Raw genomic sequence first — 57,671 nt, forward strand, 5'->3', positions numbered from 1 at the left:
ATAGCCGATCCAGTTGGTCCACGCCCGTCCGGGGGTAGCGGAGGCCCGAGCAGACAACGCTCACGCCCGCCGTCCTCACGGCAGAGAACAGCCTGGCGGAGCGGTAAGCGAGCCGAAATATACAAACCCTCACGGTCTCCGGGTTCGCCCGGCCGCTCCGTCGCCTCCCCACCAAACTTCAGCGGCGAGCCGCGTGAGGCGGCGAAGCCGTGACCCCGAGAGCGTGCGACGCGATGAACCCTCTCCGCTCGCCAATCAGCCTAGATCGCCGATCGCCTCGCCAGCTCGGTCCGTCGCGCGGCCACCTCGTTGCGAGCCCGTTCCAGGGCGTCGATCTCGGTGGCGGTCAGCAGGTTGTCGATGACCCGGCCCAGATGTTCGCGCATGGCGTTGCGGGCGTTGGTGGGATCGCGTTCGCGGAGGGCCATCAGCACTTCCTGGTGATCGTCGATCAGCGGGCGGACCCCGACCTGGCGGGCCCGTTCCAGCATGGCCCGGCACAGGGGCGACTTGTAGCGCAAGTCCCAGAGGTTCTCGACGACCGTGACCAGGGCGCTGTTGCGGCTGGCGCGGGCGATGGTGACGTGGAAGCGGCGGTCGGCCCGCTCGCCCTTCACGTTGTTGTCGTTCTCGGTGACCATGTCGTCCATGATCGCGGCCAGTTCGGCCAGTTCCTCGTCGGTGATGGTGGCGGCCGCCAGGGCGGCGACCTCGCCCTCGATCAGGCGGCGGGCCTCGGTCAGCTCGAAGGCGCCGATGTCCAGGTCGGGAGCCGGAGCCTCCGGGCGCGGCGCTTCGGTGACGTAGACGCCGGAGCCGTGACGCGCCTCGACCAGGCCGCGGATTTCCAGAGCGATCATCGCTTCGCGCACGGTGGGGCGGCTGACCTTGTAGTCCTCGGCGAGGTCGCGCTCGGAGGGCAGTCTTTGGCCGGGCTTATGCACGCCGTCGCGAATCGCATCGGCGATCGAGTTGGCAACCTGCTGGTAGAGCTTGCGGGTTTCCGTCGTGGAAGTGGTCATCTGCTTACTATCCATCCGACCGCGCCGGCCTTGTCGCAGCCTATTGTATGGGCCCGGGTGACGCTACACCGCACGCTTTCACGCAAAGTGGCAAGACCACTAGCTTCTTGCCAGATATGTCTATAAAAGTGGTCAGGCCACTTTCCGCTCAGGTAGTTCATTAGGTCCATGCTGAAGATCATCGACGCCAAGGTCATCGTCACCTGCCCCGGCCGCAATTTCGTGACCCTCAAGATCACGACCGAGGACGGGGTCACCGGCGTCGGCGACGCCACGCTGAACGGCCGCGAACTGGCGGTGGTCAGTTATCTGAAAGATCATATGATTCCCTGCCTGATCGGGCGCGACGCGCACCAGATCGAGGACACCTGGCAGTTCTTCTATCGCGGCTCGTACTGGCGCGGCGGTCCCGTCGGCATGAGCGCCCTGGCCGCCGTCGACATGGCGCTGTGGGACATCAAGGCCAAGGTCGCCGGCCTGCCGCTGTACCAGCTGCTGGGCGGCGCCAGCCGGGTCGGGGTCACGGTCTATGGTCACGCCAACGGCGAGACGATCGAGGACACCATCGCCGAGGCCGTGAAGTACAAGGCGCTGGGCTACAAGGCCATCCGCCTGCAGACCGGCGTGCCGGGCCTGGCCAGCACCTACGGCGTCTCGGGCGACAAGATGTTCTACGAGCCGGCCGACGGCAATCTGCCGACCGAGAACGTCTGGTCCACCTCCGCCTATCTGAACCACGCGCCCAAGCTGTTCGCCAAGGCGCGCGAGGTGCTCGGCTGGGACGTGCACCTGCTGCACGACGTCCACCATCGCCTGACGCCGATCGAGGCGGCGCGCCTGGGCAAGGACCTGGAGCCCTATCGCCTGTTCTGGATGGAGGACTCGGTCCCGGCCGAGAACCAGGCCGGCTTCCGCCTGATCCGCCAGCACACCACCACCCCGCTGGCCGTCGGCGAGATCTTCTCCAACATCTGGGACTGCAAGACCCTGATCGAGGAGCAGCTGATCGACTATCTGCGCGCCACCGTGCTGCACGCGGGCGGGATCACCAACCTGAAGAAGATCGCCGCCTTCGCCGACCTGCACCACGTCAAGACCGGCTGCCACGGCGCCACCGACCTGTCGCCGGTGACCATGGCCGCGGCCCTGCACCTGGGCATGGCGATCCCGAACTTCGGCCTGCAGGAATATATGCGCCACACGCCGGAAACCGACGCGGTGTTCCCGCACGCCTACACGTTCGCCGACGGCATGCTGCACCCCGGCGACCAGCCGGGCCTGGGCGTCGACATCGATGAAACTCTGGCCGAAAAATACACCTATAAACGCGCCTACCTACCAGTGAATCGTCTGCAAGACGGCACCATGTTCAATTGGTAAAGCCAAATTGGCTTGACATCTGACGGGCGGCGGCAAGATTGGTCATGCCAACTTGCCGCCGATCTTCGTCGCGCGGCTTCTCCGTTGCGAGTAAGCGATGCGCCTCCAGACCTCTCTCCTCCTCACGACGGCGGCCCTGATGGTCGCGGCCACGCCCGCCCTGGCGGCCTCGACGTCCCGGGTTTCCGGCGCCGACCAGGGGCCGCGCGGCCCCATCTACGCCGGCGCCGTGGCGCCGATGAACCGCACGATCGAGACCCGCCTGCTGCCGCAGATGGCGGTGCTGCTGGACAAGCTGCTGGCCGAGAAGCGCGACATGACCCTGGACGGGGTCAAGGTGTTCGAGGCCGACGACAAGTTCCTGCCGGGCAAGATCGCCATCGGCCTGGCCTACCTCGTGGTCGACACGCCGCGCACCGATCCGAAGTTCGCCAAGTACCTGGCCGCCTACCGCCAGATCGCCGACCTGACCGTCGACGACCCCAACGACACCTGGGGCATCTACTACTACTGCCAGGCCCTGTGGATGCTGAAGGAGGCCGGGCTGCTGGACCAGGCGGTCTCGCCGGAGACCCAGGCCAAGCTGAAGGCCAAGCTGGACTGGCGCCGTTTCGTGCGCACCGACGACCTGACCCTGATCAACCTGCCCAACAACTATTATGGCGTCGCCTTCAGCGTGGCGCGTCTGCGCTATCGGCTAGGCTGGGAGGACGCCTCGGCCAGCGAGGCGCTGCTGGGCCGCACCCTGGAGCACTATCGCAAGTATTCGGGCGAGTACGGCTTCGCCGACGAGACCGACGGGGAGGGGCGCTTCGACCGCTACAGCGTGCTGCTGATCGGCGAGATCAGCCATCGCCTGATCGAGGCCGGCATGCCCGCCACGCCGGAGGTCCGCGCCTGGCTGCGCCGCTCGGTCGACCTGATGCTGCCGCGCCTGAACCTGCGCGGAGAAGGCTTCGAGTATGGCCGCAGCATCGGGACCTATGGCGAGACGGCCTTCCTGGAGGTGCTGACCGCCGCGGCCAAGCTGGACGTGCTGACGCCCAAGGAAAAGACCATGGCCTACGCGTTCAGCTCGCGGGTCGCGGCCCGCTACATGGATTTCTGGTTCGATCCCAAGATGGGCTCGGTGAACATGTGGGAGCACGGCCGCCGCACCGACAACTATCGCGGCAAGCATCGGATCCTGGGCGAGAACCTCAGCCTGGGCCGGCAGTACATCTACACCAGCGCCATCTGGGACGAGCTGGGCTTCAAGGACAAGGCGCCCGATCCCGGCTACGCGGCCTGGCTGAACACCCTGCCCAAACGCTCGGTGACCTGGTTCGCGCGCGGCAAGAACGATCGGCTGGTGATCACGTTGCGCGACTCCACCGGCGGGAAGGGCGGCCGCGTCATCGGCCTGCCGATCATCAACGGCGGCGAAACCCAGCACATGCACACGCCCTACTATCCGATCCCGTTCTCGCCGGGGATGCTGCAGGGCGTGGCCGACGCGGAGTTCCCGCAGCTGCTGCCGCGCATCACCCTGGCCGACGGCGCCCAGCTGGCGCCGCTGGCCTATGCGGCCCACGTGAAGATCGACGAGCGGGGCGCGCGCACGATCGTGACCTACGACCAGGACCAGCTGGACCGCCTGGGTCAGCGGGCGCCGGTCGCCGACGACCGCTTCAGCGTCAAGACGACCTATGTGCTGGAGCCCGGCCGGATCCACCGCACCGACGTCTTCACGCCCAAGGGCGCGGTTCCGGTGAAGGCCGTCGACCTGGCCTTCGCCAGCTTCTCGGGCAAGGCCGTGACCAAGGGCGGCGCGACGACCTTCGGGACGGGCGACGTGACCGGCTTCACGGTCGAGGGGCTGAGCTGCTCGACCCGGCCGCTGGCCGACGACAAGGCCTACCGCGCGCCGACCGGGGCGATGACCGCCCTGACCAGCTGTACGGGCGGGGCCGTCGAGGGCCGGCCGATCACCGTGAGCTGGACGATCGCCTACAAATAGGCCCGCCACCGGCCTTAGCCGGCGTGCGACCGCATGGCCTTGCCGCGGCGGCCCGATTCCATGGCGCTTTCGCCCTCTCGCCAAAGCCGGCGGTCTGGCGTCGCGGGCCTATGGCTCGCGCGGGGCTTCCAGCGTTTCAGTGTCGGAAGAAAGCGTCATTTCAGCCAGAAAGTGTCATATGCTTTTAATACCGGTACCATTCCAAATGGAGTCGTCATGATAACCATGTATTTAAGGGAGTTGAATTAGCACTGTTGGGTGCAATGTCGGATTTACGACGAACAATTCTTTCGATTTACCGCTTTGGCGCTCGTAATCCCCGAAATGGGGTGATAGCATTTAGCCATCATCGGCACGGTCTTTCTCGAGCGCCGATGACTGAGAGACGAAGCCTCGGCTTTGCTCCCGCTCGAAAGGCTGGAGCTCGTATATGCCTACCTATCTTTTCTATCCGAGACGCGCGGACGGCGTGTCCCTGACCTTCATCGCGGAAGCCGCTCAGGACGACCGCGACGCGTTGGAATTGGCCGGTGAGATCGCAACGGCGCACGACTGTGTCGGCGTCTTCGTCTGGGAGCCCTCGGCGACCGAAGGCAAGGATCGTTTCGTCGGCGAGGTCGAGCGTCCGAACGCTAGGTCAGCGCACGAAAGCCAGGCTCAACAGGGAGCCGTAGCGACGTTTTAAGCGTTACCGGGCCTCCTGAAGGAGATCGCCCGTGGACAAGCTGTTCGCCAAGTTCGCCAACGTCACCGCCAGAGCCACGGGCAGCCCGCCGGCCTTTCTGATCTGCGTCGCGATGGTGCTGCTGTGGGCCGCCTCGGGACCGATCTTCAAGTTCTCCGAGACCTGGCAGTTGGTGATCAATACCGGCACCACGATCATCACCTTCCTGATGGTCTTCCTGATCCAGAACACCCAGAACCGTGACGGCGTCGCGCTGCAGACCAAGCTGGATGAACTGATCCGCGCCACCACCGACGCCGAGAACGAGTTCATCGGCATCGAAAAGCTGACCGACAAAGAGCTCGAAGCGATGCACGCCCACTGCAAGGAGCGCGCGGATCGCCACATGCGCAACTACCAGCGGCTGGCGGCCGAGAAGGACGCCCGGGCCGCCAAGCGCAAACCCGCCAAGTCGGGCGCCAAGAAAGAGCCGTCGGCCAGAGCCAAGGCGGCCAGCCGCGCCAAGGCGCTGAAGGCCGGTTCCTAGACCAAGCAGGCCGATGACATCAGACCTTGGTAGGATGGACGTCAGATATCATCGAGGATAGCGGTAACACCGAGTCGATCCAGCGCGTCATGACGAGCGCGCGGCGCGACGGGGAGAACCGCCTTGCCCAAACTGCGCGCCCTGCGCTGGTGGATCATCGGCCTGGTCATGCTGGGCGCGATCGTCAACTACCTGACCCGCTCGACCATGGGCATCGCCGCCCCGACGATCCTGAAGGATCTCGGCATCACGGTGCGGGAGTATTCCTGGATCACCAGCGCCTTCCAGATCGGCATCATGCTGCAGCCGGTCTGCGGCTATGTGCTGGACACCCTGGGCCTGCGCACCGGCTTCGCGGTGTTCGCGGCCGCGTGGTCGGTGATCGCCATGGCCCACGGCCTGGCCAGCAACTGGCAGGGCTTCGCCGTTCTGCGGGGCTTCCTGGGCCTGGCCGAGGGCTCGGCCCAGCCGGCCGGCATGAAGGCCGTGGCCACCTGGTTCCCGGCCAAGGAGCGCGGCTTCGCCGGCGGGATCTTCAACATCGGGGCCTCGTTCGGCTCGGTCCTGGCGCCGCCGCTGGTGGTGTGGGCCGCGCTGACCTGGAATTGGCGGGCGGCCTTCGTGCTGACCGGGATCCTCGGCCTGGCTTGGGTGGCGCTGTGGCTGGCCCTCTACCGCTCGCCGGACCAGCATCCGGCGATGACCGACGACGAGCGCGCGCGCATCGCCGCGGGCCAGGAGGCGCACCTGACCGACGCCGGAGCCCGGCCGTCGATCGTTTCGATCCTCAAGCAAGGCCAGTTCTGGGGCATCGCGCTGCCGCGCTTCCTGGCGGATCCGACCTGGGGGACGCTGTCGTTCTGGGTGCCGCTGTACCTGTCGCAGACCCGTGGCTTCGACCTGAAGCACATCGCCATGTTCGCCTGGCTGCCGTTCGTGGCCGCGGACCTGGGCTGCCTGTTCGGGCCGAGCGTCGCGCACTTCCTGCAGGCGCGCGGCGTGTCGTTGATCAACGCCCGGCGCTGGGCCTTCACCTTGGGCGCGGCGATGATGACGGGCATGATCTTCGTGGGCCGGGTCGAGAGCCCCTACGCCGCCATCGCCTTGCTGTGCCTGGGCGGCTTCGCCCACCAGACCCTGTCGGTCACCGTCATCACCATGGCCTCGGACCTGTTCCGCCGCGACGAGGTCGCCACCGTGGCGGGCTTGGCGGGCATGATGGGCAATCTGGGCGTGCTGATCTTCTCGCTGCTGATCGGCGGCCTGGTGACGACGATCGGCTATGATCCGTTCTTCGTCGCCCTGGGCGTGCTCGACATCGCCGGCGCCATTCTTCTCTGGACCCTGGTCAAGGACCGGGTCGTAACCCGGGCCGAGCCGGTCAGCCAGATCCCCAATCCGTGAGCGTTCCCTTGATCCGCAATCCGATCCTGCGTGGCTTCAATCCCGATCCGTCGATCGTGCGGGTGGGGCAGGACTATTACATCGCCGTCTCGACCTTCGAGTGGTTTCCGGGCGTCCAGATCCACCACTCGCGCGACCTGAAGAACTGGCGCCTGCTGAGCCGGCCGCTGCGCCGCGCCAGCCAGCTGAACATGCTGGGCGATCCCGACGGCTGCGGGGTGTGGGCCCCATGCCTGACCCACGCCGACGGCAAGTTCTGGCTGATCTTCACCGACGTGAAGCGCTATGGCCGCACCACGGTCGGCGGCGCGTCGGGGGCCTCCCTGCGCGACTTCCACAACTATCTGGTCACGGCCGAGACGATCGACGGCGAGTGGTCGGACCCCGTCCATCTGAACAGCTCCGGCTTCGACCCGTCGCTGTTCCACGACGACGACGGCAGGAAGTGGCTGGTCAACCAGCTGTGGGACCACCGGCCGGGCAAGAACCGCTTCGCCGGCATCGTGCTGCAGGAATATTCGGTGGCCGAGGCGCGGCTGGTCGGCGAGCGCAAGGTGATCTTCGAAGGCACGCCGATCGGCCTGACCGAGGCGCCGCACCTCTACAAGCGCGACGGCTGGTACTATCTGATCACCGCCGAGGGCGGCACCGGCTGGGGTCATACGGCGACCATGGCCCGCTCGCGGACGATCGACGGTCCCTATGAGCTGCACCCCGACACCTATCTGCTGACCTCTCGCGACCGGCCCGACGCGCCGCTGCAGCGGGCCGGTCACGCCGATCTGGTCGAGACCGCCGACGGCGAGACCTATGCGGTCTATCTGGTCGGCCGACCCATTCCCAATCGCGGCCGCTGCACCCTGGGGCGCGAGACGGCGATCCAGAAGCTGGCCTGGGGTGACGACGGCTGGCCGCGCACCCTGGACGGTTCCGGCGACCCGACCCTGGAGACGCCCGCGCCCGACCTGCCCGAGCAGCCTTGGCCCGACAGCCCGGTGCGCGCGGACTTCGACGATCCCGAGCTGCCGATCGACTTCCAATGGCTGCGGACGCCGTTCCCGGAGCAGATCTTCAGCCTGACCGCCAAGCCAGGATCGCTACGCCTCTATGGCCGCGAGAGCCTGGGCAGCGTGTTCAACCAGGCCCTGGTCGCCCGCCGCCAGCAAGCCCACTGCTATTCGGCCGCCACGGTGCTGGATTTCGAGCCGGCCCACTTCCAGCAAGCAGCAGGGCTGATCTGCTACTACAACGGCTCCAAGCTGCACTATCTGCACGTCACCCACGACGAAGAGGTCGGCAAGCACCTGCGGGTCATGACCTGCACGCCGGACAGCCCGCAGGCCGACAGCTTCACCGCCCCGGTCCCGCTCGCCGCCGGCCCGGTCGAGCTGCGGGTCGAGGTCGACTTCGAGCGCTTGCGCTTCGGCTTCCGGCAAGGGCAGGGGGCCTGGGCCTGGCTGCCGGAGGTGTTCGACGCCAGCATCCTGTCCGACGAGGCCACCGCACCGGGCGCGCCCAACTTCACCGGCGCCTTCGTCGGCATGGCCTGCCAGGACGCCTCGGGACACGGCGCCCCGGCCGACTTCGACTGGTTCGAGTACGAGGAGCGGGAATACCGGCGTCAGAAATTGTGAATTGAGTGAACGGCGTTCACCCTTAGTGTTCCCTCCAGGCGCCGCCTCAGACGGCCCAGGGAGAACGCCATGAACGCCCCTGTCACCATTTCCCAAGACCAGGCCGTCGACTATGCCGGCCTGACCGTCACGCCCGCCGGCACGGTGCTGGGGGCCGAGATCTCGGGGCTCGACCTGCGGGAAGAGCTCAAGCCCGAGATCGTCGCGGCGATCCGCGCGGCCTTGTTGCGCCACAAGGTGGTGTTCTTCCGCGACCAGGACATCAGCCACGAGGACCACGTCCGCTTCGGCCGCTATTTCGGCGACTTGGAGGGGCACCCCGTGACCGCCCACGTGCCGGGCTTTCCCGAGATCTTGCACATCGAGGCGGCCGACGGCATGAAGCTGCGCGAGGAGATCGTGCCGCTCGTCCGCGCCGCCAACAAGTGGCACACCGACGTCACCTTCCGCGAGGCGCCGTCGATGGGCGGGGTGCTGCGGGCTCGCCATCTGCCGCCGATGGGCGGCGACACCCTGTTCGCCGACACCGCCGCCATCTATCGCGACCTGCCGCAAGCGCTGAAGGACCGGATCGCCAATCTGACGGCCGAGCACGACATCATCCAGAGCTATGGCTACCGGGTCGACGAGGCCAAGCGCCAGGAGCTGCGGGCGGCCTATCCGGTCATGGTCCATCCGGTGGTGCGGATCCATCCGGAGACCGGCGAGAAGCACCTGTTCGTCAACAAGGTCTTCACCACCCGGATCCTGGGCTTGCCCGAGGACGAGGCCAAGACGCTGCTGCATGACCTGTTGGACCGGGTGAAGACGCCCGAATACCAGGTCCGCTTCCGCTGGACGCCGAACGCCATCGTCTTCTGGGACAATCGCGCGACCCAGCACTACGCCACCCTGGACTATTGGCCCCAGGAGCGGATCGTCGAGCGCGTGACGATCAAGGGCGAAAAGCCGTTCTGAAGCGTCGGATGGCGCAATAAAAAAGCCGGCTGGCCCCGCCCCCCGAAAGGACCGCACCAACCGGCTGTACAAAAAAAGGCGTCGGCGCGGTGGGGTGCGCCGAGTTCCCTATAATTCCAATAAGTCGGGGCCAATGACAACGATTCATATCCCCGACCTGTGCGACAAACACGCGCACAAGTCGTATGGCTAAGCTTTAGGCACCTTGCTCGGCCATGGGGGGATCATCCCGTCCGGGTTGGTTTCAGCACGCCGAACGCGACGAAGACCAGGCCTCCCGTGAGGGTCAGGCAGGCGGCCAGGAACAGCATCGGCGCCAGGTTGCTGCCGGTGGCGTCGCGGATCATCGGCACGACGTTCTGGGCGATGAAACCACCCAGATTGCCGACGGCGTTGATCGCCGCGATGCCGGCCGCGGCGCGGGCTCCCGAGAGGAAGGTCGGCGGCAGGCTCCAGAAGCCCGGCTGGCCGGCGAAGATGGCGGGGGCGGCGACGCACAGCAGGGCGAACTTGGCCCAGGTCCCGGGCACGACGACGCTGAGGACCAGGGCCACGGCCGCGATCAGCGGCGGACCCGCCACGTGCCAGACGGTGAAGCCGCGACGAGCCGCGTGCCGCGGCACGAACCACAAGGCGGCGCCGACCAGCACCCAGGGAATGATGTTGATCAGGCCGTTCAGGGTGTTCGACACGCCGAACGCCTTGACGATGGTCGGCAGCCAGTAGCTCAGGCCATACGCGCCCAGGGGCATGCCGATATAGAGGCCCGCCAGCATCAGCACGCGCGGGTCCAGGATCGCCTTCCAGGCGCCGGCGTGGTTGATCTCCGCGCCGCCGTGCTCGGCGGCCAGGGTTTCGGCGAGCCAAGCCTTCTGGTCGGGCTCCAGCCATGGCGCCTTGTCGGGCCCGTTCGGCAGTTTCCACAGGACGTAGGGCGTCATCAGCACGGCCGGCAGGCCTGTGGCCAGGAACACCCATTGCCAGCCCGCCAGGCCTCCAACGCCGTGCAAGTCCAGCAGGGCTCCGCCGACCATCGCGCCGACGGCGTTGGCCAGGGCCGAGGCGACCATGAACAGGCCGACCATCCGCGCCCGATGACCTTGCGGGAACCACAGGGTCAGGACGTACAGCACGCCGGGAAAGAACCCCGCCTCGGTCACGCCCAGCAGGAAGCGCAGGACGTAGAACATCGTGGCGTTCTGGGTGAAGCCCAGCGCCAGGGTGACCAGACCCCAGGTGAACATGATCCGCGCGAACCAGACCCGCGCCCCGACCTTGGCCAGGATCAGGTTCGACGGGGCTTCGAACAGGAAGTAGCCGATGAAGAACAGGCTGGCGCCCAGGCCGTAGGCGGCCTCGCTGAGGCCCAGGGCCTGGACCATGTCCAGCTTGGCGTACGAGACGTTCTGCCGGTCGATATAGGCGATCAGATACATCAGGCAGAACAGCGGCATCAGCCGCGTCGTCACCCGGCGGACGGTGGAGGCTTCGAGGCTCATGCGACGGTCACCGGGGTCAGGAGGGCGGCGGCGGGCGTGTCGCTCCAGCCGTCGACGGAAATGGCGAAGGCGGCGCGGGCGCGGATGTCATCCGACGAGGCGCCGACCATCAGCTCGATCTTGCCCTTCTGGATCCGCCAGCGCCCGGCTTCCCAGAAAGCGCACTGGCGGGCGGCGAGCTTGAAGGTCACGCGGCGGGTCTCGCCGGGCTTCAGCGCCAGGCGCCGGAAGCCGCGCAGCTCCTTCACGGGACGGGCCACGGCGGCGAGCGGGTCGCGCATGTAGAGCTGCACCACCTCGTCGGCGGCGACCTTGCCGGTGTTGGTGACGGCGACGGTGACCGACACGGTGTCATTCGGGCCGATCGTGGCCTTGTCCAGGGTCAGGTCCGAATAGGCGAAGCTGGCGTAGGAGAGGCCGTGGCCGAACGGATAGACCGGCCCGATGTCCAGGTCGTGGTAGCGGGCGGTGTCCTGGGCCAGGTCCGGGTTGGCCGGGCGGCCGGTCGGGTAATGGGCATAGGTTTCGGGCAGGCCGCCGGCGTCGCGCGGCAGGCCCATCGGCAGGCGGCCGGCGGGCGAGGCCTCGCCCAGCAGGATGTCGGCTAGTGCAGGGCCGCTCTCGACGCCCAGCAGCCAGGTCATCAGCGAGGCGGGGGCCTTGGCCAGCAGGTCGGGAATGGCCAGCGGCCGGCCGCCCATCACCACCAGCACCACGGGCTTGCCGGTGGCCAGCACGGCGTCGGCCAAGGCCTTCTGGCCGCCGGGCAGGGAAAGGTCCGCGCGGCTGCGGGACTCGGCGCTGTGGTCGAAGTCCTCGCCGACCACCAGCAGGGTCACGTCGGCCGCCTTGGCCGCTTCGACGGCGGCGGCGACGCCGGAGAGGTCATCGCTGCGCGGCGCCGCGCCGGGAACGTAGGTCACGCCGGACAGGCGGGTCTTCAGCGCCGCCAGCAGGGTGACCGCGTCGGTCTCCTCGCCGCGCGCCTTCCACGAGCCGATGGCGCTGCGGGCATCGTCGGCCAGAGCCCCGACCACGGCGACCTTGGCGGTCTTGGCCAGCGGCAGCAGAGCGCCATCGTTCTTCAGCAGCACGACCGCCTTGCGGGCGGCGTCGCGGGCGATGGCGCGATGCGGGGCGCTGACCATCACGGTCTTCTCGCGCGCCACGTCGCCGAAGCGGTAGGGATCGTCGAACAGGCCCAGGCGCGCCTTGGTCAGCAGGATGTGGCCGACGGCCTGGTCGATCAGCGGCAGCAGTGATGGATCCTCGGCCACGGCGCTCTTCAGGTGGGCGGCATAGACGCCGCCGGCCATGTCCATGTCGACGCCGGCCTTCAAGGCCAGGGCGGCGGCTTGGGCCGGCGTCTCGGCGACGCCGTGGGCGATCAGTTCGGCGATGGCGTTCCAGTCGCTGACCACGATGCCGTCGAAGCCCCACTTGTCGCGAAGCTGGCCGCGCACCAGGGCGGCGTTGGCGGTGGTCGGCACGCCGCCGATGTCGTTGAAGGCGGTCATGAACGAGCCCGCACCCGCCGTCTTGCCGGCGTGGAAGGCGGGCATGACCACCTCGTTCAGGGTCCGCTCGGAGAGGTCGGCGCTGTCGTAGTCGCGCCCGCCGGCCACCGCGCCGTAGGCGCCGAAGTGCTTGACGCAGGCCAGCACCGTGTCCCGCCCCGCGAGGTCTTTCGTCTGGAAGCCCTCGGTCTGGGCCACGGCCATGGCCGAGCCCAGATAGGGATCCTCGCCCGCGCCCTCGACCACCCGGCCCCAGCGCGGATCGCGGGCGACGTCGACCATCGGGGCGAAGGTCCAGTGCAAGCCGCTGACGCTGGTCTCGACCGCCGCCATGCGGGCGCAGGCGCGATAGGCCTCGGGATCGAAGGTCGCGGCCATGGCCAGCGGCACGGGATAGAGGGTGCGGAAGCCATGGATCACGTCGATGGCGAACAGCAGCGGGATCTTCAGCCGCGACTCCTCGACGGCGACCTTTTGAAGGTCGCGCAGGAACTGGGCCCCGGCCACGTGCAGGTACGAGCCGACGCCGCCTTGGCGGACCAGGTCGAGGGCGGCGGCGTCGATTTTGGAGTTCAGCGCCTTCTGCCGGCCGCCGGCCGGCTGGTGCATCTGGCCGATCTTCTCGTCCAGGGTCATGCGGGCCAGCAGGGTCTTGATCCGCTGAGCGTGGGCCGCCGTCGGCGGCGCGGCCCGTCCGGGGCGCGGCGTCAGCAGGGTGGTCGCCAGGGCGAAGCCGCCCGCCATCACGTTCCGCCGCGTCGTCATGCCATCCCCGTCGTGTGATCTCTTGGGCGAGCGCCAAGCGTTGGGATAACGCCCCCCCGATGGGAGCGCTATCCGAAAGCCGCGCCGGCTCCCCACGACTTTGGTCGTAGAAAGAGGCGAGAGAACGAGCGCCCTACTTCCCCGCTTCCTTCTCCTTGTAGAAGCCCTGCAGCACCCAGAACGCCGGCTTGCGGCGGCCGGTCGGCGAGACCAGGCCCTTGCGGTTCCAGCCCTGCTGATAGATCGGGTGCTGGCGGCGAGGACTGCGGAAGTCCTTGAGGATCCAGGGCGACATGCCGCGCAAGGTCGGGATCTTGCGGGCCATGGCCAGGGTCTTCTCGTAGTACGTCTTCTGAAAATCCTCGGAGAACTTGCGCATCAGCACAGGATCGCTGAAGCCGGCCAGGGCGTCGGCCCCGAACTCGGAGAGCACCATCGGCTTGTCGGTAACCTTCCAGGCGATGTCGGGCAGGGCGTCGAGGGCGTCGTCGCTGTACCAGCCGTTGTAGGTGTTGGCCGACAGCACATCCAGCTTGTCGGCCAGCGGATCGTTCAGGCCCATCAAGGGGCGGCCGTCCACCGTCTTGCGGTCGGTCAGCAGGGCGGCGGTGACCAGGCGGCTGTCGTCCAGCGCCCGGACGTCGTCGACCAGCTGATAGAGGAAGGTGTTGCGGGCGTCGGTGATCGGCGTCTCGTTGGCCACGCTCCACATGATGATCGAGGCGCGGTTGCGGTCGCGGCGGATGTTGTCGGCCAGCATGTCGCGCGCCAGCTTCATCGTGCGCGGATTGGCGAAGTCGACCAGCCAGTAGACCGGGATCTCGCTCCAGACCAGCAGGCCCATCTCGTCGGCGACGCGGGTGGTGACCTCGCTGTGCGGATAGTGGGCCAGGCGCACGAAGTTGCCGTGCAGGCCTTCCTTGACCTCGCTGAGCAGGGCGCGAGCCCCGGCCTCGGTGATGGTGCGGGCGGGGTTCTCGCCGAACTCCTCCTCGTGGATCGAGATGCCGCGCAGGAAGATCGGCTTGCCGTTCAGCAGGATCTCGCTGCCCTTGGTCTCGATGGTGCGGAAGCCGACGCGGTCGGTCAGGCGGTCCTCGCCGGCCTGGACGGCGATGTCATAGAGCTTCGGCTTTTCCGGCGACCAGCGGACCAGCCCCTTGGGCGCGGCGGCCGAGGCGTTCAGCACGCCTTGCGCATCGGTCTTGCCGGTGACGTCGAGTCCCAGCTCGCCGACACGGACGTGGACCTCCTGGTTGGCGGCTTGCGCGCCGTCCAGCTTCACGGTCGCGGCGATCTTGCCGTCCTTGCCGAGGCGCACCCAGGCCTCGTCGATGAAGGTGCCCGGGGTGATGACCAGGCGCATCGGCCGGGTGATCCCGCCATAGTTCTCCCAGTCGGTGACCGGCGGCGGCACGCCGTCGGTCTGGGGCGTGGAGTCGACGCCGAACGTGATCTGGTTGTTGCTGGCCCGAAGGACGTCGGTGACCTCCATCGAGAACGGCGTGAAGCCGCCCTCGTGCTCACCCACGGCCTTGCCGTTCAGATAGACCTTGGCGGTGTAGTTGACCGCCTCGAAGCGCAGGAAGGCGCGCTGGCCGGGCTTCAGGGCGGGGGCGTCGAAGCGGCGCTCGTACCACATCAGCCCGTTGTAGTAGCGCAGGCTCGGGTCATGGCCGATCCAGCCGCCGGGCAAGGTGGCCGTGGGGCTGCGGTCCATGTCGTATTCGTAGAGGGCGGTCGGCTTGGCCTTCGTCAGGGCGTCGACGTCGACGTCGTCATAGCGCCGATGGCCCGCGCCCGGCGCGCCGCGGTGGAAGCCGGCCAGGCCGTCGCGATAGGGATCGACGGAATAATGCCACGCGCCCGAAAGGTCCTGACCGTCGCGGGTGTCGGCCCGGGTCAGGGTTGGCGAGGAGGCCTGCGCCGCCGGCGCCAGCAGGGCCAAGGCGCCGATCGCGCCCAACAGCGCCTTCAATCCCGTTCCCATCGCGTCCTCCACCAGCTCTTCGGCCTTGTGCGCAGAGGTTGAAGCACGAGGACCAGCCAGGGCGCAACCAAATTGGTCATACCACTTGGCTGCGAGGCGCAAAGAAAAAGCGGCCCGATCGGTGTGACCGGGCCGCCCTAGGTGGGTTCTTGTCTAGAGCCTTAGAAGCTCTTGCGGACCGTCACGCCGTAGGTGCGCGGCGCGTTCGGATAGCCGCTGTAGCTGCCGTCCTGAGCCACGGTCGGGAAGGCCGAGATCAGGCTGTCGTCCTTGGTCAGGTTGCGGGCCCACAGCATCACCTCGATCTGGTGGGGCCGGTTGGTGACGCCGAGGCTGGCGTTGACCACGTTCTGATCGTAGCTCGACAGGTTCGGCGCCACGGTCTCGGTCAGCTGGGTCTTGCTGACATAGTCGTATTCCACCCGGGCGAAGCCCTGGTAGTCGCCGCCGAAGTCGTGGTTGATCGTCGCCGAGGTCGAGAACGACCACTTCGGGATCCCCGCCGGGGTGTCGCCGGTCAGGTCGCGGAAGTTCGGACGCAGGCCGGTGGCCGGGTTCACCGGGCAACGGGTGGTGTCGTAGTTCACGCAGGCCGCGCCGGTGAAGCTGTCGTACTTCGGATCCAGATAGGTCACCGCGGCGGCCAGGTTCAGCCAGCCGACCGGACGCCAGGCGCTGTCGACCTCGAAGCCCTTCACCGACTCCTCGCCGGCGTTGACCAGGCTGTAGCCGATGCCGGTGAAGGCGTTCGACTGGAAGCCCTTGATCGACTGCTTGAACACCGCGACGTTGGCGTAGCCGCCCGGGAAGCTGGCCTTCAGGCCCGCTTCATAGACGTTGACGTCTTCCGGATTGGCGGTGCGGCCAACCCCCGCCGCGTTCGGCGGACGGCTGTCGGACGACAGGTTGAACGCCCCGGCCTTCCAGCCCGTGGAGTAGCTGACATAGGCGTTGATCGCGCCAAAGTCGTAGGCGGCGCGCACGGCGTAGGTGACCTTGTTGGCCTTCAACTGGCCGGACTCGGTGGCGTTGGGGAAGTTGACCGGGCCGTGGGTCGGGGCGTTGCCGTAGAAGAACTGCAGGCCGCCCAGCGCCTGATAGAGGTTGCCGGGCAGACCCAGGGCCGGGAACTGCGGCACCGCCGCCAGGTTCAGCGACGAGAACGGGTCGGTCAGGACGACGTTCGAGCGGGCCTTCTTGTCGTCGTTCAGATAGGCCAAGCCGCCGCTCAGGGTCAGCTTGTCGGTGACCTTGTAGTCGGCTTGGCCGAACAGCGAGTACGACGTCTGCTTCATGCTGTAATAGTCGTCGATGCCCTGGCCGGCCTGGAAGTAGGTCGAGCCGGGCTTGACCAGCGTCGGCGTGGCCAGGCTCTGGAGGAACTCCAGGGCGTACACGTTCGACTTGCCGGTCAGGGCCGGGCGCAACGCCGCGGGCAAGGCCCCCAGCAGCGCGGCCGGCACCGGGCCCGACAGGGTCTCGGCGAAGGCGCGGATGTCCGTGCCGTACTTGATGGTCCGGCCGGTATCGAGCTTTTCATGCTGGTAGAAGCCGCCGATCAGCCAGTTCAGCGGGCCATCGCCGCTGGACGCCAGGCGCAGTTCCTGGGTGAAGGTCTTGATGTTGTTGGCGGTCGAGTTGTTGGCGATGTCGGCGCCGGTGAAGTCCACGTCCTGGAACGAGGCGTTCTTCTGGTTCCGGTAGGCGGTGATCGAGGTCAGCTTGGCGAAGCCCAGGTCGTGGTCGACCTGGCCCGAGACGCCCTTGCCTGACAGGTCGTTGGACGGGTCGGTGTTGAAGATCACGTTGCGTTCGAAGATCTTGGTCGGGTCGCCGATCGGCTTCTTCAGCACCCCGCCGATCGCCAGGGTGGCCGGGCCGTTGAAGATCGAGGCGACCGCGCAGCAGGTCTCGGAGATCTTGTTGTAGTCGGCGATGATCCGCACCGAGGTCTTGTCGGTCGGCTCCCACAGCACGTCGCCGCGCACCGACCAGCGGTCGCGATCGTTGACGTCGTTGCCGGTGGTCAGGTTGGTGAAGAAGCCGTCGCGCTTGTTCAGGCTGCCCGAGAGGCGGACGGCCAGGGTGTCGCTGAGCGGGCCGGTGAAGGTGCCCTTGATCTGGCGCGTATTGTAGTTGCCGACGGTAGCTTCGATCTTGCCGCCAGCCTCGAACTGGGGCCGCTTGGTGACGATGCTGATCGCGCCGGCCGACACGTTCTTGCCGAACAGGGTCGATTGCGGGCCGCGCAGCACTTCGATGCGCTCGACTTCGGGAAGGTCGTCCAGGGCCGCGGCCGAGCGGCTGCGATAGACGCCGTCGATGAACACGCCGACGGAGCTTTCGATGCCGTCGTTGCCGTTGCCGTTGCCGAAGCCGCGGATCACGAAGTTGGTCTGGCCGGTGGCGTTGAACTGCGAAACCTTCAGCGACGGCACGACCGACTGCAGGTCGATCAGGTCGCGGACCTGAGCGCGCTCGATCGTCTGCTGGCCGGTGACGGCCACCGAGATCGGCACGTCCTGCAGGGTCTGTTCCCGCTTGGTGGCGGTGACGACGATCTCTTCGATAGCGGTGTTGTCAGCCGGCGCGGGGTTTACCTGGGCGAGGGCGGGCGAGGCGAGGGCGAGCGCCAGCGCGGACACCCCCAGAAGATGGACGTTTCTCATAAATATCTCCCTGTTTTCTTTTATTATCGGCCGCGTTTCTTCCCATCCCGCCTCGAGCAATCGCGGGTTTCTTTTGGGGAAGAGCGGTCGTGTTGACGTAGGGTAAGGGCGATCCTGACCGGCCGGCCGGGCCGCGCGAGGCGGTCGGAAGGGCCGAGCCGTGGATGAGGACGCTTTGCGTCATGTTTTCGCCCCAGCGCGTCCGGTCTTGCATCCCGAACGCGGCTAGGGTGATTTTAATATGACCTTGATATTCTAGCGCAAGTTAGAATTTTCCAGATTGAACCAGACGGCGTTCGGGACCAGCCTGGAATATCGGTGTTTGCTCGACGGCAGAATCGAGCGCGCCGACGGAGGAGAGAGCGGTTGTCGAAGGGGGATTCCCTGATCCTGGTCGAAGAGACCAGGCCCATGGCGCAGAGCCAGAAGTCGGTGAAGAAGCGCGAGGCGATCCTGCGCGCGGCCATCGAGATCATCAACGCCAAGGGTTTCGCGGCCGCGACCATGACCGACATCGCCGCGGCTATCCATCTGCGCGACGCGGCGCTCTACTACTATTTCCCCAACAAGCAGGCCTTGGCTTTCGCGGGCCATCAGCGCTCGCTGGAGCGGTTCGAGGCCATCCTGGCGGTGGTCGAGGCGGGCGGAGGCCAGGGCCTCTGCAAGCTCCGGCGGTTCCTGAGCGCCCTGCTGGACGACGCGGTGACCAACGGACCGCAGCTCTATTTCGGCGACAGCTCCTATCTCGACGAGACCCAGCGCCAGGCGATCGAGGAATGGACCGCGCGCCTCAGCAAGCGCCTCGAGCGGTTCCTGGAGGAGGGCATGGCCGACGGCACGATCACGGCCTGCGAGCCGTCCCTGGTGGTGCAGCTGCTGGTCGGCATGCTGATCTGGCTGACCAAATGGACCCCGACCACGCCCGGCCTGACCAATGAACGGCTGCTGGAAGCGATCGAGACCACGGCCCTGCAGGGGCTGGCGAAGGCATAGCGATCTGTCATCCCGGCCGCGGCGAAGCGGAGGGGCGCGACCGCGACAGGCTCAGCGCTTCCGGCGGTCCCGGTTCGGCGCGCTACGCGCCTGGCCGGATGACAGGTTTTTAAAGCCCCAACTCCGCCCGGACCTTCCTGGTCAGCTTGGCGGCGATCAGGCCGTGGGCGCTCTTCAGCCAGTCGGCGACCTCGGCGTCGTCCTGACCGGAGAGGTCGTCGAAGCGCACCCACTTGGCGCGGGCCAGATAGGGCGCGGGAATGGCCCGGCCGCTCTCGGTCAGGACCTCAAACGCGACGTCCGAGGCCTTGAACGAGACCCCGCCCTTGGGAACGGCGTTCCCCCGGACGGCGAACATCTTGCCCCCGACCTTGAACACGTGGTCGTCGCCCCACTGGATGGAGAGGGTCGCGCCGGGCAGGGCCAGGCACGCCTTGTCGAAGGCCTCGGGCGTCATCAGGCTTCGATACCCCCCTCGACACCTAGGCCGATCGGGCAGACGACGCCGGTGCCGCCAATGCCGCAATAGCCGTTCGGGTTCTTGGCCAGGTACTGCTGGTGATAGTCCTCGGCGAAGTAGAACGGGCCGGCGGCGGCGATCTCGGTGGTGATCTCGCCCAGGCCCTTGGCCGAAAGAGCCTGCTGATAGGCCTCCTTCGACTCCACGGCCGCGGCGGCCTGGGCGTCGTTGGTGACATAGATCCCCGAGCGGTACTGGGTGCCGATGTCGCCGCCCTGGCGCATGCCCTGGGTCGGGTCGTGGTTCTCCCAGAAGGTCTTCAGCAGGGCCTCGTAGGTGACGACCTTCGGGTCGAACACCACCAGCACCACTTCGGTGTGGCCGGTGCGGCCGCTGCAGACCTCCTCGTAGGTCGGGTTTGGCGTGATCCCGGCCGCGTAGCCGGCGGCGGTCACATAGACGCCCGGGACCTGCCAGAAAATCCGCTCGACGCCCCAGAAACAGCCCATGGCGAACACCGCCGTCTCCAGGCCGTCCGGATAAGGGCCCTTCAGCGGGTGGCCATTGATGAAATGGGTGGTGGCGGTCGGGATCGCCTGCGTTCGGCCGGGCAGGGCCGTGTCGGCGGTGGGCATCTCGATGGACTTCTTGAACGACAGCATGGCGGGCCTTTCGGACGCGGGAAACCTTCGGCCACGGATATAAGCGCTCGCGCCGGGAGTTTCATCCGGGAACGCGCTTGCTACCGGCCGGTCCCTGAGTATATTGCGCGCCTTCCCGCGCCGGGGGTCTCAACCACCCCCGACTCGACTGCGCTGGTGAGGTGGCCGAGTGGTTGAAGGCGCACGCCTGGAACGCGTGTATAGGGGAAACTCTATCGAGGGTTCGAATCCCTCTCTCACCGCCACTACCCCAATCCAGACCTGTCCATAGACGTTCATCGGCAGCGACAGGCTGCTGATTTATCACGGAAAAATCGCATTTCTGTACCTCGACGCGTCCAGCCGCGTTCGGTAACGATTATGAACATGTGCGGGGGTCAAAGCGGGGGGATGCTCCGCGTGGGTCAAAGTGTGGGTTAGCCATGGCTCGTGTCTATGAGCGACTTACGGCGATGACGGTCCGGCAACTGCGAGGCGCGGGCCGATATCCGGACGGCGGCGGCCTGTACCTCCACATCATCCCGAGCGGTGGGAGGCCCTGGATTTTCCGCTATCGCGTGGCGGGCCGTGAACGCCAGATGGGTCTTGGCCCGCTGGAATTTGTCTCGCTGGCGCAGGCCCGCGAGAAGGCCCGGGCTGCGCGCCTGCAGCGATACAATGGCGAGGATCCGCTCGGCGGCCGCATCGGGCGGCGGCCAACGCCTGTCTCCCCTGCGCCGGTAGGCGTCACCTTCAAGGAGGCGATGGAGGCTTACATCGATACGAACAAGGCGGCCTGGCGCAATGAGAAGCATATTGCGCAGTGGTCGAGCACGCTGGAGACCTACGCCGTCCCTCATTTTGGCGCAAAAGCGCTCGCCGATATCGAGACGGCCGATGTGCTCAACGCCCTAAAGCCCATTTGGCTGACGAAGTCAGAGACCGCCAGTCGTCTGCGCGGGCGGATCGAAGCCGTCCTGAACTGGGGCGCCGTCCACGGCTACCGCCAGGGCGAGAACCCCGCGCGGTGGAAGGGGCATATCGAGATGATCTTGCCCGCCAAGTCGCCGGGTGGCGAAGGTCAAGCATCACGCCGCACTGGACTATAAGGAGCTCCCACAGTTCATGGCGACCCTGCGTTCGCAGGGCGGGGTGGGGGTGCAGGCGCTTCGCTTCACGATCCTGACCGCGGCGCGCACCGGCGAAGTGATCGGCGCCGATTGGGGTGAGATCGACTTCGAAAACAAGACTTGGACCATACCTGCATCCCGGATGAAGGCCGGCCGAGAACACCGCGTGCCGCTCAGCCGGCCAGCCATGGAAATCCTCGAGCGGCAACGAGACGCCTGGTTCGAGATCGAGGCGCGGCGGCACAGGAAGACGTTAAAGGCTGGCGAGGTCGGACCCTTGGGCCCGGTGTTCTGGGGGCAACTGGCGGGAAAGGGGCTGAGCAACATGGCCCTGCTCGCCGTTCTGCGCCGCATGGGCCGTGGCGATCTGACCAGCCATGGTTTTCGTAGTTCCTTCCGCGACTGGGCCGCGGAGGAAACGGACTTCCCGAGCGAGGTTGTGGAGATGGCGCTGGCGCACGCCATCGCAAACAAGGTGGAAGCGGCCTATCGGCGAGGCGATCTTTTCGAAAAGCGCCGAGCGCTGATGGATTGTTGGGCTACGGCGAGCGAGCAGGAAGGCCTCGGGCGCTCGGACGGCTAAATATCGGATGGATTTCCGATCAACGACAGTCTGGACGCGTCGCGCGAGAGCCATGGTCAGCGGCACATTGATCTCGATGAGGTCATTCAGGGCCGGCAACTGGGGCGTGTGCCTTTCGTCTCAATGGTCAAGTTGAAGTCAAACAATCGCGCCGGCGCGCTAGAAAAGCGGCGGTCTCGCCGACAAACTGCGCAAGACATCGGGCTCCAGGCAGAAAGTACGGTTAACGTCCTGGTTGCCCAGTTGTGCGCGCGGCACGTTTTCGGTAAAGCCTTCGTAAATTTCGGGCGTAAGACTCGAAGGCATAGACTGGTGGGGACCCTGTGCTGGTCATTTCTAATCCGTCGGCGGATCAGCCGGGCGGTGCGCTGAGCGTGCTGCCGGTCGCGCAAGATCCACTGAAGCGAGCTTTGGATATCGTGGTCGCTGGGGGCGCGTTGCTCTTCTTCGCGCCGCTGCTGGCGCTCGTCGCCATCCTGATCAAGCTGGAATCGCGTGGCCCGGTGCTGTTCCGCCAGGCCCGCGGCGGCCTGAACGGCCAAGCCTTCACGATCTTCAAGTTCCGTTCGATGCGCGTTCAGGAGAACGGCGACAAGGTCGTTCAGGCCAAGCGCGACGACGATCGCATCACCACCCTTGGCCGGATCCTGCGCAAGACCAGCATCGACGAGCTGCCGCAGCTGCTGAATGTGCTGAAGGGCGACATGTCGATCGTCGGCCCGCGGCCGCATGCGCTGGCGCATGACGATCAGTACGGCCCCCTGATCGCCAACTATCACCTTCGCTTCCGGGCCCGTCCGGGTTTAACCGGTCTGGCGCAGATCAAGGGTCTGCGCGGCGGCACGAGCGCTGTGGAAGCAATGGCGGCTCGGGTGGATGCCGACAATGACTATATCGACGATTGGTCGATCTGGAGCGATGTTCGGATCCTAGCGCTAACGTTGCCGCACCTGTTGCTGGCGGAAAACGCGTACTGAAGACGGCCCCCGCGAGAGGCTGTCGGAAGCGATAAGCACTCAAAAATGGTTTGGCGCACCTGCACCCGCCGATCCAACAATCACCTCGCTCTCTGCGGGCGATACGTTGGTAAGAATCTCGTGCTAAGGCGGGGGCTTACAGGATTGGGGGAGCAAATGGCGGAAAAGCGCCGAAGGTCTTCGAGGCGACGTACATCCACTGGGCAGAAGCTGCGCCAAGAGGCAAAAATCCGAAAGATTATTTGGATTTCGGCGGGAGTGGCGATTGCACTTGCCATCATCGTCATCTTTTTGCGCTACCAGATACTTTCAATTACGTAGCGATGCGGCGAAGCGTCTTTAATTTCGGGATCGGGGGCTGGTAGTGGCTGCTGTTATTTTTGGTGCGAGCGGATTTATTGGCACGCGCCTAACTCAGCGCCTGGCCGCGCAAGGAGTTGATGTGGTCGCGGTGGATATCTTGCCGCCGCGCGTAAATCTCCCAGGCGTAAAGTATGTGTCGCATGATGTACGGCATGCCATCCCCGCCAATTTGGCTCCGAACGGCGCGACAATCTTCAATCTTGCCGCGGTTCATCGTACGCCCGGCCATCCACCACACGAATACTATGACACGAACGTTTTCGGAGCGCTGAACGTAGCGACATTCGCCGAAAATATTGGCGCCGACCTTGTTGTGTTCACTAGCTCCATATCGGTTTATGGGCCACGAGAAGATGTCGTGGACGAGGCTACGCCACCGGCGCCGACTTCTGACTACGGCCGCTCCAAGCTGATGGCCGAGGCAGTACATCGTCGCTGGGCAAGCGCGGCTAAGGGGCGTCGACTCGTGGTTGTCCGTCCTGGCGTCGTGTTCGGTCCTGGCGAAAAGGGCAACTACAGCAATCTGGCTGGAGCCCTGAAGCGGGGGCTTTTCGCCTATCCCGGACGCAAGACCACGATCAAGAGTGGAGGGTTCGTCGACGAACTGCTCGCTGCGATCGAGTTCGCCATCGAGAAGCAGGAAGCTGAAATCACCTTCAACTTTGCCTACCCGACTGAGAGCACAACCGAAGATATCGTCAAGACTTTTGGTCGGGTTTCCAGTGTTGGCGTGAAGTACCCGATCCTGCCCATCGCCCCGCTGCTGGCGATTGCCTGGGGGTTCGAGGTCTTGTCGAAGCTTGGATTCAAAAATCCGATACACCGGGAACGGATTTGGAAACTAGTGCGATCGACCCGGGTGAAGCCGGGCTGGTTGCTTTCCAATGGCTATGTTTTTGAAACCGATATCGAGGCTGCATTGAAGACCTGGTCGCAGGAGACCCAGGGCACCTTCGCATGAGTGACCGAAACGCGGCATCGCTTGTGGCGACTGAAACTATGGGTGTTTCCCGATCTCTGCTGGTCCTCAGCAATTACTATCATCCGGAACCAACCGGAAGCGCTCCGCCGATTACAGACTTGTCTCTTTGGCTTGCCGAGAACGGCTACGCACCCGAGGTTTTGACGGCCCGTCCAAGCTATCCGAAAAACGCCGTGTACGACGGCTATGAAGCCGGTCAGCTGGACGAAGAGGATTTTCGGGGCGTCCAAGTGCGTCGCGTCAAATCGTTCATCGCGAAATCGCGCGGTATCGTCGGGCGACTTCTTTCGGAAACAAGTTTCGCCCTTGCCGCGCTGCGAGTTCGTCGCCGTCATCAGGGGGTGATTTGCGTTTGTCCCTCCGTCTTCGTCGTCCTGATCGCCCCCATGTTCGTCTCGAAAGACGGTCGAGTGGCGGCGATCGTCCATGACATTCAGTCGGGATTGGCCGCGAACTTGAAGTTCGGGGTAGGGGGGCTGCTGACGGGCGCTCTTCGTCTTCTGGAGGCGTGGTCGCTTAACCGGTGTGACACGGTGATCGCCTTGACGCCCGCGATGGCCGATGAGTTGCGGGGCATCGGCGTTCGGGCTCCCATCGAAGTCATTCCGCCGCAAGTGAATGTTCGCGAAATTCGCCCGATCGAAACTGTTCGCGGAGCGCGCGCGCTCGCCGTCTACTCGGGCAACCTTGGCCGTAAGCAGGGCCTTGACCAAGTGCTGGCGCTGGCGACGGAATTGATGCGCCGCGGCGCGGCTATCGATATCCTTATTCGAGGCGAAGGTTCTGAGCGAGCCGGCCTCGAAGAGCAAGCCCAACGCGAACAGCTGACGAATTTGCGGTTTTCGGACCTAGCCCCGCGGGAAGCGCTGAGCGAGGCAATGGGCGCGGCTGTCCTGCATTTGGTGCCTCAGGCGCCGGGCGGGGCGAATTTCGCGCTGCCAAGCAAGATCTTCTCGATCATGGCCGCCGAACGCCCCTACGTAGCGACCGCCAGCCCAGGCACGCCGTTGGCCTTGGTCACGAACGAGGCCGAGGCGGGACTCTGTGTCGAACCCAATGATCCCGTGGCGTTCGCTGACGCAGTGGAGCATTTGGTGGCCGATTCAGCGGTCGCCGCGAGGTTGGGGCAAGCCGGGCGCCGCTATGTTGAAGCGACCGTCGATCGTGAAGTGGTCTGTCGCAAGATTCTGGCGACGGTCGGATAGGGTTCTACTGCGCTACCGCTCTAGCCGCGTAAGGAGTTCACTTAGAGCTGAGAGGCTTTCGTTCCGCTGTGCGTTGAACGCCGCTAGCGCATGATCGGTGAAACGGTGTTGCCAGGAAGGATGTTTCGCCTGCTCCGAGAGCCAGGTGAAGGCCTCCTCGTCAAAGACTTCCTGTTCGAAGATTCGTCCCGGCGCCTGCGCATGATCACACCCAATGCAGCCAATGTTGGTCGCTAGGATGGCGGCTCCATGCGCCAGGGCCTCCAGCAGTACAAGCGGCTGGGCTTCATTGGGATAGGCGGTCGGAAAAACGAACACGTGGACTCTGCGGTAGAAGCTTTCCTTCTCAGCGCCGTAGAGCGGTCCGGCCCATTGAAACGATGTGGGGTAAGCGGCGATCATCGACTGGATAGCCGTGTGCACTTCCTCGTCATGGCACGGCCCGGCCATTTCGGCGGAGACATCGACGCCGGCCTCTCTGAGGCGGCGGAATAGTTCGATGAATCGGAGCGCGCCCTTCGCAACAGTGAGGTTCGAGAGGTGGCCAATGGTTAGGTTGATAGGCTTCTCGACCGAAGTCGCCGCTGACGACATGAAGGCATTGGGGAGCACAAAGCCTTCGGCCCGCGCGGCTCGCCAATTCTTCTCGTATTGCGCCGCAAAGCGCTCGTGCATGCCCGAGCAGAGCATCACGTGAACCGTTCTCTCCGGTGCGGCGGCGATCAGCCGATCCATCAGAGGAAAGTAGCGGTCGATGTACGAGAAATTATGGTGGTGAAAGACCACCTGATAACCCAACCATCGCGCAATTGAAGCAATGACGATATTGAGAGCCAGACCCTTCTGGCTGTCTGTTGGCATATAAAGGGTTTTCGCGCCGAGCCGTTTCAGCCGTACGAGCGCGGCCGCCGCTGTGGCCGTACGCAGGGCCCGAACGGGCAGCTTCGCCCAGGAGGGGCCTCCCGCCGGCGGCCCGACGTTGGTGACGCAGAGGAGAAGGTTTCGCTCGGAGAAGAGGTCGACCATCCTCTGGCTGACGGCGGACAGCCCGGTGACGGGAGGCGGAAGTTGGGCGACGGCGACAACCGACGGCGAGCGGACAGTCATGCGTCGGCGAAGTGCTTCAGCCCCGCCTTGGCGAGGGCGCGCTTGATGTGGTGATTGCGTAGAGCGTGCGTGTTCTTGAGCGCGCGGCGGAACGCCTGTTCTTCCTCTGCCCTCAAGATGACTTCAGTGGGGAGCTGTGGCGGTTCGGCATTGTGCCATTGCAGTGGCTGAGGCGCTGCGACGAAGCGCTTAAGCGGGCCGAGCGTGCTGTGCGTACCGCTCCCGTCCAAACCCGTGTTGCGGACCAGCGAACGCGGCGGCATCAGCGTTAAGCCTTGGTTCCTGAACACGCTCCAGGACCAACGGATGCCCCAGCTGTCGATCCTACCTGACATCTGCTTCTGCAGCATGTCGGCGAATGGGTAGACCCCGCCCGCGTCGAAAGCCGTGCGAATTTCCGGATTGTCGATCAAATCCCGCCATCCGTTGGCCTCGGCATCGAACTTTTTCCAGGCTCGCTCCCAGGTGCCCCATCCCCAGGTGGTGGCGAAGCGCTGGAATGTCCCGTTCTGGCGCTGGGCGAATTCCGGCACACGATATTGATATGCGCTGATCTGCATGACGCGTTCGTCGTCGACATAGGCGTTGAGGCCGGCGTTCAGCCAGGCGAGGGCCGAGGGTTGCAGAACGAGATCGTCTTCGACGACGATGACCTTGCCCGCCCGTCGCGTGATCTCGGTGACCGCGCCGATGATGGAGTTCGCGAGGCCCATGTTGATGGGACGTTCGACGAGCGTCATGTTTGGCGTCTTGCGGCTGCGGAGGAGTTGCCGAACCTCGTTCACCCCCGCCTCGTCCGACGCTCGGCGAGGGCCATCTGAATAGGCGATCACCTCCGAGGCCGCGAATTCGGGGCACTGTTGAAGGGCGTCAAGCGTGGCTGCCAGGTGGTGCGGGCGGCGAAACGAGAAGATGGCGATCGGGGCTAGCTCGCCCATAAAAACTTGCTCCTCTCTCGAACATCGAGACACGCCGCAGTTAAGCGATCTGGTAGGATAGAAGGTGTAGCGTGTAAATGCCTGACTATCGGTTCGGGGATAGAAAATGAAGCCAAGTGATCGTGCATCGACAGTAACGTTGCGTGATCGACTTCATTGTCGAATTTCCTTTCGGAAAGAGTGATTTTCGCCGGCGCCAGAGACCTGATCGGCTGCGATTGGTTAATGGCGTTTCGATCGGTTCGCCTATGAATTCCCGCACACGTATATCGCGAGAGACCAAAGCTCAATTCTACCAAAACCATGACATTCATTTGAGTGTCTGATGACGCTCGTTCGAGCAAACGCGAAGAGTTTGGCGGCAATTTTATCTAGGCGCTTGTCCTGTGCGGCCTCGCGCGTTAGCAGGAGGCTGAACAGCCGCGATGGCGCGCGCTGCACATAATCTCGTGTGGGGGCATGGCGCGGCTTTTGATCGCCGTCGACGGTGACGATGGACACCGTCGCGAATATATCGCTCTGTTTCAAGAGATGGCCGCGACCGGCGGGGTTACGTACGAGACTCGAGCGCTCCGTTTCTCGGATGTGTTCGCGTCCGGGGCGCTCTTTTCGCCGATGCTCGAAGAACATACCGCCAAGTTCCTGATCGTCGCCATCTTCAGGGCGCTCCTGGGGCGACGCAGTTGCGCTCTGATGTTCCGTCCCGGAGAAGCGGTGCGCTCGTCCGCCCCGCGACACCTGGTCAAGAAGATGCTGCTGAAGGTCGCCAAGGCCCTGCCGACCGTGACCGTGGCGACCATCATGCCGTTCGAGCTGGATCCCGCGTTCGCCGGGATCGCGGACGGCTGGATCTACGATCCCCAGCTTTGGGACTTGGCTCCCGATGAGGACGCCCACGGTTCCGATCTAGCGCGAACTGTCCGCGAGCAGGCCGCCGGACGGGCCGTGGCCGTCGCCTTGGGCGGACAGAGTCGCGACAAGGGGTTCGACTTCCTGGCCGACGTGTGGGCCGCTCGGCCGGGCGTCCGTGACCGCTGGCTGTTCGTCGCCGCGGGCAAGGTCGCGTCAGGGTCTCGCGAGAAGGCCGATCGTTTCGCCGACCAACAGGGTTTGCTCGTCGATCGCTTCGTCACCGATGCGGAACTGCGCGATCTCTATCGTGAAGCCACGGTCGTCTGGGGCTGCTATTCGCCAGACTACGATCAAGCCTCGGGCATCTTTGGCCGCGCGGTGCAGACCGGGCGGCCGATCGTCGTGCGCGAGGGCGCCTACGTCGAGCGCCTCGCGGAAATCCTGGAGCATCCGATGTTGGCCATCCCGTGGAACGATACCGAGGCGGCCGCCGCGGCGCTCGCGTCTCCGCCCGCGGCGGTCGATAAGCCCGCGACAAAGGTCGCGACGATGCGCGAGCGCAGCATCGCGACCCTGTCCCACGCCTTAGGTCTGCCGCTGGCGGGGAGCGCGTCGTGAGCTTGGGAGGTCTCAAGCGCAACGCGACCTGGAACCTGCTCGAAGTGCTCGTCTCGAGCGTCGTGCTTTTCGTGCTGTATCGCCTGATCCTGAAGCACTTGGGCGTGGCCTCGCTGGGGATCTGGTCTCTGGTGCTGGCGACCACCTCGCTGGCTCGCGTGGCCGATCTCGGCGCCGCCGGCGGGTTGGGCCGCTATGTGGCGGTTTCCCAGGCGCGTGGCGGCCGTTCGGACGACGCGCTGATCTATGTCGAAACCGCCCTGCTGACCAATGTCGGCTTCTATCTGGTCCTGGGCCTTCTCCTCTACTGGCCGGCCTGGTGGGGGCTGGGCTTGAGCATTCATGGGCCGGCCATCGAGCAGGCGAGGGCGCTTCTGCCCTTCGCCATCGGCTCCTTCGTCCTGCAGAACATCTCGAACGTGGTGACCGCCGCTCTGATCGGCTTCCACCGGTCGTACCAGAAGAGTATGCTGACCCTGTTGACCCTGATGGTGCAGGCCGGCGTGGCGCTCGCCACGGTCCAGACCCTGGGGCTGCGGGGCGTCGCCCTGGCCCAGATCGTCCAATACGTGTTGCTGGCCTGCGGAGGATGGTTTCTGGTCGTGCGCGCCGCGGGCGTAACGGGGTTCGCCGTGCCCTGGCGAATTCGCATGGCGCCCCTGCGGGAATTGATGGGGTTCGGCCTCCGGCTGCAGGTGCTGAACATCGCCAGCTTCCTGTTCGATCCCTTCACCAAGTTCGCCTTCTCGTCGCTGGGCGGGTTGAGCGCCTTGGGCATGTACGAACTGGCTTCGCGCGGGATCCTTCAGGTTCGTCAGCTCGTCGTGGCGCCCGGCCAGAACCTGACGCCGCTTTTCGCGGCGGCCCACGAGCGTGATCCCGGCGAGATGCGGCGGATCTACGACAGCGCCCTGACCGTGATCGGCGTCGCGTCCAGCGTGGCGATGTTGGGCATGGCGGTAGGGTCTCCAATCCTCAGCCTGATCTGGATGCACCGGATCGACCCGCTGTTCGTGCTCTTTTCCTTCATTCTGGCTGGCGGGTGGTTCTTCAACACCCTCTCGACGCCGGGCTTCTTCCTGGGCATGGGCACGGGACGACTGCGGTGGAACATCGTCGGCAGCCTGATCAGCACCCTAGGCAGCCCTTCTCTCGCCTGGCTTCTGGCGAAGCCGCTCGGCGGGGTAGGGGTGGCCGCGGGCGCCATGATCGCCATCGGCAGCGGCGGCGTCGTCACGTGGGTTCTGAATTGCCGGTCGCTGAACGTTCCAATATGGCCGTCGCGGGAAGCCTGGGCCTGCCTGCTCGCGCGCGTGCCGGGCGCGGGCGGCGCTCTGGCGAAACTTGGGGGACGAGCATGAGACTGATGCACCTTGTTCATACGCCGCGCCATTCGGGCGCCGAGGTGCTGGTCAGGGATCTGTGCTTGCGGCACGCGGCGGACGGCCACGCCTGCGCGGTGGCCGCCTTCGCCCCGTCGGCCGAAGCGTTCAAGCCCGAGCTGGACAAGCTGACCGCCGCCGGCGTGACGCTGGACATTCCGGACGCCGTCCTGGGCGGCGCCGACAGGGCGTGGCGCTACGCCGCCGCCATCCGCGCGTTCAAGCCCGACGTCATCTTCGGCCATTCGGCCCTGCCGGCGATCTATGGCCGCCTGGCCGTCCTGCTGGCGGGCTCCAAGGCCAAGTTCATCTCGATCCTGCACAGTGGCACCGACGACTATGCCGATCGCAAGCTCCGCTGGGGCGAGCGGCTTCTACAGGCCCGCACAGACCAGATCATCGCCGTCTCCCAATCGGCCGCCGACAGCTACCTGCGCCGGCTGAAGGTGTCGCCGCCGATGCGCATCGTCCTGAACGGCGTCGATCTCGATCGCTTCTACGCGGCGCGTGAGCGGCGCGGCGAGATCCGCCAGGCGCTTGACCTTTCGGATATGGACCGGCTGTTGCTGCAGGTCGGGCGGCTCGCGCCCGTCAAGCAGCAGCGCTTCACGCTGGAGGCTGTCACGCCGCTGCTGCGCGAGGATCCCAGCCTGAAGCTGTGGTTCGCCGGCATCGTCGAGGACGCCGACTACGCGGCGGCCTTCGAGGCGGATGTCGCTCGGGCGGGCCTGGGCGACCGGATCCGCTTTCTGGGACCGCGCCTCGACGTGCCCGACCTGCTCAGCGCCGCCGACGTGTATCTGATGCCGTCGCTCTCGGAAGCCCACAGCATCGCCTTCCTCGAAGCGATGGCCAGCGGGCCGCCGATGGTGGCGTCGGAGATCGAGAGTTTCGCTTTTGCGAAGGGAATTGAGGGTATCTCGTTGATCGACCTATCCTCGCCCGACGCCGCCGCGAAGTTCGCGAACGCGGTTCGCGAGGCGGGAGGGCGTTACATCCATGCGATGGACGCCTACGATCTGAAGGCGACCGCCGAGCAGTACGCCCTGCTCGCGGAGAGCGTTGTGAAGTCTGGCGCGCGGTGAATTCGATGGTCGCGATTGAAAACATCCGTTCGAGGGGCGCGCGAAAAGCGGCCTCGCCGAGCTTTGCCACGACCCGTCTTCTGATGTGGCTGATGCTGTTGCCGGCGATCGTCGACTATAAACCGAAGGGGGCGCAAGACTGGACGACTATTCTCTACGCGATCCTCTTCGTGATTAGCGCCTGCGCCTCATTCGCCTTAATAGGGCAGTACAGGATGAGGTCAAATCGCGGTGCGATGCTCGCGGGCATCATCGCTTTGGCCTTTGCTGCTGTTACCTATACGAGCGGAATTCTTCGTGGGCAGGACGAAATTGCTCTGCTCCGCGCGATGCCGCCAATTTTGCTATTCAGCCTAGGAATGTTTTCCGCTGCGGCGCTGTCTAATGCGCCCTTCCCACCCGAAGCGATATTCAACGAAATCCAGAAAGCAACCGGCATTGGCCTACTCATTAATTTGATCCTAGTAGCCAGTATCACGGGCATTGATTTCGAAACTATTCGGTATCAAGTTTTGACCGGGGGCGCGCCTCTCGTCTGCGCTAGCATGATAGCGCTACTTATGTTTGGGGGCTGGCGGCCTTGGAGCATCGCGACTTCTCTACTCTATGCGAGTTTGGTTCTCATCTCCATCACTCGTACGCACGTCGTCATTGCTGCCGTCCTAGTTCTGTTCTCGCTGCTCTTCGCAGGCGAGAAAGTCATTAGAGGTAGGGCTCTACCCCTTCAGATTTTGGCCGTTCTAGCCCTTGTTGGGGCTGTCTTGGTAGCCGATGCGGTGCTACCGACCTCGCCGCTGGAGCGATGGACCCAGCGCATTTTCTCGGCTCAAGAGCATCACGGATACGACATCACCGCAGTGACGCGAGCGGGAGAGACCGGTTATCAGATCGGAAAATTGAAGGAGTCCGTGCCTGGCCTAATGTTTGGATACGGCGCGTCAGCCAGTAACTTCTACGACGGCGAGAACGCTCGGATTATTGCGCTCCTGCTTGGAAAGAAGTCGGCCTACTGGACGGAAACCGGTGTCGGTCACAATAACTATGTGGGTACAATATATATTGGCGGCATTATTTTCGGCGGCGCGCTTCTGCTACTTCAAGTAAGATCTCTGCTAAAATCGATTTCCATCTTCAGAGCGCTGAAAAAGCACGATTTGGACGCGCACCGTTTGGCATCGATCGCTTCGATGCCACTAGGCGTCGTTGCGTTCATGGCCTTTGGCTTTCTCGGCGGAACGATGGGAAGCCGCTCCGCATGCCTACTCTTTGGGCTAGCAATCGGTTTCAGTTTCTGGATCGCCAAGAGACTCAAGACGGCCTCTTAGCGCTCTATGCTTCTATCGCGAGAGCGCTTTTCTAAGGCGTTTCCGTGCAGGCTCCTCCACGAGCGCGTGTGAAGCGAGACTCAGGCCTATCAATCCGAGAAGGATGAGCTGCCAGGGCGCCTTGATGCCGAACGCCAGTAGGAGTGAGAGGCAGGGTACGTGCAAGATGTAAAGCGAGTAGCTCGCCTCGCCCAGTTTCCCGAAGCCGCGGTTCGCCAAAATGCTGCTGACTATCGATAGTCTCAAGTTGGCGGCGGAGAGAATGAGGACGGCGAAGATCGGCTCCAGTATAACGTACATGGGATTTACTGGATGCCAAGCCGAGATGAGCCCGATTACAACCAGACTCCCTAAGAAAATCCAGGTGCTATTGTTGCGAATAAAGTTAATTTTCTTTTCGACGTGAAAATATCCAAGTGTGACGCCGATAAAGAAGTCTGGAAAGTGCGTTAGCGGGAATTGAGATATCAAGAAATTTGTTTTTCCGCCGATCATCTTGAGCGCGCAGATGATGAAAATCTGAGTTCCAAAAAGAGCTATGGCCAAAGTTATTGGGCGCGCGCCGTCTCGGAAGACTCTTTTACTGATCCAAGGAAAGGTCGCATAGAAGAAGGCTTCGCACGAGATGCTCCAAGCAGGGCCGTTCCACGGTTGATTGAGCACGGCAAACGGCAGCCAAGCAGCCAGCAGCAGAATTTGCCCGACAAGGCTCAGTCCAAGAAAAAGTCCTGGCCCGGTCGTGAGGTTGTGTATTTTGTATGTTGGTTTTAGAGAGTAGAGATCTAGTGCTGAGCTTAGATTGCCGTTGGAATAGAATGTGATAAATCCAGCAATGGCGACTGTAAGTCCGAGAAGGTGAACTGGGTATATGCGAGCAAAGCGGGCACCCCAGAAACCTCTCGCAGCGGTCGAAGTTTCTATTCTGCGGTAGTTATACGTGAGAATGAAACCAGATAGAATAAAGAAGAAGGATACGGCTGGCCTGCCTCCATCAAAGAAGTCGTGGAGAAAGGTCAGGTTGGCGAAGCCGAGGCCATGAATATGGGAGATCACCACCGTCAGCGCCGCTACAAACCGCAGGGATGTTAGCGGTGCTATCTCGACGTGTTTGACTGTTCGTTGCTCGCTAGGGGCGCCGTTGGTCAGGGGCAAGCTTGCAACAGATAGATTGTCCCTCAAGCTAGAGCCCCGGTGTGCTGACGGAACGCGTCGTAGGCCTGGACAATCCCATCCCTCAGTTCAATCGACGGCTTCCAGCCCATGCCCCGCAGCTTATCCGCGCTCATCAGCTTGCGCGGCGTGCCGTCGGGCTTGGTGGTGTCGGTGACGATCTGGCCCTTGAAGCCCACGACCTCGCAGACCAGCTGGGCCAGCTCCAGGATGGTGACATCCTCGCCCGAGCCGACATTGACGTGTTCGAAGTCCGAATAGGTCTTCATCAGGAACACGCAGGCGTCGGCGCAGTCGTCGGCGTTCAGGAACTCGCGGCGCGGCGTGCCCGTGCCCCAGATCGTGATGCTGTCGGCCCCGGCCAGCTTGGCCTCGTGAGCCTTGCGGATCAGGGCCGGCATCACGTGGCTGCTGTTCAGGTCGAAGTTGTCGCCGATGCCGTAGAGGTTGGTCGGCATGGCGCTGATGAAGTCGCAGCCGTGTTGCCGGCGATAGGCTTGGGCCAGCTTGATGCCGGCGATCTTGGCGATCGCGTACCACTCGTTGGTCGGCTCGAGCGGACCGGTCAGGAGGCTGTCCTCCATGATCGGCTGCGGCGCGAACTTCGGATAGATGCACGACGAGCCGAGGAACAGCACCTTGCCGACACCGCTACGCCAGGCCGCGTCGACGATGTTCGTCTCGATGACCAGGTTGTTGTAGAGGAAGTCGGCCGGATAGGTGTCGTTGGCCAGGATGCCGCCGACCTTGGCCGCCGCCATGAAGACGGCGTCGGGCTTTTCCTTGTCGATCCAGGCCTCGACCGCGCTCTGGCGCTCGAGGTCTAGGACATCGCGGCCGGCGGTGATGATCTCGCAGCCTTCAGAAGCCAGGCGCCGCACGATGGCGGAACCGACCATCCCACGATGGCCGGCCACCCAGACGCGCTTGCCTTCCAGAGGAAACAGAACTTCCGCGGCGTTGGACGAGGCAGAATTCACTAGTCGGTCTTCCTTGCTATGACGAACACCGAGCCGGGCGCGAATTTCCGCGCGAACGTGGGCCGGTAGTAGGTCGCGTTAAAAGCGGTCGCCTCCGAGAATATCCAGTCGGCGAGGCAGTAGGATTGGTGGCGGAACGGGAACTTGAGCTTCAGTTTTCCGGTCGCGACCCCCAGCGGGGAAAACATGCAGTGCCGCCATCTGACGATGGCGTATCCGCTGTTTTGAAGCGTGCGCCGTAGCCAGCCTTCCGGTAGGCCTCGTTCGTTCGGCGTCAGACCGGCCCGGGGTTCCCACCACTTGCCCATGGAGCTGATGGGCTCCCGCAGGACCAGCAGCCCATCCTTTCGCAGCACGCGCGCGCTTTCGCGGATCACGTGGCTGACATTGGGAATGTGGTGGAGCACGCCCAGGGAAACGAAGAGGTCCGCGGCGCGCGAGGCGATCGGCATCGTTCCCTGAATGTCTGGCGCGAAGAACTCAGCGGGCTTGCCTCCTATTTCCGACGTCCACCACTTCTCGGCCGGCTCGATCGCGATGTACCGATCGACGGCCTTGGAGAGTGGGGCGACGTCGGCCCCAGTCGCGCATCCCAGCGCGACGCACGTCTCCCAATGCCGGCTTTCGACATAACCGAAAGCGTGGAGATGGTTCAGGGTTTCGTATTGGTAGGTCTCGGCCTCGTGAGACGCGGCACCGTCCGAATAATATTTCGTCGCTAGATCGTAATAGCCCGATTTCTCGGACTGATACCAATCTTCTAAGCCTTTGAGCGGGAGATCATCTCCCCACAACGCTTCTCCGGACAAATACTCTTTGGACGGCACCATGGTACATCCTCCCGAGTGAGGCCGAGATGTTACTCGGCGTTTCGACGTTTCTCCCTGGCGACATTGATCATGTCGGCCGCGACCATTTCAGCGCACAGCTGTTCCCACTTGGTTTCGTGAACCCAGCCGAGCTTTTCCTTGGCCTTGGTCGGGTCGCCGATCAGCAGCTCGACCTCGGTCGGACGGAAGTAGCGCGGGTCGACCTCGACCAGCACCTTGCCGGTTTCGGCGCAGACGCCCTTTTCGTCGATGCCCGTGCCCGACCAGTTGATCGTGATGCCGACTTCCGAAAAGGCCTTGGCGACGAAGTCGCGGACCAGGGTGGTTTCGCCGGTGGCCAGGACGTAGTCGTCGGCCTGTTCCTGCTGCAGCATCAGCCACATGCCGCGGACATATTCGCGGGCGTGGCCCCAGTCGCGCTTGGCGTCCATGTTGCCCAGGTACAGCTTGTCCTGGAAGCCCTGCTTGATGGCCGCGACGGCGCGGGTGATCTTGCGGGTGACGAAGGTCTCGCCGCGCAACGGGCTCTCGTGGTTGAACAGGATGCCGTTGCTGGCGTGGATGCCATAGGCCTCGCGGTAGTTGACCACGATCCAGTAGCTGTAGAGCTTCGCGGCGGCGTACGGGCTGCGAGGATAGAAGGGCGTCTTCTCGCTCTGCGGCACTTCCTGCACCAGGCCGTACAGCTCCGAGGTCGAGGCCTGATAGAACTTGGTCTTCTTTTCCAGGCCCAGGATGCGGATGGCTTCCAGCAGGCGCAGGGTGCCGGTGCCGTCGGCGTTGCTGGTATATTCCGGTGTTTCGAAGCTGACCTGCACGTGGCTCTGGGCGGCGAGGTTGTAGATCTCGTCCGGCTGGGTCTGTTGCACGATCCGAATCAGGTTCGTGCTGTCCGTCATGTCGCCGTAGTGCAGCACGAAGCGCGGATTGGCTTCATGCGGGTCTTGGTAAATGTGCTCAAGGCGTCCGGTGTTGAACGACGACGACCGCCGCTTCACGCCGTGAACCGTATAACCCTTCGACAGCAGCAACTCCGAGAGATACGCGCCGTCTTGACCGGTCACGCCCGTGATGAGCGCGACCTTACCATTGCTTTCAACCGTCATAAGATCCCCACCTTCGAGAACGCAGCTATTCCGCTTAGCGTAGTGGCGTCTTAGCGTAAGCTTTTCGTTGATGCGACCTTGTTATTGCGCCGCAGCGTCAAAAGTTGTGATTGAACGTCAAACGGGCGCCATTAACCGTCACCGGTAGTTCGCAGGCGATCGGCGACGCGACATCGGATTGTCGTGTGCTTCGGCTAAGATCGCAACTGGGCGACGTCTATTCTTGAATCTCAAGATCATGGCTTGAGCTCAGGCAGATCGGTTTTTCACAGCGCTATTCTTACTGGTCGCGTAGCGGCGAGGCCTGAGGCGTTCAAGCGCAGTCTTTGATCACTTCCAGTTCCGCCTCTTCACGAAGCGCGAACGTTTCCGCCTTGGGGGGCTGCGCCAAAGACGGCGCGATCGCGCCATCGACCAGTTGCCGGACACCCGTCACGAACTGGGACACGTCACCGCGCCCGGCGATCCGAAGGGCCGCGAGGGCCATCGACCGCCATGTGCTTTCGTCAGTGCTCAGCAGGCGCATGAAATAGGCGAGGCCCTCGACGTTGGTGGGTTCGAAAATGAACCCATTGACGCCTGTTTCGACCAGGTGGTCGCGCGCGCCGCAGTTGTCGGAGACGAGAACCGGCACGCCCATCGAAAGCGCTTCTGGAATGACTTGGCCAAACTGCTCTTCCACACTTGGAAGGATCAGCACCAGCGTTTGGGCCAGGATGCGGCAAACCTCCTCAGTCTGTGCGAAGCCTTTGAAATCGACCAGGCTCGAGACGCCAAGATCCTTTGCAAGAGCCTTGAGCTCAAACTCCAAGGGTCCCGAGCCGCAGATGACGAGCTTTCGCGCTTGCCCGGCGCGCGCTAGGATGGCCAGGGCGCGAAGGGCCAGCGCGATGTTCTTCTTGGGTAGCAGGCGGGCCACGATTGTGAAATGACGGCCCTCGAACGCGGCGCCGTCGGGCGCCGGCGGAGCCTTGGCTAGATCGCGAATTCGCGCGACCGAGATCGAGTCATAGCCGTGCGCGATGCGATCCTTCCGAATGCCGAAAAATCGCAGGTAGTCCGCCGAGCGACGGCTGGCCGCTAGCGCCCCCTGATAGGGGAGGAAAAAGAGGGACTTCGCGACTTCACGCCAGAGTTCACGAGGATAGTCGTCGAATTTCGAGTCGTTCATCGTGAACACCCGAACGCCCATGGCTCGTGCGAGCGTCGCGGCGAGGAAAATTTCCGCGCGTTGGTAGTGGCAGAAGAAGACCGCTTCCGGGCGAAGCCTGGCGATCACGGCGGCGATTCGCCAGGGGGACCATGCCTTGGGATCTGCGCGCGCCGCGAGCGTAATCTTCTCGAACTTTTGGCTGGATGCACTGATCCAGTCGTAATCGGTGCTTTCACTCAGGACTTCGAGCCCGATCACGCGGCGCGACGGCATGGCGTGTGCGACCGCCTCGCAGCGATCGACATGCAGAGGTCCGAAGTTCTCCCATAAGAAAATGAGCGGCCGCTGGCCCGCAATCTTACTCACCCATGCCCCCCGGCAAGTTCATTGCGATTTAGCAGGAACTCTCGCGGCGCGTCGAACAAAGTTCTCGGATGCGGCAAATCGCCCGCAGATACTGTTGTTAGCGGCATGGTTGTATTTGCCGAAGATCGCCCAAGGATAGAGCGGTGAATAGTGGCCGGTGGAACGTTTGTCGTGTCCATAACCGAGCCTGAATCCAAGCTTGAACCTGTGCATTACCCATCTGGGTTTTGCGGATGGCAGTCGCGCTGCATGGTAATGACGTCGCCGAACGCGGGGGCCCTCAGCAATATTTTCAGTCTAGACGAGCGCCAAATTGAGAGGGCGCGCGTTTGGAAAGACGGGGGTCAGGCGGGCCTGGCCTAGTTGGAACTGGCTAGCGATGATCCCGCCTATCAACGCGCGATAGTCGGTCAATAGAGGCAGATCTCGCGCTTGGTTTAAGGCCGCTTGGGCGAGCTTCGCCTGCGCGCCCGCCATTCGTCCGCCCCTGACAGAGCCGCCGAGCACCCAATAGACACTCCCGTGTCCATGGTCGGTGCCCTTGTCTCCGTTCTCCTTAAATGTGCGGCCAAACTCCGAAAGCACCACGACCGTAGTTTTGGCCCACGTCTCGGATCCTATTTCCTCCGCCAGCGCCGCCAATCCATGTCCAAGCTGCCCTATGCGATCGGCGAGAACTCCTTTTGCCCCGCCCTGGTTCACGTGGGTGTCCCAGCCGCCGACGTCGAGGAAGGCGAGATTGTAGTCTGCCTTCATCAGGCGGGCGACACGACGGGCCGCTAGTTCGAAACCGCTAGGCGATACGGCATTGCGATTGGCTGCTTCCATCTCGCCGGCCAAGGTGGAGTAGGCCTTGTCGCGAACCGAGAAGCCTTCGGCGATGGCAACCTGAAGATCGTGTCCCTGGTACATGTCCTGGATCAGCTTGGCTTGGCGATCATCCACACCCGGTTTGCTCACGGAAGCAACGGCAAGGTTCGGGACGGCCGCGGCGCCGTGAAAGGCCAGCGGAGGCTGAGATGTAAAGGCGATCGGCCGCGAACCCGAGAGTTCCTGCGCCAGGCGGGCCATGAAGCCCGATCGATAGTTGCGCGCCGCGCCGACCGGCTGGCCCAGCTCGATGGTATCCTGTGTCTCGAAATGGCTGCGGGTCAGGTCGTCGGTTCCTGCGAACGGGACGAAGGCGATCTGCTTCCTCTGCCAGAGAGGATAGATGCTGTCCTTCAGCGCGGGGTGCAGGCTCCACTGGCCATCAAGCGGCAGCGCGGCGTTGGGATTGGTCTGATCGGGTCGCGCGATCGCGATGGTGGGACGGCTCTCGTAGTAAAAGTCGCTATAGGTGGGGATCACCACGTTGATCGCGTCGTAGCCGCCGCGAAGGAAGATCACTAGGAAACGCTGGTCTGTGACCGGGGTGCTCCAGGCGTGGCCGGCGACAGCGGTGGTGGCGGAAACGGCGAGACTGGCGGTCAGGAAATCGCGTCGACGCATGACGGAGGCCTCATCGATGCAGGAATTCGGGGGACGAAAGGAACAGGGTGTTCCACTCCGCCGGCGTCCGCGCCTGAATTAGGGCGGTCCTGGTCTGAACGCTCAGTCTGGCCTGGGTGCTCGAATAGAAGAGTGAGTTCTGCAACTGGGGAAACGCGGGCTGGTCTTCCGCGCCGTCGGGCTTGAATAGGCCGGCGGAGCTGGAGCCCACTAGGCGCGCCACCTCGAACATTGCCGTGAGCTGGCCAGGTCCCGACCATGCCGTATCTTCCAGAGGATAACCGTCCGGCGTATCGCGGCCATAAAGACTCTGGCCCATCCGGTTGATCCAGCCTTGCAGCGGCGCGGAGTTGGCGATCGGTCGGCCATCATACGCTAGGCGCACGGCCGAGACCGCATAGTGGATCGGATCCTTTACTTTCTTGCCCAGGGAAGCCTTGAACTCGGTCGATTTGAACAGGACTTCCAAAACATCGGCGATGTCGCCATCGCTGCGCAGGAAGGTGGCCGTCATTCGGTCGATCAGTTTCGGCGGCGCCTCGTCCATGAAATAGACGGCCAGCTTGGTCGAGACGTGCTTGGCGGTGGCGGGTTGGCTCGAGAGGATGTCGAGGGTCTCTTCGAACTCTGAAAGCCCGGCTCCGGCGATTTTGCGGCCTAGCACCATCTTCTCACCGAAGTCATGACGCGCCGGATTGAACTCCATCAACCCACGACGGACATAGAGCGCTTGCTGTTCAGGCTTCAGTTTGGGCGCGTCGGGTGAAAGGCTAACGCCGACGCCGGTTAGCACGCGGGCCATCTCCTCAACGTCCTTCTGGGTGTAGCCAGAGCCGACACCCATCGTGTGCAATTCGAGGACCTCGCGAGCGTAGTTTTCGTTAATATGGCCGACCGCATTCTGATCATTGTCGAGATAGCGCAACATCGCCGGATGTAGATCAGCGGCCTTCAGCAGATCGCGAAACTTGCCCAGGGCATTCGCTCGTATTGCCTTGTCTTCATAGTCAGCAACCATGGTGCGGATATCGCGCTTGTCGGCCTGAACATTGAAATGGTTGAACCAGAACCAGGTCATTTGTTCTTGCAACTGATTCGGAGAGTAGAGATCGCGCAGTAGCGAACGGGCGGTCGCCTGCTGCTTCAGATCTTGCATGCCCTTGCCGTAAGCCTGCTGGGCTGCCAGGCGCGCGGTCGGCTCTTCTATCTTAACCGCCGCCCTACTCTGGGCATCCATGGAGGGAGCGATCTGCTCCATAGGTTCGCGTGAGATGCGCATTGCGTCGATCTGCACTTGGACCTGAGGGGGCAGAGTTCCATCCGACGCGGGGCGTAGCTGGCCGCTCAGCCAACGGTCGGGGCCCAGACGGGAGGCGGTCGCCACGGCGTCGGCCGTCCGTCCCCATGTGATGCGATCAACCATAGAAATCGTGTCAAACGGACTCGCGGCGACTGAGAAACCGGGCAATGCGACCGCCAAGCTTAACCCGATGGTTGCAAACTTGAGGCCAGGAGGAATCACCGAGTTCATAGTGGCGATCTCTGCGCTTGAGAGATGTCCATCCGACATTCACGACATGGCGAATTCGTGGCCGCTTTATTGCTACGATTTATCATGGAGTATAAATCAAAGAAGGATAAGAGTTGATGATATAGTTTGTCGGAAATGCTCTATGAGGCGGATATTTTTGCTTATGCGTCGCGGGGCAAGTCTCGCACATGCACGCGAATTTCGTTCCGCTCTCGCTGTAGGCGATTGCAGAAAGAATTGGCCCTAATTCACCGTTGTGTGATTGACAGGGCGGGGGCGCATATAGCTCATGACACAATGCAAGACGGGCGGGCTTTCGATCGTGACCAGAGTTTGGATGTGGTGCGGGGGATCGCCATCCTCCTAGCCATGGGTTGGCATCTCAACGCCTACACTGGCTTACCTCTACTGGATTGGCTTCTTCAGCCGGGCCGTAGTTTCGGATGGGCAGGGGTAGATCTGTTCTTTGTTCTCAGCGGTTTTCTGATCGGGGGCATTGTGCTCAAGGAGCGCGAGGTCAGCGGCCGATTTGACGCTGGCCGTTTCCTTGGGCGGCGGGCGATCCGTTTATGGCCCGTCGTTTGGGTTTTCTTGGCCGCGCAGCTTGTTCTGGCGGACAAATCCTGGACGACCTTCTTGTTTCAAAATCTTTTGCACGTCCAGAACTACTGGGTGTCCTCGATTTCTCATCTATGGTCGTTGGCCGTAGAGGAGCATTTCTACGTCATTTTGGCCGTAGTTTTTCTTCTAATGAATAGTCTTCGAGACATCACGAGGTGGATGTTTTGGGGTCTGTTAGGCGTTATCGCGATCGCGCCTCTATTGCGTGCTGGTGGATTGCTTTTCGGGGCAGACTATCAAGCTCTGCAGTGGCAGACCCAGTACCGCGTGGATGCCCTGGCGTGCGGTGTTCTCCTGTCGCTTGTAAAATTGAAGTGGCCCGATGCTTTTAGAGCGCTTCAAAAGGCTTGGCCGCTGCACGTGGTCATAATCGGTGCTGGGGTGGCCTTCCTGCTGTTATTTGAGAAAGACAGCGAGCTTGGCGCGACATTTGGTTTCACCGTCGCCTATTTGGTATCTGCATCTCTATTGTTGCTTATATACAAAAGCGAGATCATAAGGCGTGGTGGCTTATTCTTTCGACCCCTTTCATTAATAGGGCTTTATTCCTACAGCATGTATGTCTGGCACATGGCCGCTTCCAACTTGGCCGTAAAGCTCGCTGCGAAGGTTGGCTTAGTTTCACCTGCCATTATCGTTCCGCTCAAATATGGCGCAGCGATAGGCGTTGCAATGATGGCCTATTATGCAGTGGAGAAGCCCGTCATGCGGCTTCGCGACAAGATTTTCCCAGCGAAAGTGCACGTTTCGGTTTAATTTTACCTGGCTGAGCGGCCAAGGCTGGCGTTCCGGAAAGTTCGCACCGTCTTGGCATCTAGGACGTTGATCCGACGAACGCTCAGGACTTCCAGATCATTGTAGGTTAACGACCGCAGGCCTCGAAGCTCCTGCTGACAGGAGCCGCTCCTCGTCCTGCGAGGAGCGGCGGTATGATCAAGTTGGGCTGGGCTAGACCGGGTGCCAATCGCCGCACTGGCTATCCCATCCCGCCGACACCCTGACCGAGCGAGCCCACTCATAACCCTTCGCTTCCAAGCAGGCCTGCAGCGCAGCTTCGAAGGTTGCGCTCGCCGCCGCGCCGCCGCTGATGACGGCGGCGACCGCTGCCGCTAATCCGGCTCCAACCACGCACTCATTCACTGCTGACATTTGGCCTGTCGGGTAGATGACTTTTGCGTAGGCGAATTTGGTGCAGGAGCGTCGGTACAGGACCGGTACCTTGGTGCAGATCCCAAGGTGACACTTCACCTTCCACACCGTCTTGGCCTCTGGCCAACCAGAGATCTTAGCCAGATGCCAAACGTGAGCTTCTTCATCTGTCCGAGGCTCGATGTCATAGGTCACGTAAGCAAAAGGCGATGCTTCGCTCTCGGCATTCAGGATGGCGATATCTTCCGCTCGTTCCGCCTCGGTCACGATCGGTTGGTCGAAAACAATTGGATATTCGAGGCGCATGGTTTCCCCCGGAGTGGTTGCGAAGGCAAAGATGATCCATTGAGGATGAGCTGAATGCCGCACCTCAGCATCGCCGATTGTAGGGGGTGATGCCGTCTCGGCTTCAAACGATCCAGCCTAAACGGCCAAGACCAAAGCGCTTGTCGGGTGCAGCGGTCGTCGCGCTTTGACATCTACTCCTGGCACCGAAGCGACCCGAGACACGCGATATGCGATCTCATTCGCGGCTGTGCGCCCCAAACCAACGCTGCTCGCACTGCGAACAGACCAACTCGCCAGTCCGATACCTAAGCGCTTGAAAGTAGTTGGAGGCCCGGCCCGGAATCGAACCGGGGTGCGCGGATTTGCAGTCCGCTGCGTCACCACTCCGCCACCGGGCCATCCGGGCGTCGACGCAAGTCACGTCGGCGGGGGAGGGCGTTCGATACAGGAGCGCTCGCAGCGCTGCAACTTCGAAATCGCCCGATCAGGATCGCCGTCACCAGCTCCTACCGAGCGCGCCAATCGGAGCCCGGTTGAACAAATGCTACGTATCGTCATCATTGTCAACCCCGCCTTCGTCGAAGAGGCGCTCGACCTCATCGCACCGCTCCGTCTGCTCTGGCGTGGCGATTTGCCGGCTTCGAACCTCGCGCGTGGGTGGACGGTTTCACCTCAGCCGACCTCTTGCCCCGCTGATCCGTGATCGCCCGCCAGCGCTGCGGATCTGCGATCGACAGCAGGTGTTCGCCCAACACAAGCGTTCAGTACACGGCGGCCACCGGCGGTGTTCAGCCGCCGCAAGGGCAGGTGAGCTTTACGCTGGAAAACGGGCACAACTATCAATTCATGCTCAGAAAGGGCCAATGGTACCTGCTGGGTTTCGATTATTCCTACGGAACACTGGCCTACGATCCGCCCAGCCTGGGGGCCCAAGGCTATGCCTCAGCGGGCCCTGTCTCTGTTCCCGGGGCCAGCGTCGGGGACATCGTCGAGGTCAGCTTCAGCAATCCACTGACCGGCGGCGTCATACTGACCGCTTTCGTGAGCGCGGCCAACCAGTGCTATGCCGTGTTCTTTAACCCGACGGCCGGGGCCATTGACCTTCCGCCCGGAACGATCACCGTCCAAGCTAGGAAAGCTTCCTGATGTTTGATGCTCGCTATTTTGTCCTGGCGGGCTTCATCACGGTCGCTTGGGCGATGTTCACTAAGGCTTGCGGATCAGTCGAACGTTGAGGTCGCTCAGGGCCGGGACAAGAGCGCTCAGCATCATCAGCGGGTGGACGGGGCCGGCCGTCAGTTTGCCAACGCCGCGGTCATAGACAGCGACGCATTCCTCGCGGCTATGGCGCGAGGTGTAGATTAGACCGTCCAGCGTTGGGGCCTGTTCGTAGATTTCGGCGCTGAAGCTGCGGCCGGCCTTCTGGTTGCGTGCAAACAGGGCGTCGGTCTTCACGCCGAGTTGGGTCGGGCCAAGCCCGGTCAGATCGAGTAGCCGCAGAGGCGCTGTCGAGGCGACCACCGTGACGCCCCAGGTTTCAACTTCTTCCTGGGTGAGATCGCGTTTGGACTTGCCGGCGAAACGGTCGCGCACCAGCGTCTCGGCGACGCAGGTTACAAGCGCGGGAGCCGCATAGAGCAATCGGAAGGCGTCGGTCGGGCTGGCAAAGCGCGTGCGGCCATAGCCCATACCCAAGGGCGTAGTCGCGTTGGCCAACAGCGTGGCGCGCAGGTAGTCGCCCAGATCGCGATTCACGGTGAACCGATCGAGGACGGCGCGATCGAACTTCACGGCTGACCGTAGTCCCGGGCCGCGAGATCGGCGATCTCGCGGACCTTACCGGCCTTCAGCTGCGCGAGCGGCGTCTGTTCGTCGAGCTCGGGATGGGGTGAGATCAGCCACAACCAGGCGGTACGGGGTTCGCGGATGATGGTCAGCACGGACGTCAGCCCTTCGACGGGGCGAGCGTCGATGAACTGGGCGATGGGGAAGACATGGGCGCGCCGGCCCTTGAGCAGGCCCACGACCGCGCCTTGTTGTTGCCAGGCGTGCAGGGAGGAGCGGGCGATGCCGTAGTCGCGCCGCAGCTCCGTTGATCCGGCCACCGGTCCGGCCCAATCCTCGAGCTTCATGGGCTCGGCGTAGGCGCTCAGACGGCGTTGGCCTTCTTCCAAACTTAGGAGCGCGCCTAGACCTTCCCCGCGCATGGCGCTTGGGTTCTCTGGCCTAGCCGTCGTCGCCGACGTCTCCGCCAGGATCTCCCGCATCGCCTTCAGCACCCGGTCCTGGCTGACCACATCGTTGGCCAGGGCCGCTTGCTGGGCTTCAGTCAGCTTGGTCGTCAGGTAAGCAGCGGCGGAAAGGGCCTGGCCGGTCATCGCTAGACGGCGGGGACTGAGGCGCGGGTGGCTTTTGGACAGCAGGGCGACGAGTTGCTGGGGGTCAAGGCCCAGAGGATTGTCGCTTGCGGCTGGCCGACGCCGCGCGGGGGAGGTGGACATAGGGCGCTCCGGACTCATCTGCGACCCATATAGGGCAAAATGGCCTTTTTGTCCAGAATGTCCCAATTGTCCCGTGTGTGCTTGAAGCTGCGGCTATGGCCCCTCGGGCCACAAAGCCATGGGACTTGGTGGCGGAAGCGCGATCTCGCTCTGCCGAAGACGTCGCCGGGCCAAAGCCCGCGCGATGGTGCCGCGGTGGGCATAGCGCTCCAGGCAGGCGAGGTTGCGAAAACTGTGGCCCGTGCAGAAGGCCACCTCCTGTAACGACCAGCCGTCGGCCAGGCGACGGGTGACGAAGGTGCCGCGTAGGTCGTGGAAGGTGAGGTCGGTGATCCCGGCCTTGCGGCAATAGTAGCGCCAGGCGTTGCGAAAACCCCCTTCCGAGGCCCAGGCTTGACCGTCCTGGCGCACCAGCACGAACGGACTGCTTCGCGGCGCGATCTCCAGCGCCCGCGCCAGGGGCGGAGTGATCGGCACGGCGACGTCCTGGCGTGTCTTGGCCTGCCGCAGACCGATCACGTCGCCATCGATGTCGCGCCAGCGCAGGGCCAGAAGGTCGCTCTGTCGCTGGCCGGTCTCCACCGCCAGGATCAACGCCAGGGCCAGGTTGGGCGCGGCGACGGCGACAAAGGCCTCGACGTCTTCCGGCCGCCAGATCTTGTAGCGACGGTCGCTGCGATAAAGGGGCGGGATGCCTGCGGCGCGATTCCGCTCGACGAGGCCGCGACCGGCGGCCCAGCCAAGCAAGGACTTGAGCACTTGAACGCGGTAATCGGCCCGGCGTGGACTGGCCGCGCGGCGGTCGCGCCAGGCGAAGATCCGCTGGGCGGCGACCTTGTCGTCGAAGGCCGACAGCGGCTCTCGCCCGAAGGCGCGGCCGATGCGGCCCAGCTGTTCGCGGTAGTCGTCCTGGGTGCGCGGGGCCAGACGCTTGAACTCCGGCGACTGCTGGTAGCGCCAGACGAGGTGGCCAAGGCTGCCGGCCCTGGGCTCTGGGCCCAGCAGGGCCGCGTCGAGCCGGGCGGGGAAGCTCTCGGCATCGGGCGCGCCGAGCGGGATGTAGCGCCGGCCGCGGCGCAGGAAGGCTTGGGCTTGATCGCCGCCATGGCGGGCGGGGGCGACGACGACGCCCTTGGGCATGCCAGTCGCGCGCGGCAATGCATTCATCTTCGGGCCTCCAGATCATTCGGTCGCCCTTTTGAATGCTACGTATCGTCATCGACGTCAATGCTACTTATCGTCTTCATTATCCGCCATTGTTTTTGAGCGCGCGTCGCCGCCAACCGCGCGGCATGGGGTCAGCGCGACGCCTTGGTCATGGCTTCGGATTTGGTGAACAGCGACAGCGTTTGGCCTAGCGCCAGAAGGTCCATCTAGTCGGCACGTGTTGCACGAGCCCATAGTGCCATACGGTTTCGAAGCCCTCTTCGGGCGCGCGCCGGTAGGCCGGGATCCTTAGCGCAAGCGGCGCATCGGGCGGCTTGGTGTTTATTGGCGGGTTTAAAATTTTTGCCCATCAAATTGCTCTTTTAGCGTTGAGCAGAAGGGGGGATGTAGGTAAAAATACGCGCGTGAAGATCAGTCCCCTGTAATGGAAAATTTGATCCCAGAATATTTGAATGAATTGACAGCTATTCGGAAGTGAGGCGGCTGTATGTAATGCGCAGAGGATTATTGTTTGTGTCCGTAACTAGAATCGCGACGGTGATGTCGCCACCGTCCGACACGATGCCCGAAACTGAAGTGGTGTCGGTGTTAAGCGCAAGCGAGCCTATTCTTCCATCAGCATTTACTGCGACGCTATTGGTAGAAAAGCCGCGCACCTCAAGATCGAACTTGAAGCCGCCGGATCCGGCCGCCAGGGTTGCTCCAGTATCCCAGACGGAAACCAAATTGGCGCCTTGCGTCATAGTGACCCGAACCCTGCCATTGACCGCACCGCTCGTCCGTTGGCCGCGAAGCTTGAGGGTGGCGAGTGGAAGGGGTTGGGCATTTCCAGGCACCGCTTTGGTGAGGAGAGCAGGGAGTGTGTATGAGAACAGAGTTTGCTCACCCGAGCCGCCAGTATAGCTCTGCGCCGAGTAGGTAGACGAGCCATACACGGCCATGCGCCTACCCGTCGTCTGACGCGTGTCCTCGGCGCTCACGACAAGGTCGCGCGTCCCTTGATATAGCAGACCAGAATAGCCTAGGCGCAGGCCAGGAATCGACCCGATGGCCGAGACGACGCTGGTCAGCGTGAGATTTCCACCGATGGAGATGTCCGACGAACCGGAGCCGACGGCGCCGAACAGGCCCGAAGAGACGTTCGCGAAAATCGCACAATCGCGAATGTACCCGGAAAGGTCGAATAGCTTATAAATGGGGCCTTGGATGTTGAAGCTGTAGTTCGCGATATTCGCGCCAGAAGCCCCAGCAATCGCCGCTGCGGAGGTGGTGTCGGAACTTAGACGACCGTGAATTTTGCCAGCAGTTGACGTGGTGGCGAAATACACAGCTGGAACACTCGTCGCGGTGCTCTGGTTTTCAGTCCGTAGCTCGTCTGCGTTGACATTGCAGCCGCCACCGTTTCCGTGCGCGTCCACGAGGAAAATACGCCCGGCTGATCCGGCCCCCGTAAGCGCACAATAAGTGCTGCGGATCGACAGCGAGTTGCCGCCGGAAAATTCCAGCGGCGCGACGTACTCGGCGACGAATTCACATCGATCGATATATCCTTGGGTGAAGTCGACGGCCGTTGGGATCGTGATGAATTTCGATGCGATGGATGCAGGCTTCGTCTCCCCGATCACGACGCCGCCCTTGGCTTCGGTATCGATGATCCTGCTCAAGTCAGAATTATAGACCACGATCGCATAATTGGTCGTCGCCCCGAAGACGGTGACGGAGCAATCGACAATCTGTTGCGTATTGCCGGCGCTGCCTCCCACGGACTTCGCCAGCAGGACGCCGCATGTCGCCTTTGAGGCGCCGCTGGGCGAGATGCCGATACTGCGCAAGCCGCCGCGCCCGTTGCCGCACATATCGAGCACGGGATACTCTTCGCCAGCGGGAAAGGCGTGCGAGATCACCGACTTGAAGCGGCCCTGACCAACGATCCAGAAATTCGTGTTCGATGAGGCACCCTGGCAATTCAAAGAGCGCGCGACCTTATAGGTGGCCCCGGCAAGGAAAAGCTGCACACCCTGAAGCTTGCAAAAATCGATGGCGTTCTGCAGCGCGACGCTATCATCCGTAGTCCCATCGCCGGCGGCGCCAAACATCTCAGGATACGGGCTAGTGCAGGCAATCTCCCACCAAGCACCATCCATGCTTTGGAATTTACCCTGGTGAGATGGCGCGGAACTGACGCGCTTATACAGAGCAGCGCCGCCATCGCCAGCAGCGTAGTAGCCAGAGAGTTGAAGTTGGTTCACCGTCGATGGGACGTACAGCGCTGTTGCGGCGCTAAGTGTATCGATCGACAGAGCTAGACCGGCGGACGCCATTCCGGCGGCAATAGCAGCGCGGTCAGCAGGGACGCTCGTGTCATAGCTGTCTTGGGTCACGAACTGACTCCGATCACCACGTAAGCGCCATTAATGGTGACGGGAATGCCGCCGATGAAGAGCGCGCCGGCAGGCACGCCCTCGTTAGCGGTGAGGGGGCGTCTACTTGGACGTGTCATGTTGAGGCTCCCCGTTAGGTGCATTTGATTGCCCCCACAGCGATCGCACCTTCGGCGTATTCCGGCTGATCTGGTCTAATTGCGTACGCTACGCATAGTAGCGCCTGAGGCTGCCCACAACTGTACAAAGACGTCCATCGGTAAAGTTTCGAGCGCTGGTGTGCATGCGCATATCCATCATTCGATGGACCGGCAGCCGAGTAGCTCCGCTCGACTCCCGCCCGCGGTTCAGGTTTAGCTTGGTCTCAAGCGTGGATCGGCGACGGCTTCATGCAACCGATCACTGAGGCGACGACGATGACCCTCCCGCCCGATCAGCACCCTTCGACAAGTACACGCCGGGCCTGAGCTATGTTGGCGTGCGGTTCCCACCGGGCGTGCCGTTTGCCTCCATGGACGTCGTCATGACGCTGACGAATCTCATGGAAGTAGTACGGAGCATATTGCTGCGGTTCAAATCGGACTTCGGGCCACCCGATCCACTACCACCTAAGCCCAGGCGAGCGTTCTTTCCTCTCGAGACGGGCGTCGGAGCTGGCTTTTATGCCGGCTCGGTGCGGCGCGGCGCGCAAGGCGAATAGGCGCGCCTGGCGACGACGCCCTCGGGCATGCGGTCGCTCGTGACATCGCATTCATCTTTAGGCCTCCGGATCGATCGGTTGCCGGCTGAAAGCTACTTATCGTCTGTCGCCGCAAAGTCATCATTTTCGCAGAAGAGGGTGATGAAAGCTACGCCCTCCGCCCTTCGCCGCATCGTGGCCGACAACGTCCGGCGGCTTCGGCGCGAGCTGGCGATGAGCCAGGAGGAACTGGCCGGTCAGGCCCAGTTGCATCGGACCTATGTCGGGGCGATCGAGCGGGCCGAGCGCAATCTGTCGCTCGACAACATCGAACGCTTGGCGCTGGCACTGAAGGTGGCCCCGGCGCGACTGCTGACGCCGGAAAACAGCTAGGGCTTCAAGGCGCGAAAGTCGCCTCGAGGCGGCCTGGATCGTCTAGCGGCATGCACGGCCGTCCGCGTGCATCCGCTTTGGAAACGGAGGTCAAAGCGGGGGTGGGCCTTCAGCTTGGCGCGCTAAATAGTTGATATATTTCAAGTTGATATGGCCTATGCGCGGACTCTCACCGCCACTACCTTTCGTAAGTTTCCATATTTCCCTTAGCCACCCTCGGGCGGCGAGGCCGGGCGCTTGTCGCCCGGAACCGGACGTTTGATCGTCTGACAAGGACGGGTTGCGGACCTTGGAATAGGTCGCCTTCGCGGCGGTGGATCGCAAACGTCACGCGGCTTGCTGAAAGCTTTGAATTCTGGACCTTGGGCGCATGCGCCTCAATCTGCTTCGCTTCTCGATGGCCGTCTTGAGCCTGCTCGTCCTGGCGGTCACCGGGCGCGCACAGGCGCAAGATCTGAACTGGACGTCGGTCAGGGCCGAGGAAGCGCCGGGAAGTTCGAGCCGCCTCTATCCCTTCTTCGCCGCGAACCGCGACTTGGCTTTCGACGGCTACGTCGAACAGGAAGTTTTCGTCTCCGGGCAGGCGGCGCCGCTTTCGACGCCCTATGGTTCCGATCCTGGCGAGACCGCGACGGCGAAGGGGCCGCCCAGGCCTTTCAAGACGCGCGTGCTTGTCCGTCGCCCCGATCGTCCCGAACGCTTCAACGGCGTGGTGATTCTCGAATGGCTCAACGACTCCAATGGCTTCGACGCCGACAACGTTTGGCTGGCGCTGCAAGATCACCTTGTCGCATCGGGGTATGCCTGGATCGGCGTGTCAGCTCAGGGCTTTGGCGGGGTGGATGCGCTGCGAGCTTGGAGTCCGGCTCGTTATGGCGACCTGCAGATCGAGAATGGCGGCGCCATGACCAAGGAGCCGCTTGCATTGGATATCTTCCGCCAGATCGCGGCCGGCGTGCGCGGCCGCGACGCCGCCGCGTTGCTGGGCGGGCTAAGGCCGACCACGGTCGTCGCCGCCGGTCAGTCGCAGAGTGCGATCTGGCTGGCGGGCTTCGTCAATTCCGGTTTGGCGCGCGACCGGACCATCGACGCGTTCCTGCTCATCTCCGCGACGGGGGCCACGATCGATCCCGCCACGCCGGCGCCCGTGCTACGCGTGGTCGCGGAAGGTGACGCCGCCGGCGCCGACGCCGAGAACCAGCCCGAAGATTCTGTTCGCTTTCGCCAATGGGAGATCGCGGGGACATCTCATGTCGATCGTCATCTGCGGGCCGCGCGAGAACCGGTGCAGCTGCGCGACCTGGGCGTCTCGGTTCAGGCGGCGATCGGGCCGACGTGCACGATCGCGGCGATCGGGACCGTGTCTCCGGCCCATATGGTCGAGGCGGCGGGACTGGACAGCCTGGTCGCCTGGTCTCGGGGAGGGTCGCCGATCCCGAGCGCGCCGCGTCTTGTCCGTCAGCTCGACGCCGAGGGGCGCTTGAAGCGTGACGCGTCGGGCCTGTCGCTTGGCGGCATCCGGCTCCCCGACGTCGCCGTTCCCGTAGGCCTCAACGTAGGGAAGAACAGTGGCGCGGCGGCGTGCCGCTCGCAGGGCTATTATTTGCCCTTCGATCTCGCCCGCTTGCGCGCTCTGTACTCAAGCAAGGGGGCGTACCGCCGCGCCATCGCCCGAAGCGTTCGGGACAGTATCGCCGCTGGATTCCTTCTGCCGAAGGATGGCGAACGGATCCGGAGGGCCGCGCGCGGAGCTATGTGGTGAGCAAGCCCGTTCTTCGACCCGATCGTGCGGACGCTCGCAAGTTCAGTCATTGAAACGTGGGTCGCGGGCCTTTGGCCTTGAGCGTCTTGTGAATTGTCTGATTAATTAACGGCCCCTGGCTCGCGAGCGACCTGCGCTGTCTGTCACGTCGGGCGGATCGATGCCGATGTCCAAAGGTGCAATGATTCCGCTGGATAGAGCTTGATAAGAGGCGCGGGATCGGTTCCCAAGCCATGTCACCGGTGTCGGGGGAAGGGAACGAATTCGCGGTGATTTCGAAGCATTTGTATGAGGAGTATTCTTGATAATTTCCGTCGATCGGCTACGTCGATGGGCGATGACAGCGTTGCCATTTGGCGCGCATCGGGAGGGATAAACATGCCTCGCAGGCGCAGCATTCGAAATCGATGCCCTGCTGGAGGATTTGAGATGAGCAGCATGACCTTGGATCGGCGTCGCTTCCTGTGGACGAGTTCGGCTGTCGCGCTGGCGGGCGCCGGCGGTGCGCCAGGCCTGGGATGGGCGGGCGCGACAACCCGCGCCGATCGCGCCTATCCCAGTCCTCAGCTCAAGGCCCCCGGCGAGCGGTTGTCGTTGGGCCAAGGCTGGCGCTTCCATCTCGGCGACGTGCCGTTTCCGAAGATCAGGGGCCATGGCTGGTCCTACGCGAACGCCAAGGCCGGCAATGCCGGAGGCGCGGCCTCGCCCGAGTACGACGACAGCGATTGGCGCGAGCTCGACCTGCCGCACGACTGGGTGGTGGAGGGGCCGTTCGACAAGGACGAGAACCTCGCCCAGGGCTACCGCCCGCGCGGCAAGGCCTGGTATCGCCGCGCCCTTCGACTGGATCCGGCCGATCGCGGCAAGCACCTTTCGATCGAGTTCGGAGCCATCGCCACCCACGCGACGGTCTGGTTCAACGGCAGCGTCGTGGCGCGCAACTGGAGCGGCTACAACGCCCTGCAGATCGACATCACGCCGTTCGCCCGCTACGGCGACGAACTCAACAGCATCGCCGTGCAGGTCGACGCCGACGCCATGGAGGGGTGGTGGTACGAGGGCGGCGGCATCTATCGCCACGTCTGGCTCACCAGGCGTTCGGCGGTGCACATCGCCGACAACGGGGTTCACGCCGATCCGCGACGGGACGCGGCGGGGCGCTGGACCCTGCCGGTGGTCGCCACCCTGGGCAATATCGGGCCCAAGGCCGAGGCGGTCGAAGTCGAGGCCCAGCTGATCGATCCTTGGGGCAAGGCGGTGGGCGCGGGGCGCGTCGCCGCCGAGGTTCCGCCGCTGGACCAGGGTGAGGCCCGCCTTGTTTTGAACGTCGACGATCCGCGCCTCTGGTCGGTCGATGATCCTGCGCTCTACACGGTGCGAACCCGAGTCTGGCGGGCCGGCCAGGTGGTCGACGAAGCGGTGACCTCGACCGGCTTCCGGACACTGCGCTTCGACGCCGACCAGGGGTTCTTCCTCAACGATCGCCCCTTGAAGATCCACGGCGTCTGCCTGCACCAGGACCATGCCGGGGTCGGCGTCGCCGTGCCCGACAGCCTCTGGGATTTCCGGCTGCGGCGGGTCAAGGCGATGGGCGCCAACGCCGTCCGCTGCGCCCACAACGCGCCGGCGCCGGAGATGCTCGACGCGGCCGATCGGCTGGGTGTCCTGATCCTCGACGAGAACCGCAACTTCAATCCCAGCCCCGACTACATGCGGCAGCTGGAGTGGCTGATCCGTCGCGACCGCAACCACCCCAGCGTCTTCCTGTGGTCGGTGTTCAACGAGGAGCCGATGCAGGGCACGGAGGCGGGCTACCAGATGGTTCGGCGGATGGTCGCGGCCGTCAAGCGGCTGGACGACAGCCGCCCGGTCACCGCCGCGATGAACGACGGCATGTTCAACCCGATCAACGTCTCACAGGCCGTGGATGTCGTCGGCTTCAACTATCAGCCCGACAAGTACGACCGGTTCCATGCCGAGCATCCGACCCTGCCGCTGATGAGTTCGGAGGACACCTCCTCGTTCATGACCCGGGGCGAATGGTTCACCGACCGCTCGCGCAACATCCTGGCCGAGAACGACGAGGAGCCGGCGTCCTGGGGCGCCACGCATCGCAAGGCCTGGGAAGCGATCGCCAAGCGCCCGTTCGTGGCGGGGGCCTTCCTGTGGTCGGGCTTCGACTATCGCGGCGAGCCCTCGCCCCTGGCGTGGCCGTCGGCCAGCTCGTTCTTCGGAGCCATGGACCTGTGCGGCTTCCCGAAGATGGCGTTCTTCCTGCACCGCGCGCAGTGGATCAAGGACCGGCCCCTGCTGGACCTGGCGCCCCACTGGACATGGCCGGGCAAGGAGGGGCAGCCGATCAAGGTGATGGCGCTGACCAACGCCGAAGCGGTCGAGCTGCGCCTCAATGGCAAGCTGATTTCGCGCCAGGCGGTCGATCCCTTCGTCATGCCGTCCTGGATCGTGCCCTATGCGCCCGGGCGACTGGAGGCGATCGGCTATGTCGGCGGCCGGCCTGTGTCGAAGGCGATCGTCGAGACCGCCGGTCCGCCGGTGTCTCTGCGCCTGACGCCCGATCGCACCGTCTTGACCGGCGACGGCGCCGACGCCGCGCCGATCACGGTCGAGGCCCTGGACAAGGCGGGAAGGGCCGTCCCCACAGCCAACCTGGCGGTGACCTTCGAGATCGACAATGGCCGGATCATCGGTCTGGGCAACGGCGATCCCAATTGCCATGAACCGGAAAAGGGAAACACGCGCAGCCTGTTCAACGGGCTGGCCCAGGTGATCGTGCAGACCGAGCGCGGTTCCAGCGGGGTCCTACGCCTGAAGGCGTCAGCGCAGGGGCTGCGGGGCGCGCAAACGCAGCTGTCGGTTCGCCCCGGAGCGCGTGCGATGGCGCCGCGGACCGCGCCCATCTCGATCCTGTCAGACTGGCGGGTGTCGCCGGTGACGCGGGCTCGTCCCGATCCGTCGACCAAGCCAGCCGACCACGACATGAATTCCTGGACCTGGGCGCGGCCGGGACTGTTGCAGGACGCTGTTCCCGAGGGCGGCTTCGTCCTCTATCGCGCGACCTTCACGCCCCGCGCGACGGTGCGGCGGGCCGGCGGAAAGCTCGTGTTCGGCCGGCTCACCGGTCCGGCGGAGGTCTATCTCGACGGCGTCAGGATCGCGACCAAAACCGACGCCGCGCCCGGAGCCTTGACCGCGACGCTGCCGCCCAAGGACGGTGAGCGGATCGTGGCGGTGCTGATGGCCGCCGCGCCCGGCGAACCGTTCGGAATGGGAGCGGAGGTGATCGTCGCGGAGCTCGAGTGAGCGCGCTCGGGACCGGCCGGTCTATCGACGGGACGTCTCGTGGGGCAAGTTCGAGCCGCCAGCGACGCAGCGGCGGTGGGCGGTCCAAGCGATCGCGTGACCGACAAAGAGTGTTGAGGCGGCCGGCGCCGCCTCGGGAGGAAACATGACCCCACGGACTCAGGTGTTCGCCGAGCCTTCGTCGGACGCGGCGACTTCGACCGACAGGGCCGGGAAAAGCCACTATGTCGTCCTGGATGGACTGCGCGGCGTCGCGTCCCTGATGGTGGTCGTCTTCCACCTCTTCGAAGCCTATGCGGGCGGGGATCCCCAGAAGCAGATCATCAATCACGGCTATCTGGCCGTCGACTTCTTCTTCCTGCTATCGGGCTTCGTGATCGCCTATGCCTATGACGATCGCTGGAAGGCGGGCATGGGCCAATGGGGATTCTACAAACGCCGTCTGATCAGGCTTCAGCCGATGATCATCATGGGCAGCCTGATCGGCGCGGCGCTCGTCGCCTTCCAACACTTCTCGATCTTCCCCAAGTTGGAGAGCGTTTCAGCCTGGCGGATCGTGGTCGTAATGCTGCTCGGCTTCGCGATGATCCCGCTGACGCCGTCCGCGGAAATCCGTGGTTGGGGCGAGATCTATCCGCTCAACGGGCCTGCGTGGTCGCTGTTCTACGAGTACGTCGCCAACATTCTCTACGCGGTGGGGCTACGGAAGCTGTCGAACCGCTGGCTGGGCGTTCTCGTGGCGGTGGCGGCCGCGGCGCTGGTCCATCTGCTGGTGTTCGGGCCCCGGGGCGACGTCATCGGCGGCTGGGCCCTCGACGCCGGCGGCATTCGCATCGGCCTGACGCGCGTGCTGTTCCCGTTCCTCGCGGGCGTGCTGCTGATGCGCCTGGGCAAGCGGATCAAGGTCGGCGGCGCCTTCGCGGCCTGCAGCCTGTTGCTGGTCGTGGCGCTGGCGCTGCCGCGCTTTGGCGGAACAGAACGGCTGTGGGTCAACGGCCTCTACGAAGCGCTCTGCGTGATCGTCTTGTTTCCGCTGATCGTCGTCATCGGGGCAGGCCAGAAGGACGCCCACGGACCCTCGGTGCGGATCGCCCGCTTCTTCGGCGGTCTGTCCTATCCGCTCTACATCACCCACTACCCGCTGATCTACATCTACACCGGCTGGGTGGTGGACAAGAAGGTTCCTCCCGTTCAGGGCGCGCTGGTGGGAGCGGGGGTGTTCGCCGCGGCGGTCACGATCGCCTATGCCTGCCTCAAGCTCTACGACGAGCCCGCGCGGCGGTGGTTGGCCGGCAGGCTCCTGGCCCGGACGCGCCCCTGACCGCCACCCCTCCCGGACGGCGGCGACGGGTCGATGGTCAGATCGAGAGCCCAGGGTCGCCGTCCAGGACCCGTTGAACGAGCCGCGGCCGCTCTCCCGATTTCCAGAGCCTCGCGGTGTGGGCCACGCGGTAGCGGAGATCGCCGCCGTCGGGCCGTTCGCTGCGGGTGATCGGGCGCGGGATGCAGACGAACTCGGTCCGCATCTCCTCCGCGCTCAGGCGCACCGTGGCGTAGCCATGTCCGCCGAGATCCACGAACTCCAGGTGCGGCGACAGCTCGGGGTTCGAGAGGGCGCGGGCGCGGGCCAGGTCGAAGGTCTTGGCGTATTCGAGGCACGCGCGCACCCCGTGCTTCAGCAGCATGTTGAAGGTCGGGTCGGGCTTGGCCGCGCCCTGTCGGTCGACGAGGAACAGAGGCCGAAGGGGATGATCCTTGCGCAGCCGGTGTTCGTAGGACTCCAGCGCGCCCGGACTCGAGAGCGAACCGCCGACGAAGCTCAGGCCGACCGGCTCGAACTTGCCCGGCGGAAGCGCCGCCGAGGCGTATCCGGCCCAGAAGCTATGACGGTCGCCCGAGACGATCGCGAAGCCGGTGATCCCGGCGTCGCGGACCAGGTCGTAGATTTCGGAGCGCTCCGCATAGGCGGTCCCGTAGTCGCCGGCCCCGAGGATCGCGAAACCGCCTGGCCAGGGCTTCGTCATTCCCGCCGGCAGATTCTGCGGGTCTCCCCGCCAGTCCGGCGTTCCTTGCGAATTCCCCCAGATCTTCCAG

At 63.9% G+C, this 57,671-nt stretch carries 45 protein-coding genes and 2 tRNA genes (1 of these 47 running past the window's edge); 24 read left to right on the forward strand and 23 right to left on the reverse strand.

Annotation, left to right across the window (positions count from 1 at the left end; all coding sequences use genetic code 11):
- Nucleotides 1–260: 260 nt before the first annotated feature.
- Complete coding sequence (locus ASC70_RS09345) at nucleotides 261–1,022, reverse strand: FadR/GntR family transcriptional regulator (RefSeq protein ID WP_056049263.1); 762 nt, start codon at nucleotides 1,020–1,022, stop codon at nucleotides 261–263.
- 168 nt (nucleotides 1,023–1,190) lie between these two features.
- On the opposite strand from ASC70_RS09345, the gene manD reads away from it, so the two are divergent.
- The 7 genes from manD (at nucleotide 1,191) to ASC70_RS09380 (ending at nucleotide 9,607) form a co-directional block, all read left to right on the forward strand.
- Nucleotides 1,191–2,402 (forward strand): D-mannonate dehydratase ManD, encoded by a 1,212-nt coding sequence (gene manD / locus ASC70_RS09350; protein ID WP_056049266.1) that lies wholly within the window; start codon nucleotides 1,191–1,193, stop codon nucleotides 2,400–2,402.
- 97 nt (nucleotides 2,403–2,499) lie between these two features.
- Nucleotides 2,500–4,401 carry a hypothetical protein gene (locus ASC70_RS09355; RefSeq protein WP_056049273.1) on the forward strand — a complete coding sequence of 634 codons (1,902 nt, stop codon included), beginning with the start codon at nucleotides 2,500–2,502 and terminating at the stop codon, nucleotides 4,399–4,401.
- 469 nt (nucleotides 4,402–4,870) lie between these two features.
- Nucleotides 4,871–5,086: a hypothetical protein gene (locus ASC70_RS09360; protein WP_200939209.1), complete on the forward strand. Its 216-nt coding sequence runs from the start codon at nucleotides 4,871–4,873 to the stop codon at nucleotides 5,084–5,086.
- A gap of 31 nt (nucleotides 5,087–5,117) precedes the next feature.
- Nucleotides 5,118–5,612, forward strand: coding sequence for a low affinity iron permease family protein (locus ASC70_RS09365; RefSeq protein WP_056049275.1), 495 nt, complete (start codon nucleotides 5,118–5,120; stop codon nucleotides 5,610–5,612).
- Between the two features lie 168 nt (nucleotides 5,613–5,780).
- Nucleotides 5,781–7,016, forward strand: a complete 1,236-nt coding sequence (locus ASC70_RS09370; RefSeq protein WP_156396194.1) for an MFS transporter — start codon at nucleotides 5,781–5,783, stop codon at nucleotides 7,014–7,016.
- Entirely contained in the window at nucleotides 7,013–8,650 is a 1,638-nt protein-coding gene (locus ASC70_RS09375) for a glycoside hydrolase family 43 protein (RefSeq protein ID WP_056049282.1), read from the forward strand. The genes ASC70_RS09370 and ASC70_RS09375 overlap by 4 nt, the downstream gene beginning before the upstream one ends.
- A 69-nt stretch (nucleotides 8,651–8,719) precedes the next feature.
- Complete coding sequence (locus ASC70_RS09380) at nucleotides 8,720–9,607, forward strand: TauD/TfdA family dioxygenase (protein ID WP_056049285.1); 888 nt, start codon at nucleotides 8,720–8,722, stop codon at nucleotides 9,605–9,607.
- 224 nt (nucleotides 9,608–9,831) lie between these two features.
- Here the strand turns inward: ASC70_RS09380 and ASC70_RS09385 are convergent, their stop codons facing one another.
- The 4 genes from ASC70_RS09385 to ASC70_RS09400 form a co-directional block, all read right to left on the reverse strand.
- Nucleotides 9,832–11,106, reverse strand: a complete 1,275-nt coding sequence (locus tag ASC70_RS09385; RefSeq protein WP_056049288.1) for an MFS transporter — start codon at nucleotides 11,104–11,106, stop codon at nucleotides 9,832–9,834.
- A complete protein-coding gene (locus tag ASC70_RS09390) occupies nucleotides 11,103–13,388 on the reverse strand; it encodes a glycoside hydrolase family 3 N-terminal domain-containing protein (RefSeq protein WP_056049290.1) in 2,286 nt (761 codons plus the stop codon). Before ASC70_RS09390 ends, ASC70_RS09385 begins: the two co-directional genes overlap by 4 nt.
- A 133-nt stretch (nucleotides 13,389–13,521) precedes the next feature.
- Nucleotides 13,522–15,378: a glycoside hydrolase family 2 protein gene (locus ASC70_RS09395; protein ID WP_082539627.1), complete on the reverse strand. Its 1,857-nt coding sequence runs from the start codon at nucleotides 15,376–15,378 to the stop codon at nucleotides 13,522–13,524.
- Nucleotides 15,379–15,539: 161 nt separating this feature from the next.
- The gene (locus tag ASC70_RS09400) at nucleotides 15,540–18,047 is read right to left on the reverse strand and encodes a TonB-dependent receptor (RefSeq protein WP_047410651.1); all 2,508 of its coding nucleotides are present in this window, start codon (nucleotides 18,045–18,047) and stop codon (nucleotides 15,540–15,542) included.
- A 366-nt stretch (nucleotides 18,048–18,413) separates the two neighbouring features.
- Between ASC70_RS09400 and ASC70_RS09405 the strand changes: the two genes are divergently transcribed.
- Nucleotides 18,414–19,040 (forward strand): TetR/AcrR family transcriptional regulator, encoded by a 627-nt coding sequence (locus ASC70_RS09405; protein WP_056049299.1) that lies wholly within the window; start codon nucleotides 18,414–18,416, stop codon nucleotides 19,038–19,040.
- A gap of 109 nt (nucleotides 19,041–19,149) precedes the next feature.
- Here the strand turns inward: ASC70_RS09405 and ASC70_RS09410 are convergent, their stop codons facing one another.
- The gene (locus tag ASC70_RS09410) at nucleotides 19,150–19,497 is read right to left on the reverse strand and encodes an MmcQ/YjbR family DNA-binding protein (RefSeq protein WP_056049301.1); all 348 of its coding nucleotides are present in this window, start codon (nucleotides 19,495–19,497) and stop codon (nucleotides 19,150–19,152) included.
- Complete coding sequence (msrA, locus tag ASC70_RS09415; protein WP_056049305.1) at nucleotides 19,497–20,162, reverse strand: peptide-methionine (S)-S-oxide reductase MsrA; 666 nt, start codon at nucleotides 20,160–20,162, stop codon at nucleotides 19,497–19,499. Before msrA ends, ASC70_RS09410 begins: the two co-directional genes overlap by 1 nt.
- A 155-nt stretch (nucleotides 20,163–20,317) precedes the next feature.
- Here msrA and ASC70_RS09420 point away from each other — a divergent pair.
- The 6 genes from ASC70_RS09420 to ASC70_RS09445 all read left to right on the forward strand — a co-directional run bounded on the left by ASC70_RS09420 (nucleotide 20,318) and on the right by ASC70_RS09445 (nucleotide 25,381).
- Nucleotides 20,318–20,407 (forward strand) — tRNA-Ser (locus tag ASC70_RS09420).
- A gap of 177 nt (nucleotides 20,408–20,584) precedes the next feature.
- The gene (locus ASC70_RS25570; protein WP_235519319.1) at nucleotides 20,585–21,250 is read left to right on the forward strand and encodes an Arm DNA-binding domain-containing protein; all 666 of its coding nucleotides are present in this window, start codon (nucleotides 20,585–20,587) and stop codon (nucleotides 21,248–21,250) included.
- Nucleotides 21,251–21,266: 16 nt separating this feature from the next.
- The gene (locus ASC70_RS25575) at nucleotides 21,267–21,854 is read left to right on the forward strand and encodes a site-specific integrase (protein ID WP_235519320.1); all 588 of its coding nucleotides are present in this window, start codon (nucleotides 21,267–21,269) and stop codon (nucleotides 21,852–21,854) included.
- A 323-nt stretch (nucleotides 21,855–22,177) separates the two neighbouring features.
- Complete coding sequence (locus ASC70_RS09430) at nucleotides 22,178–22,831, forward strand: exopolysaccharide biosynthesis polyprenyl glycosylphosphotransferase (RefSeq protein ID WP_056049308.1); 654 nt, start codon at nucleotides 22,178–22,180, stop codon at nucleotides 22,829–22,831.
- A gap of 364 nt (nucleotides 22,832–23,195) precedes the next feature.
- Nucleotides 23,196–24,155 (forward strand): NAD(P)-dependent oxidoreductase, encoded by a 960-nt coding sequence (locus tag ASC70_RS24460; RefSeq protein ID WP_162247198.1) that lies wholly within the window; start codon nucleotides 23,196–23,198, stop codon nucleotides 24,153–24,155.
- Nucleotides 24,152–25,381 carry a glycosyltransferase family 4 protein gene (locus tag ASC70_RS09445; RefSeq protein WP_082539625.1) on the forward strand — a complete coding sequence of 410 codons (1,230 nt, stop codon included), beginning with the start codon at nucleotides 24,152–24,154 and terminating at the stop codon, nucleotides 25,379–25,381. The genes ASC70_RS24460 and ASC70_RS09445 overlap by 4 nt, the downstream gene beginning before the upstream one ends.
- Nucleotides 25,382–25,393: 12 nt before the next feature.
- Here ASC70_RS09445 and ASC70_RS09450 read toward each other — a convergent pair whose 3' ends face one another.
- Together ASC70_RS09450 and ASC70_RS09455 are read right to left on the reverse strand one after the other, a co-directional pair.
- Nucleotides 25,394–26,488: a glycosyltransferase gene (locus tag ASC70_RS09450; RefSeq protein ID WP_056049318.1), complete on the reverse strand. Its 1,095-nt coding sequence runs from the start codon at nucleotides 26,486–26,488 to the stop codon at nucleotides 25,394–25,396.
- Entirely contained in the window at nucleotides 26,485–27,426 is a 942-nt protein-coding gene (locus ASC70_RS09455; protein WP_056049321.1) for a hypothetical protein, read from the reverse strand. Before ASC70_RS09455 ends, ASC70_RS09450 begins: the two co-directional genes overlap by 4 nt.
- 615 nt (nucleotides 27,427–28,041) lie before the next feature.
- Here ASC70_RS09455 and ASC70_RS09460 point away from each other — a divergent pair.
- From ASC70_RS09460 to ASC70_RS09475, 4 genes are read left to right on the forward strand one after another with little or no spacing between them, the layout of a single operon-like run.
- Nucleotides 28,042–28,896 (forward strand): hypothetical protein, encoded by an 855-nt coding sequence (locus ASC70_RS09460; RefSeq protein WP_156396164.1) that lies wholly within the window; start codon nucleotides 28,042–28,044, stop codon nucleotides 28,894–28,896.
- Complete coding sequence (locus ASC70_RS09465; RefSeq protein ID WP_082539624.1) at nucleotides 28,893–30,257, forward strand: lipopolysaccharide biosynthesis protein; 1,365 nt, start codon at nucleotides 28,893–28,895, stop codon at nucleotides 30,255–30,257. Before ASC70_RS09460 ends, ASC70_RS09465 begins: the two co-directional genes overlap by 4 nt.
- Before the next feature lie 5 nt (nucleotides 30,258–30,262).
- Nucleotides 30,263–31,363, forward strand: coding sequence for a glycosyltransferase family 4 protein (locus tag ASC70_RS09470; RefSeq protein WP_056049331.1), 1,101 nt, complete (start codon nucleotides 30,263–30,265; stop codon nucleotides 31,361–31,363).
- Nucleotides 31,360–32,688 carry a hypothetical protein gene (locus tag ASC70_RS09475; RefSeq protein WP_156396165.1) on the forward strand — a complete coding sequence of 443 codons (1,329 nt, stop codon included), beginning with the start codon at nucleotides 31,360–31,362 and terminating at the stop codon, nucleotides 32,686–32,688. The genes ASC70_RS09470 and ASC70_RS09475 overlap by 4 nt, the downstream gene beginning before the upstream one ends.
- 12 nt (nucleotides 32,689–32,700) lie before the next feature.
- On the opposite strand, the gene ASC70_RS24465 is transcribed toward ASC70_RS09475, so the two are convergent.
- The 7 genes from ASC70_RS24465 to ASC70_RS09510 all read right to left on the reverse strand — a co-directional run bounded on the left by ASC70_RS24465 (nucleotide 32,701) and on the right by ASC70_RS09510 (nucleotide 41,315).
- Complete coding sequence (locus ASC70_RS24465) at nucleotides 32,701–33,867, reverse strand: acyltransferase (protein ID WP_082539622.1); 1,167 nt, start codon at nucleotides 33,865–33,867, stop codon at nucleotides 32,701–32,703.
- Entirely contained in the window at nucleotides 33,864–34,838 is a 975-nt protein-coding gene (locus ASC70_RS09485; protein ID WP_082539621.1) for a GDP-L-fucose synthase, read from the reverse strand. Before ASC70_RS09485 ends, ASC70_RS24465 begins: the two co-directional genes overlap by 4 nt.
- A complete protein-coding gene (locus ASC70_RS09490; protein WP_056049338.1) occupies nucleotides 34,838–35,668 on the reverse strand; it encodes a class I SAM-dependent methyltransferase in 831 nt (276 codons plus the stop codon). The genes ASC70_RS09485 and ASC70_RS09490 overlap by 1 nt, the downstream gene beginning before the upstream one ends.
- A gap of 29 nt (nucleotides 35,669–35,697) precedes the next feature.
- Nucleotides 35,698–36,774 carry a GDP-mannose 4,6-dehydratase gene (gene gmd, locus ASC70_RS09495; protein ID WP_056049341.1) on the reverse strand — a complete coding sequence of 359 codons (1,077 nt, stop codon included), beginning with the start codon at nucleotides 36,772–36,774 and terminating at the stop codon, nucleotides 35,698–35,700.
- A gap of 313 nt (nucleotides 36,775–37,087) precedes the next feature.
- A complete protein-coding gene (locus tag ASC70_RS09500) occupies nucleotides 37,088–38,293 on the reverse strand; it encodes a glycosyltransferase family 4 protein (RefSeq protein WP_156396166.1) in 1,206 nt (401 codons plus the stop codon).
- 297 nt (nucleotides 38,294–38,590) lie between these two features.
- On the reverse strand, nucleotides 38,591–39,784 hold the full coding sequence (locus ASC70_RS09505) for a DUF1501 domain-containing protein (protein WP_056049344.1): 1,194 nt from the start codon (nucleotides 39,782–39,784) through the stop codon (nucleotides 38,591–38,593).
- 10 nt (nucleotides 39,785–39,794) lie between these two features.
- Nucleotides 39,795–41,315 (reverse strand): DUF1800 domain-containing protein, encoded by a 1,521-nt coding sequence (locus ASC70_RS09510; protein ID WP_056049347.1) that lies wholly within the window; start codon nucleotides 41,313–41,315, stop codon nucleotides 39,795–39,797.
- A gap of 297 nt (nucleotides 41,316–41,612) precedes the next feature.
- Here ASC70_RS09510 and ASC70_RS09515 point away from each other — a divergent pair, with 297 nt between their 5' ends.
- The gene (locus ASC70_RS09515; protein WP_162248009.1) at nucleotides 41,613–42,692 is read left to right on the forward strand and encodes an acyltransferase; all 1,080 of its coding nucleotides are present in this window, start codon (nucleotides 41,613–41,615) and stop codon (nucleotides 42,690–42,692) included.
- 192 nt (nucleotides 42,693–42,884) lie between these two features.
- On the opposite strand, the gene ASC70_RS09520 is transcribed toward ASC70_RS09515, so the two are convergent.
- Both ASC70_RS09520 and ASC70_RS09525 read right to left on the reverse strand, forming a co-directional pair.
- Entirely contained in the window at nucleotides 42,885–43,391 is a 507-nt protein-coding gene (locus tag ASC70_RS09520) for a hypothetical protein (protein WP_056049352.1), read from the reverse strand.
- A 306-nt stretch (nucleotides 43,392–43,697) separates the two neighbouring features.
- A tRNA-Cys gene (locus ASC70_RS09525) sits at nucleotides 43,698–43,771 on the reverse strand.
- 301 nt (nucleotides 43,772–44,072) lie between these two features.
- Between ASC70_RS09525 and ASC70_RS09530 the strand changes: the two genes are divergently transcribed.
- Nucleotides 44,073–44,519, forward strand: a complete 447-nt coding sequence (locus tag ASC70_RS09530) for a hypothetical protein (RefSeq protein WP_156396168.1) — start codon at nucleotides 44,073–44,075, stop codon at nucleotides 44,517–44,519.
- 60 nt (nucleotides 44,520–44,579) lie between these two features.
- Here the strand turns inward: ASC70_RS09530 and ASC70_RS09535 are convergent, their stop codons facing one another.
- From ASC70_RS09535 to ASC70_RS09550, 4 genes are all read right to left on the reverse strand, one after another.
- Nucleotides 44,580–45,164, reverse strand: a complete 585-nt coding sequence (locus ASC70_RS09535) for an RES family NAD+ phosphorylase (protein ID WP_056049359.1) — start codon at nucleotides 45,162–45,164, stop codon at nucleotides 44,580–44,582.
- Nucleotides 45,161–45,874 carry a hypothetical protein gene (locus ASC70_RS09540; RefSeq protein ID WP_156396169.1) on the reverse strand — a complete coding sequence of 238 codons (714 nt, stop codon included), beginning with the start codon at nucleotides 45,872–45,874 and terminating at the stop codon, nucleotides 45,161–45,163. The genes ASC70_RS09535 and ASC70_RS09540 overlap by 4 nt, the downstream gene beginning before the upstream one ends.
- Nucleotides 45,875–45,967: 93 nt before the next feature.
- Nucleotides 45,968–47,041: a tyrosine-type recombinase/integrase gene (locus tag ASC70_RS09545; protein WP_156396170.1), complete on the reverse strand. Its 1,074-nt coding sequence runs from the start codon at nucleotides 47,039–47,041 to the stop codon at nucleotides 45,968–45,970.
- 464 nt (nucleotides 47,042–47,505) lie between these two features.
- On the reverse strand, nucleotides 47,506–49,422 hold the full coding sequence (locus ASC70_RS09550) for a glycosyl hydrolase family 28-related protein (RefSeq protein ID WP_156396171.1): 1,917 nt from the start codon (nucleotides 49,420–49,422) through the stop codon (nucleotides 47,506–47,508).
- An 841-nt stretch (nucleotides 49,423–50,263) separates the two neighbouring features.
- Here ASC70_RS09550 and ASC70_RS09555 point away from each other — a divergent pair.
- The 4 genes from ASC70_RS09555 (at nucleotide 50,264) to ASC70_RS09570 (ending at nucleotide 56,898) form a co-directional block, all read left to right on the forward strand.
- On the forward strand, nucleotides 50,264–50,494 hold the full coding sequence (locus ASC70_RS09555; protein ID WP_056049369.1) for a helix-turn-helix domain-containing protein: 231 nt from the start codon (nucleotides 50,264–50,266) through the stop codon (nucleotides 50,492–50,494).
- Nucleotides 50,495–50,864: 370 nt separating this feature from the next.
- Complete coding sequence (locus tag ASC70_RS09560) at nucleotides 50,865–52,256, forward strand: alpha/beta hydrolase domain-containing protein (protein WP_056049372.1); 1,392 nt, start codon at nucleotides 50,865–50,867, stop codon at nucleotides 52,254–52,256.
- Between the two features lie 429 nt (nucleotides 52,257–52,685).
- Nucleotides 52,686–55,577 carry a beta-galactosidase GalA gene (galA, locus tag ASC70_RS09565; protein ID WP_200939208.1) on the forward strand — a complete coding sequence of 964 codons (2,892 nt, stop codon included), beginning with the start codon at nucleotides 52,686–52,688 and terminating at the stop codon, nucleotides 55,575–55,577.
- A 145-nt stretch (nucleotides 55,578–55,722) separates the two neighbouring features.
- Nucleotides 55,723–56,898 carry an acyltransferase gene (locus ASC70_RS09570; RefSeq protein WP_056049375.1) on the forward strand — a complete coding sequence of 392 codons (1,176 nt, stop codon included), beginning with the start codon at nucleotides 55,723–55,725 and terminating at the stop codon, nucleotides 56,896–56,898.
- A 37-nt stretch (nucleotides 56,899–56,935) separates the two neighbouring features.
- Here the strand turns inward: ASC70_RS09570 and ASC70_RS09575 are convergent, their stop codons facing one another.
- Nucleotides 56,936–57,671, reverse strand: partial view of an alkaline phosphatase gene (locus tag ASC70_RS09575; protein WP_200939207.1) — the 3' end only. 1,283 nt of this gene lie beyond the right edge of the window; the window shows 736 of its 2,019 coding nt (coding positions 1,284–2,019); its start codon lies off the right edge, out of view; its stop codon occupies nucleotides 56,936–56,938.

The sequence above is a fragment of the Caulobacter sp. Root343 genome (genome assembly GCF_001425745.1).
Taxonomy (GTDB): Bacteria; Pseudomonadota; Alphaproteobacteria; order Caulobacterales; family Caulobacteraceae; genus Caulobacter.

Coding starts and splice junctions, on each gene's coding strand:
- ASC70_RS09445 (WP_082539625.1), top strand. CDS start 24,152: ATGAGTGACCGAAACGCGGCATCGCTTGTGGCGACTGAAACTATGGGT.
- ASC70_RS09380 (WP_056049285.1), top strand. CDS start 8,720: ATGAACGCCCCTGTCACCATTTCCCAAGACCAGGCCGTCGACTATGCC.
- ASC70_RS09560 (WP_056049372.1), top strand. CDS start 50,865: ATGCGCCTCAATCTGCTTCGCTTCTCGATGGCCGTCTTGAGCCTGCTC.
- galA (WP_200939208.1), top strand. CDS start 52,686: ATGAGCAGCATGACCTTGGATCGGCGTCGCTTCCTGTGGACGAGTTCG.
- ASC70_RS09410 (WP_056049301.1), bottom strand. CDS start 19,497: ATGACGCCCGAGGCCTTCGACAAGGCGTGCCTGGCCCTGCCCGGCGCG.
- ASC70_RS09370 (WP_156396194.1), top strand. CDS start 5,781: ATGCTGGGCGCGATCGTCAACTACCTGACCCGCTCGACCATGGGCATC.
- ASC70_RS09515 (WP_162248009.1), top strand. CDS start 41,613: ATGCAAGACGGGCGGGCTTTCGATCGTGACCAGAGTTTGGATGTGGTG.
- ASC70_RS25570 (WP_235519319.1), top strand. CDS start 20,585: ATGGCTCGTGTCTATGAGCGACTTACGGCGATGACGGTCCGGCAACTG.
- ASC70_RS09510 (WP_056049347.1), bottom strand. CDS start 41,315: ATGAACTCGGTGATTCCTCCTGGCCTCAAGTTTGCAACCATCGGGTTA.
- ASC70_RS09355 (WP_056049273.1), top strand. CDS start 2,500: ATGCGCCTCCAGACCTCTCTCCTCCTCACGACGGCGGCCCTGATGGTC.
- ASC70_RS09460 (WP_156396164.1), top strand. CDS start 28,042: ATGCTCGAAGAACATACCGCCAAGTTCCTGATCGTCGCCATCTTCAGG.
- ASC70_RS09490 (WP_056049338.1), bottom strand. CDS start 35,668: ATGGTGCCGTCCAAAGAGTATTTGTCCGGAGAAGCGTTGTGGGGAGAT.
- ASC70_RS09520 (WP_056049352.1), bottom strand. CDS start 43,391: ATGCGCCTCGAATATCCAATTGTTTTCGACCAACCGATCGTGACCGAG.
- ASC70_RS09400 (WP_047410651.1), bottom strand. CDS start 18,047: ATGAGAAACGTCCATCTTCTGGGGGTGTCCGCGCTGGCGCTCGCCCTC.
- ASC70_RS09505 (WP_056049344.1), bottom strand. CDS start 39,784: ATGCGTCGACGCGATTTCCTGACCGCCAGTCTCGCCGTTTCCGCCACC.
- ASC70_RS09455 (WP_056049321.1), bottom strand. CDS start 27,426: ATGGGCGAGCTAGCCCCGATCGCCATCTTCTCGTTTCGCCGCCCGCAC.
- ASC70_RS09555 (WP_056049369.1), top strand. CDS start 50,264: ATGAAAGCTACGCCCTCCGCCCTTCGCCGCATCGTGGCCGACAACGTC.
- manD (WP_056049266.1), top strand. CDS start 1,191: ATGCTGAAGATCATCGACGCCAAGGTCATCGTCACCTGCCCCGGCCGC.
- ASC70_RS09385 (WP_056049288.1), bottom strand. CDS start 11,106: ATGAGCCTCGAAGCCTCCACCGTCCGCCGGGTGACGACGCGGCTGATG.
- ASC70_RS09450 (WP_056049318.1), bottom strand. CDS start 26,488: ATGACTGTCCGCTCGCCGTCGGTTGTCGCCGTCGCCCAACTTCCGCCT.
- msrA (WP_056049305.1), bottom strand. CDS start 20,162: ATGCTGTCGTTCAAGAAGTCCATCGAGATGCCCACCGCCGACACGGCC.
- ASC70_RS09470 (WP_056049331.1), top strand. CDS start 30,263: ATGCACCTTGTTCATACGCCGCGCCATTCGGGCGCCGAGGTGCTGGTC.
- ASC70_RS09540 (WP_156396169.1), bottom strand. CDS start 45,874: ATGTCCACCTCCCCCGCGCGGCGTCGGCCAGCCGCAAGCGACAATCCT.
- ASC70_RS25575 (WP_235519320.1), top strand. CDS start 21,267: ATGGCGACCCTGCGTTCGCAGGGCGGGGTGGGGGTGCAGGCGCTTCGC.
- ASC70_RS09345 (WP_056049263.1), bottom strand. CDS start 1,022: ATGACCACTTCCACGACGGAAACCCGCAAGCTCTACCAGCAGGTTGCC.
- ASC70_RS09395 (WP_082539627.1), bottom strand. CDS start 15,378: ATGGGAACGGGATTGAAGGCGCTGTTGGGCGCGATCGGCGCCTTGGCC.
- ASC70_RS09390 (WP_056049290.1), bottom strand. CDS start 13,388: ATGACGACGCGGCGGAACGTGATGGCGGGCGGCTTCGCCCTGGCGACC.
- gmd (WP_056049341.1), bottom strand. CDS start 36,774: ATGACGGTTGAAAGCAATGGTAAGGTCGCGCTCATCACGGGCGTGACC.
- ASC70_RS09545 (WP_156396170.1), bottom strand. CDS start 47,041: ATGAATGCATTGCCGCGCGCGACTGGCATGCCCAAGGGCGTCGTCGTC.
- ASC70_RS09570 (WP_056049375.1), top strand. CDS start 55,723: ATGACCCCACGGACTCAGGTGTTCGCCGAGCCTTCGTCGGACGCGGCG.